This window comes from Bradyrhizobium sp. 159 (genome assembly GCF_023073795.1).
GTDB lineage: Bacteria > Pseudomonadota > Alphaproteobacteria > Rhizobiales > Xanthobacteraceae > Bradyrhizobium.
Genome location: NZ_JADPKE010000066.1, coordinates 1 through 55,531, shown reverse-complemented (window position 1 = coordinate 55,531; position 55,531 = coordinate 1). Strand labels below are relative to the sequence as shown.

Annotated in this window: 57 protein-coding genes and 1 pseudogene (1 of these 58 cut by a window edge); 25 read left to right on the top strand and 33 right to left on the bottom strand. The window is 63.6% G+C overall.

Going from position 1 to position 55,531, the window contains the following annotated elements:
• Positions 1-726: the 5' portion of a catechol 2,3-dioxygenase gene (locus IVA96_RS18260; RefSeq protein WP_247276843.1), read on the bottom strand. It extends 243 nt beyond the left edge of the window; 726 of the gene's 969 nt are visible here — the first part of the coding sequence; the start codon lies at positions 724-726; its stop codon lies off the left edge, out of view.
• A gap of 446 nt (positions 727-1,172) precedes the next feature.
• Here IVA96_RS18260 and IVA96_RS18255 point away from each other — a divergent pair, with 446 nt between their 5' ends.
• From IVA96_RS18255 to IVA96_RS18245, 3 genes are all read left to right on the top strand, one after another.
• Positions 1,173-2,912 carry a DUF87 domain-containing protein gene (locus IVA96_RS18255; protein WP_247418506.1) on the top strand — a complete coding sequence of 580 codons (1,740 nt, stop codon included), beginning with the start codon at positions 1,173-1,175 and terminating at the stop codon, positions 2,910-2,912.
• 223 nt (positions 2,913-3,135) lie between these two features.
• Positions 3,136-3,714, top strand: a complete 579-nt coding sequence (locus IVA96_RS18250; RefSeq protein WP_247418504.1) for a peroxidase-related enzyme — start codon at positions 3,136-3,138, stop codon at positions 3,712-3,714.
• Between the two features lie 10 nt (positions 3,715-3,724).
• Entirely contained in the window at positions 3,725-4,225 is a 501-nt protein-coding gene (locus IVA96_RS18245; RefSeq protein ID WP_247276840.1) for an MgtC/SapB family protein, read from the top strand.
• A gap of 117 nt (positions 4,226-4,342) precedes the next feature.
• Here the strand turns inward: IVA96_RS18245 and IVA96_RS18240 are convergent, their stop codons facing one another.
• Together IVA96_RS18240 and IVA96_RS18235 are read right to left on the bottom strand one after the other, a co-directional pair.
• Complete coding sequence (locus IVA96_RS18240; RefSeq protein WP_247276839.1) at positions 4,343-4,492, bottom strand: hypothetical protein; 150 nt, start codon at positions 4,490-4,492, stop codon at positions 4,343-4,345.
• Positions 4,493-4,627: 135 nt separating this feature from the next.
• Complete coding sequence (locus IVA96_RS18235) at positions 4,628-5,251, bottom strand: ParB-like protein (protein WP_247276838.1); 624 nt, start codon at positions 5,249-5,251, stop codon at positions 4,628-4,630.
• Between the two features lie 319 nt (positions 5,252-5,570).
• Between IVA96_RS18235 and IVA96_RS18230 the strand changes: the two genes are divergently transcribed.
• From IVA96_RS18230 to IVA96_RS18205, 6 genes are all read left to right on the top strand, one after another.
• A complete protein-coding gene (locus tag IVA96_RS18230; RefSeq protein ID WP_247276837.1) occupies positions 5,571-5,912 on the top strand; it encodes a hypothetical protein in 342 nt (113 codons plus the stop codon).
• 220 nt (positions 5,913-6,132) lie between these two features.
• Positions 6,133-6,420, top strand: coding sequence for an acyl carrier protein (locus tag IVA96_RS18225; protein WP_094974763.1), 288 nt, complete (start codon positions 6,133-6,135; stop codon positions 6,418-6,420).
• 10 nt (positions 6,421-6,430) lie between these two features.
• Positions 6,431-6,901 (top strand): 3-hydroxyacyl-ACP dehydratase FabZ family protein, encoded by a 471-nt coding sequence (locus tag IVA96_RS18220; protein ID WP_247276836.1) that lies wholly within the window; start codon positions 6,431-6,433, stop codon positions 6,899-6,901.
• Entirely contained in the window at positions 6,898-8,106 is a 1,209-nt protein-coding gene (locus IVA96_RS18215) for a beta-ketoacyl-ACP synthase (RefSeq protein WP_247276835.1), read from the top strand. Before IVA96_RS18220 ends, IVA96_RS18215 begins: the two co-directional genes overlap by 4 nt.
• Before the next feature lie 14 nt (positions 8,107-8,120).
• Positions 8,121-9,398: a beta-ketoacyl-ACP synthase gene (locus IVA96_RS18210; protein WP_247276834.1), complete on the top strand. Its 1,278-nt coding sequence runs from the start codon at positions 8,121-8,123 to the stop codon at positions 9,396-9,398.
• A gap of 8 nt (positions 9,399-9,406) precedes the next feature.
• Entirely contained in the window at positions 9,407-10,339 is a 933-nt protein-coding gene (locus tag IVA96_RS18205; protein ID WP_247276833.1) for a lipid A biosynthesis lauroyl acyltransferase, read from the top strand.
• A gap of 105 nt (positions 10,340-10,444) precedes the next feature.
• Here the strand turns inward: IVA96_RS18205 and IVA96_RS18200 are convergent, their stop codons facing one another.
• From IVA96_RS18200 to IVA96_RS18165, 8 genes are all read right to left on the bottom strand, one after another.
• Complete coding sequence (locus IVA96_RS18200; RefSeq protein ID WP_247276832.1) at positions 10,445-11,557, bottom strand: polyamine ABC transporter substrate-binding protein; 1,113 nt, start codon at positions 11,555-11,557, stop codon at positions 10,445-10,447.
• A 3-nt stretch (positions 11,558-11,560) separates the two neighbouring features.
• Positions 11,561-12,742, bottom strand: coding sequence for an aminotransferase (locus IVA96_RS18195; protein ID WP_247276831.1), 1,182 nt, complete (start codon positions 12,740-12,742; stop codon positions 11,561-11,563).
• A 7-nt stretch (positions 12,743-12,749) separates the two neighbouring features.
• Positions 12,750-13,076 carry a rhodanese-like domain-containing protein gene (locus tag IVA96_RS18190; protein WP_247276830.1) on the bottom strand — a complete coding sequence of 109 codons (327 nt, stop codon included), beginning with the start codon at positions 13,074-13,076 and terminating at the stop codon, positions 12,750-12,752.
• 156 nt (positions 13,077-13,232) lie between these two features.
• A complete protein-coding gene (locus IVA96_RS18185) occupies positions 13,233-15,155 on the bottom strand; it encodes a potassium transporter Kup (RefSeq protein ID WP_247276829.1) in 1,923 nt (640 codons plus the stop codon).
• A 138-nt stretch (positions 15,156-15,293) separates the two neighbouring features.
• Positions 15,294-17,192, bottom strand: coding sequence for a potassium transporter Kup (locus IVA96_RS18180; RefSeq protein WP_247276828.1), 1,899 nt, complete (start codon positions 17,190-17,192; stop codon positions 15,294-15,296).
• Positions 17,193-17,363: 171 nt separating this feature from the next.
• Positions 17,364-18,194, bottom strand: coding sequence for a flagellar motor protein MotB (locus IVA96_RS18175; protein ID WP_247276827.1), 831 nt, complete (start codon positions 18,192-18,194; stop codon positions 17,364-17,366).
• A gap of 23 nt (positions 18,195-18,217) precedes the next feature.
• Complete coding sequence (locus tag IVA96_RS18170; RefSeq protein WP_172788099.1) at positions 18,218-18,991, bottom strand: MotA/TolQ/ExbB proton channel family protein; 774 nt, start codon at positions 18,989-18,991, stop codon at positions 18,218-18,220.
• Between the two features lie 198 nt (positions 18,992-19,189).
• The gene (locus IVA96_RS18165; protein WP_247276826.1) at positions 19,190-20,014 is read right to left on the bottom strand and encodes an SDR family NAD(P)-dependent oxidoreductase; all 825 of its coding nucleotides are present in this window, start codon (positions 20,012-20,014) and stop codon (positions 19,190-19,192) included.
• A 100-nt stretch (positions 20,015-20,114) separates the two neighbouring features.
• Between IVA96_RS18165 and IVA96_RS18160 the strand changes: the two genes are divergently transcribed.
• On the top strand, positions 20,115-20,408 hold the full coding sequence (locus tag IVA96_RS18160) for a hypothetical protein (RefSeq protein ID WP_247276825.1): 294 nt from the start codon (positions 20,115-20,117) through the stop codon (positions 20,406-20,408).
• Between the two features lie 17 nt (positions 20,409-20,425).
• On the opposite strand, the gene IVA96_RS18155 is transcribed toward IVA96_RS18160, so the two are convergent.
• From IVA96_RS18155 to IVA96_RS18140, 4 genes and pseudogenes are all read right to left on the bottom strand, one after another.
• Positions 20,426-21,145, bottom strand: a complete 720-nt coding sequence (locus IVA96_RS18155; RefSeq protein WP_247276824.1) for an RraA family protein — start codon at positions 21,143-21,145, stop codon at positions 20,426-20,428.
• Positions 21,146-21,267: 122 nt separating this feature from the next.
• On the bottom strand, positions 21,268-22,152 hold the full coding sequence (locus IVA96_RS18150) for a phosphatidylcholine/phosphatidylserine synthase (protein WP_247276823.1): 885 nt from the start codon (positions 22,150-22,152) through the stop codon (positions 21,268-21,270).
• A gap of 87 nt (positions 22,153-22,239) precedes the next feature.
• Positions 22,240-22,953 (bottom strand): annotated as a pseudogene (locus IVA96_RS18145) (phosphatidylserine decarboxylase); the annotation flags it as partial.
• Positions 22,954-23,025: 72 nt separating this feature from the next.
• The gene (locus tag IVA96_RS18140; RefSeq protein WP_247276821.1) at positions 23,026-24,984 is read right to left on the bottom strand and encodes an ABC transporter ATP-binding protein/permease; all 1,959 of its coding nucleotides are present in this window, start codon (positions 24,982-24,984) and stop codon (positions 23,026-23,028) included.
• Positions 24,985-25,185: 201 nt separating this feature from the next.
• On the opposite strand from IVA96_RS18140, the gene IVA96_RS18135 reads away from it, so the two are divergent.
• The gene (locus IVA96_RS18135) at positions 25,186-25,791 is read left to right on the top strand and encodes a TIGR00730 family Rossman fold protein (RefSeq protein ID WP_247276820.1); all 606 of its coding nucleotides are present in this window, start codon (positions 25,186-25,188) and stop codon (positions 25,789-25,791) included.
• 3 nt (positions 25,792-25,794) lie between these two features.
• On the opposite strand, the gene IVA96_RS18130 is transcribed toward IVA96_RS18135, so the two are convergent.
• From IVA96_RS18130 to cysS, 4 genes are all read right to left on the bottom strand, one after another.
• Positions 25,795-26,172, bottom strand: coding sequence for a VOC family protein (locus IVA96_RS18130; protein ID WP_247276819.1), 378 nt, complete (start codon positions 26,170-26,172; stop codon positions 25,795-25,797).
• 111 nt (positions 26,173-26,283) lie between these two features.
• Entirely contained in the window at positions 26,284-27,882 is a 1,599-nt protein-coding gene (gene cimA, locus IVA96_RS18125) for a citramalate synthase (protein ID WP_247276818.1), read from the bottom strand.
• Entirely contained in the window at positions 27,879-28,370 is a 492-nt protein-coding gene (locus IVA96_RS18120) for a GNAT family N-acetyltransferase (protein WP_247276817.1), read from the bottom strand. The genes cimA and IVA96_RS18120 overlap by 4 nt, the downstream gene beginning before the upstream one ends.
• 115 nt (positions 28,371-28,485) lie before the next feature.
• Positions 28,486-29,868, bottom strand: coding sequence for a cysteine--tRNA ligase (cysS, locus tag IVA96_RS18115; RefSeq protein ID WP_247276816.1), 1,383 nt, complete (start codon positions 29,866-29,868; stop codon positions 28,486-28,488).
• A gap of 288 nt (positions 29,869-30,156) precedes the next feature.
• Here cysS and IVA96_RS18110 point away from each other — a divergent pair, with 288 nt between their 5' ends.
• Both IVA96_RS18110 and IVA96_RS18105 read left to right on the top strand, forming a co-directional pair.
• Positions 30,157-30,462: a hypothetical protein gene (locus IVA96_RS18110; protein ID WP_247418496.1), complete on the top strand. Its 306-nt coding sequence runs from the start codon at positions 30,157-30,159 to the stop codon at positions 30,460-30,462.
• Between the two features lie 147 nt (positions 30,463-30,609).
• Positions 30,610-31,797, top strand: coding sequence for a DUF2865 domain-containing protein (locus IVA96_RS18105; RefSeq protein ID WP_247418495.1), 1,188 nt, complete (start codon positions 30,610-30,612; stop codon positions 31,795-31,797).
• A gap of 57 nt (positions 31,798-31,854) precedes the next feature.
• Here the strand turns inward: IVA96_RS18105 and IVA96_RS18100 are convergent, their stop codons facing one another.
• Positions 31,855-32,760, bottom strand: coding sequence for a DUF2189 domain-containing protein (locus tag IVA96_RS18100; RefSeq protein ID WP_247276814.1), 906 nt, complete (start codon positions 32,758-32,760; stop codon positions 31,855-31,857).
• Between the two features lie 541 nt (positions 32,761-33,301).
• On the opposite strand from IVA96_RS18100, the gene IVA96_RS18095 reads away from it, so the two are divergent.
• From IVA96_RS18095 to IVA96_RS18075, 5 genes are all read left to right on the top strand, one after another.
• Entirely contained in the window at positions 33,302-34,135 is an 834-nt protein-coding gene (locus IVA96_RS18095; protein WP_247276813.1) for a cytochrome c oxidase subunit II, read from the top strand.
• 76 nt (positions 34,136-34,211) lie between these two features.
• Positions 34,212-35,990 (top strand): cbb3-type cytochrome c oxidase subunit I, encoded by a 1,779-nt coding sequence (locus tag IVA96_RS18090; protein WP_247276812.1) that lies wholly within the window; start codon positions 34,212-34,214, stop codon positions 35,988-35,990.
• Positions 35,987-36,691: a cytochrome c oxidase subunit 3 gene (locus tag IVA96_RS18085; RefSeq protein WP_247276811.1), complete on the top strand. Its 705-nt coding sequence runs from the start codon at positions 35,987-35,989 to the stop codon at positions 36,689-36,691. Before IVA96_RS18090 ends, IVA96_RS18085 begins: the two co-directional genes overlap by 4 nt.
• Before the next feature lie 9 nt (positions 36,692-36,700).
• Positions 36,701-37,423: a heme-copper oxidase subunit III family protein gene (locus IVA96_RS18080; protein ID WP_247276810.1), complete on the top strand. Its 723-nt coding sequence runs from the start codon at positions 36,701-36,703 to the stop codon at positions 37,421-37,423.
• A gap of 9 nt (positions 37,424-37,432) precedes the next feature.
• The gene (locus tag IVA96_RS18075; RefSeq protein ID WP_247276809.1) at positions 37,433-37,825 is read left to right on the top strand and encodes a cytochrome C oxidase subunit IV family protein; all 393 of its coding nucleotides are present in this window, start codon (positions 37,433-37,435) and stop codon (positions 37,823-37,825) included.
• Between the two features lie 52 nt (positions 37,826-37,877).
• On the opposite strand, the gene IVA96_RS18070 is transcribed toward IVA96_RS18075, so the two are convergent.
• The 9 genes from IVA96_RS18070 to IVA96_RS18030 all read right to left on the bottom strand — a co-directional run bounded on the left by IVA96_RS18070 (position 37,878) and on the right by IVA96_RS18030 (position 45,020).
• A complete protein-coding gene (locus tag IVA96_RS18070) occupies positions 37,878-39,635 on the bottom strand; it encodes an NAD+ synthase (RefSeq protein WP_247276808.1) in 1,758 nt (585 codons plus the stop codon).
• A gap of 23 nt (positions 39,636-39,658) precedes the next feature.
• Entirely contained in the window at positions 39,659-40,012 is a 354-nt protein-coding gene (locus IVA96_RS18065) for a diacylglycerol kinase (RefSeq protein WP_247276807.1), read from the bottom strand.
• Positions 40,013-40,016: 4 nt separating this feature from the next.
• Entirely contained in the window at positions 40,017-41,405 is a 1,389-nt protein-coding gene (locus IVA96_RS18060; protein WP_247276806.1) for a 3-deoxy-7-phosphoheptulonate synthase class II, read from the bottom strand.
• Positions 41,406-41,678: 273 nt separating this feature from the next.
• Positions 41,679-41,942 (bottom strand): hypothetical protein, encoded by a 264-nt coding sequence (locus IVA96_RS18055; RefSeq protein ID WP_247276805.1) that lies wholly within the window; start codon positions 41,940-41,942, stop codon positions 41,679-41,681.
• Between the two features lie 203 nt (positions 41,943-42,145).
• A complete protein-coding gene (locus IVA96_RS18050) occupies positions 42,146-42,730 on the bottom strand; it encodes a TIGR00645 family protein (protein ID WP_247276804.1) in 585 nt (194 codons plus the stop codon).
• A gap of 31 nt (positions 42,731-42,761) precedes the next feature.
• Positions 42,762-43,400 carry a TerC family protein gene (locus tag IVA96_RS18045; RefSeq protein WP_247276803.1) on the bottom strand — a complete coding sequence of 213 codons (639 nt, stop codon included), beginning with the start codon at positions 43,398-43,400 and terminating at the stop codon, positions 42,762-42,764.
• On the bottom strand, positions 43,397-43,759 hold the full coding sequence (locus IVA96_RS18040; RefSeq protein WP_247276802.1) for a hypothetical protein: 363 nt from the start codon (positions 43,757-43,759) through the stop codon (positions 43,397-43,399). Before IVA96_RS18040 ends, IVA96_RS18045 begins: the two co-directional genes overlap by 4 nt.
• Before the next feature lie 2 nt (positions 43,760-43,761).
• Complete coding sequence (locus IVA96_RS18035; protein ID WP_247276801.1) at positions 43,762-44,235, bottom strand: TerB family tellurite resistance protein; 474 nt, start codon at positions 44,233-44,235, stop codon at positions 43,762-43,764.
• A gap of 404 nt (positions 44,236-44,639) precedes the next feature.
• On the bottom strand, positions 44,640-45,020 hold the full coding sequence (locus IVA96_RS18030) for a nuclear transport factor 2 family protein (protein ID WP_247276970.1): 381 nt from the start codon (positions 45,018-45,020) through the stop codon (positions 44,640-44,642).
• Between the two features lie 133 nt (positions 45,021-45,153).
• On the opposite strand from IVA96_RS18030, the gene IVA96_RS18025 reads away from it, so the two are divergent.
• Genes IVA96_RS18025 through IVA96_RS18015 form a run of 3 tightly spaced genes read left to right on the top strand, consistent with a single transcriptional unit; the run spans position 45,154 to position 47,473 of the window.
• Positions 45,154-45,981 carry a class II glutamine amidotransferase gene (locus tag IVA96_RS18025; protein WP_247276800.1) on the top strand — a complete coding sequence of 276 codons (828 nt, stop codon included), beginning with the start codon at positions 45,154-45,156 and terminating at the stop codon, positions 45,979-45,981.
• 21 nt (positions 45,982-46,002) lie between these two features.
• Positions 46,003-47,229: a carboxylate-amine ligase gene (locus tag IVA96_RS18020; protein WP_247418490.1), complete on the top strand. Its 1,227-nt coding sequence runs from the start codon at positions 46,003-46,005 to the stop codon at positions 47,227-47,229.
• A gap of 58 nt (positions 47,230-47,287) precedes the next feature.
• Positions 47,288-47,473: a hypothetical protein gene (locus IVA96_RS18015; protein ID WP_247418488.1), complete on the top strand. Its 186-nt coding sequence runs from the start codon at positions 47,288-47,290 to the stop codon at positions 47,471-47,473.
• Here IVA96_RS18015 and IVA96_RS18010 read toward each other — a convergent pair.
• The 4 genes from IVA96_RS18010 to rpiA all read right to left on the bottom strand — a co-directional run bounded on the left by IVA96_RS18010 (position 47,458) and on the right by rpiA (position 50,657).
• Complete coding sequence (locus tag IVA96_RS18010) at positions 47,458-47,799, bottom strand: hypothetical protein (RefSeq protein ID WP_247418487.1); 342 nt, start codon at positions 47,797-47,799, stop codon at positions 47,458-47,460. The genes IVA96_RS18015 and IVA96_RS18010 overlap by 16 nt on opposite strands.
• 86 nt (positions 47,800-47,885) lie before the next feature.
• Entirely contained in the window at positions 47,886-49,274 is a 1,389-nt protein-coding gene (gene gor, locus IVA96_RS18005; protein ID WP_247276797.1) for a glutathione-disulfide reductase, read from the bottom strand.
• 127 nt (positions 49,275-49,401) lie between these two features.
• Positions 49,402-49,941, bottom strand: coding sequence for a DUF2059 domain-containing protein (locus IVA96_RS18000; RefSeq protein ID WP_247276796.1), 540 nt, complete (start codon positions 49,939-49,941; stop codon positions 49,402-49,404).
• Positions 49,938-50,657: a ribose-5-phosphate isomerase RpiA gene (gene rpiA, locus IVA96_RS17995; RefSeq protein ID WP_247276795.1), complete on the bottom strand. Its 720-nt coding sequence runs from the start codon at positions 50,655-50,657 to the stop codon at positions 49,938-49,940. Before rpiA ends, IVA96_RS18000 begins: the two co-directional genes overlap by 4 nt.
• Positions 50,658-50,823: 166 nt before the next feature.
• On the opposite strand from rpiA, the gene IVA96_RS17990 reads away from it, so the two are divergent.
• The 4 genes from IVA96_RS17990 (at position 50,824) to IVA96_RS17975 (ending at position 55,389) form a co-directional block, all read left to right on the top strand.
• Positions 50,824-51,516, top strand: coding sequence for an HAD-IA family hydrolase (locus tag IVA96_RS17990; protein WP_247276794.1), 693 nt, complete (start codon positions 50,824-50,826; stop codon positions 51,514-51,516).
• Between the two features lie 382 nt (positions 51,517-51,898).
• Entirely contained in the window at positions 51,899-52,951 is a 1,053-nt protein-coding gene (gene moaA / locus IVA96_RS17985) for a GTP 3',8-cyclase MoaA (protein WP_247276793.1), read from the top strand.
• Positions 52,952-53,125: 174 nt separating this feature from the next.
• Complete coding sequence (locus tag IVA96_RS17980) at positions 53,126-53,707, top strand: TRAP transporter small permease subunit (protein ID WP_247276792.1); 582 nt, start codon at positions 53,126-53,128, stop codon at positions 53,705-53,707.
• A gap of 26 nt (positions 53,708-53,733) precedes the next feature.
• Positions 53,734-55,389 (top strand): TRAP transporter large permease subunit, encoded by a 1,656-nt coding sequence (locus IVA96_RS17975; protein ID WP_247276791.1) that lies wholly within the window; start codon positions 53,734-53,736, stop codon positions 55,387-55,389.
• The last annotated feature ends 142 nt before the right edge of the window (positions 55,390-55,531 follow it).

Genomic DNA, 55,531 nt, shown 5'->3' with positions numbered 1-55,531 from the left:
CACGCCGTTCTCCAGGAAAATGTCTGCAGCGCGCAAAATCTCCTCGCGGCTGTCGAGCGCGTAGGTGACGTGATGGAAGCGGCCGGGCGTGCCTGAATGGTCGAGCGAATAGGCGAAGTCGTAGCTCTTGTTCGACATCGTCAGCCACATCGCGGCTTCACGACCGTCGTTCAGCACGATCTGCTCGGTGAGACGGCAGCCGAGATAGTTCTCGAAGAACTCGCGGTTGGCCTTGATGTCGACGGCGAGGCAGTTGAGATGGTCGAGCCGGCGCACGTTGACGCCGCGGGCCGGAAAGCGCTGGGCCTGGTTCTTCAGTGCGGGCTTCAGCTCCGGCGGCGCCTGATACCATTCGGTCTCGTAATAGAGTTCGACGATGTGTCCATCAGGATCACGGCAGCGGAAGGTCGGCCCCTGCCCCATATCGCCGTCGATCCAGCCGATATCGAAGCCGGAGCCTTTCAGCGCGGCGACTCGGCGTTCCAAGGCCTGCTGACTGCGCGCGCGCAACGCCATGTGCTCCATGCCCGAGGTCTTCGAGGCCGTGAGCTTGAGCGAATAGCGCTCGTAATCGTCCCAACCGCGCAAGTAGACCGACTCGCCGTTCTGCCCGCTCACGGTCATGCCCATGACATCGACGAAGAACTTCAGGCTTTCATCAGGCTTCGGCGTCAAGAGCTCCATGTGGCCGAGATGGGCGAGATCGAGGATCGGTTCGGGCTGCATGCTTCCCTCCAAACGTCGCCGTCAGCGTTGGCTGCGATCCGCAGGACCGAATCCCGCAATCGGGCGTGAGACTGCGATGCGCCCACGCCATGGCGGACACTGAAGCCGTCGGTTCATTTGTACTAATGTACAAATCATTAGGTCTCGTCAACAAATCAAACATCTTCCAACGGGAGGGCGCGCCGCTCCCGGGAACAATTACTCCCGAACGGCGGAACCCTGACTGCCTCCAATGGTAAAGCCTTCCTTAACCGCCTTCGGCTCTCCTGAACCTCCCAATGTAGCTTTTTCCTGCCATTTCTTCTCTCAACGCGGATAGGAAACCACCTTTCGGCCGGATTGCCGCGGATTTAACGAAGCGGCCGCGCCTGCGGCTTAACCGTTTGTGCAGCGACGGCTGCGCATAGTCCGGACCAAACCCGTTGCTCTTGCCAGGTTCATTCATTGTGACATCCTTTGGACGCGTGATTTCGGTTCGCGGATCGCTCGCCCGGGTCGGGCTTCTGGCGGAAAGCCGGATGCCGGTCTCGGAGGTTCGGGCGACCGTCGGCCGCTTCGTCAGTATCCGCTGCGCAAACTCGGTTATCGTCGCAATGATCACCGAGGTCTCCTGCGAAAACCTGTCGGCTAGCGACAATTACATTGCGATTGCCTCGGTCGACCTGCTTGGTGAGATCCTCAACGCCACCGACAAGCCGAAATTCCAGCGAGGCGTCACCAATTATCCAACCATCGGCGATGCCGTCGACCTGATCACGAGCCAGGAGTTGCGCACGATCTACGCGCCGATCGGGTCGGACCAGATCAATGTCGGCTTCCTCCAGCAGGACCGCTCGGTCGTCGCCTATGTCGACGTCGAGGAAATGCTGTCCAAGCACTTCGCGGTGCTGGGATCGACCGGCGTCGGCAAATCGACCGGCGTCTCGCTGCTGCTGAACGAGATCCTGAAGGCGCGTCCGAACCTGCGCATCTTCCTGCTCGACGTGCACAACGAATATGGCCGCTGCTTCGGCGATCGCGCGCTGGTGCTCAATCCGCGGAATCTAAAGCTGCCGTTCTGGCTGTTCAACTTCGAGGAAATCGTCGACGTGCTGTTCGGCGGCCGCGCGGGCGTGCCTGAGGAGCTCGACATTCTCGCCGAGGTGATCCCGATCGCGAAGGGCGTCTATACCCAGTACCAGAACGCCGACCGCATCGGTCTCAAGCGCATCGATCCCAAGCAGGTCGGCTACACCGCCGACACGCCAGTGCCGTATCGCCTGGTTGACTTGATCTCGCTGATCGACGAGCGCATGGGCAAGCTCGAGAACCGCTCGTCGCGCATCATCTATCACAAACTGATCTCGCGCATCGAGGCCGTCCGCAACGACCCCCGCTACGCCTTCATGTTCGACAACGCCAATGTCGGCGGCGACACCATGGCCGAGGTGATTAGCCATTTGTTCCGCCTGCCGGCCAACGGCAAGCCGATGACGGTGATGCAGCTGGCCGGCTTCCCGGCCGAGGTCATCGATTCCGTCGTCTCGGTGCTCTGCCGCATGGCTTTCGACTTCGGCCTGTGGAGCGACGGCGTCTCGCCGCTGCTGTTCGTGTGCGAGGAAGCGCATCGCTACGCCTCCGCCGACCGCAACATCGGCTTCGGGCCGACCCGCAAGGCGGTCTCGCGCATTGCCAAAGAGGGCCGCAAATACGGCGTCTATCTCGGCCTCATCACCCAGCGCCCGGCCGAGCTCGACGCCACCATCATCTCCCAGTGCAACACGCTGTTCACGATGCGTCTCGCCAACGAGCGCGACCAGGCGCTGCTCCGCGCCGCCGTGTCGGACGCGGCCGCCAACCTGTTGTCCTTCGTGCCCTCGCTCGGCACCCGCGAGGTGCTGGCGTTCGGGGAAGGCGTCGCCCTGCCGACGCGGCTTCGCTTCAAGGAGGTGCCGCCGCATCAATTGCCGCGCGGCGAAGCCACCATCAGCAGCGTGCCCTCGGTCACCTCCGGTCACGACATGCATTTCGTCAGCGCCGTGCTCGAACGCTGGCGCGGCGCCACCTCGCAGCGCGACGTACCAAACGATCCACTGTTCTCGGCCCCTCCCGCCAAGACGATGTCCAGCCTCGAAGCGCCGATGCTGCAACCGTCGATGGGCCTCGATCCCGACCGCTTCTCGCTGCTGAAGAAGCCGTTGCGGTAAGCCCGCGCGTGTCCGGGACGCGCCACAGCGTGCAACGCTGCTGCGCCGGGCCGGGACCCACGCCACACGCACCGCACTCTCGGAAAGATGGGCCCCGGCTCTGCAGGGCACCGCTGGACAAGGGCTGCGCTGCGTCCGGGGTGCGTCCCACGGCACATGCAGCACGTTGAGACGGCCGCCCGCATCGACTATGTTTGCCGGCCCTAAGCCGGAGTCCATGCAAATGACAAAGCCCGCGCAACGCTTCCCCGCTCCCGCCCTCGACACGCTGCCCGACGACATCCGCACGCGGCTCCTCGCCGTGCAGGAGAAGAGCGGCTTCGTGCCGAACGTGTTCTTGACGCTGGCCTATCGTCCCGACGAGTTTCGCGCCTTCTTCGCCTATCACGATGTACTGATGGAGAAGGACGGCGGCCTCACCACGGCCGAGCGCGAGATGATCGTGGTCGCGACCTCGGCGGCCAACCAGTGCCAATATTGCGTGATCGCACATGGCGCGATCCTGCGCATTCGGGCCAAGAATCCGCTCATCGCTGACCAGATCGCGATCAATTACCGCAAGGCCGACATCACGCCGCGGCAGAAGGCGATGCTCGACTTTGCGATGAAGGTCTCGGCCGAGGCGCAGCGGATTTCAGAGGACGATTTCGCAGCACTCGCGCCGCACGGCTTCAGCGACGACGACATCTGGGACATCGCCGCGATCTCCGCCTTCTTCGCACTTTCGAATCGGTTGGCGAATTTCACGGGCATGCGCCCGAACGAGGAGTTCTATCTGATGGGACGGCTGCCGAAGAAGTGATCGACACGCAATGACTGAGCTCGACTGGCCCGAAATCGTGCTGCGTCTCGGCAGCGCCACGCTTGCCGGCGGAGCGATCGGCCTGAACCGCGATCTGCAAGGTAAGCCGATCGGACTGAAGACGCTCGGCATCGTCGGGCTCTCCACCGCGGCCGTCGTGCTGCTCGCGGTCGAGTTCGCCGAGCCCGGCAGAATCACCGATGCGGCGAGCCGGGTGATCCAGGGCATCCTGACCGGGATCGGCTTCCTCGGTGCCGGCGTCATTGTCCACGAGAGCAAAGGTTTTCGCGTGAGCGGCCTGACCAGTGCGGCTTGCACGTTCCTCGCTGCCTGTCTCGGCATCGTCTGCGGCACCGGACAATGGAAGATCGTCGCAGCCGCGCTGGCGTTCGCCTTCGTTCTTCTGACGGTCGGCCGCCGCGTCGAGCGCTGGCTGCACCGGATGCTCGGTGGCCAGGAGGAACTGCTCCATGAAACAGCCTCCGAGCAGAAGCCTGAAAGCAGCGTTTAGGCGCTTTCGGCTCGCCGTGCGCTCGCCGCGCGCTCACCTTCCGCCGCAGGGTCCAGCGACTCCGTACGAGCAGGGGTCGCGGTGATGCATTGCGTGCGGCTACGAAGCGCTATGCCGCTAGCGCTTTGCCATCAACTCGAGTGCCGGAGCAAAGCGCTCGGCAAACGTCAACGTCAATGTCTTGGCATGGTGAACTGCCGCAAACGAGGCCGAAACCCCCGCTGACGCAAGGGCGAGCAGGGCAACAGCGAAAACCAGACGGCGCATTCTTGCCTCCCGTGTGAGCCCGATTGCCCCAAAGGATGGGACGGCTCTATTTCAGGACCGCTTCATGCGGGCGGAAAATGATTTCGCTCAAGAGGCTGTGATGAGGTCGGATTGCGGTGCAGTATCCATGTGCCCCTAATCCTCGTCCGCCGGCCCGCACCAGCCGGGCAGATAGATCGCATCCTTGCTTCTAGCCGAGGACATGGCCTTCTCGAGCGCCTTGTCGAAATCGGCATCGACCAGCTTGCGCGAGAGTTTTCGGCGCAGATAGTCGGCCCACAGGAATTCGGAGAATGGCGTCGTATCCTTGGCGAAGCCGCCGATGCGGCGGAGCTCGCCGGCGAGGCTGCGGAACGGGTCATCCTTGAGGTCGGCCACCGATTTCGGCAGGTCCCGGAACGGCCGCCTTTCGCCCTTGGCGTCGTAGGGATAGACCCAGCGCTTGTTGTCCAGGACGCCCCAGAACGCCTCGCGCTCGACCATTCTGAGGTCGCCGACGATGGTGACCAGCACCTCCTTGATGCCCTCGTCGTGCAATGCGCGGCCGAGATGATGATGATCGATCACGTAATAGCGCTGGTCCGGGCCGTAGACGACGGGGATCATGTGCTTGCCGAGCAGGTCGGCCTGCTTCTTCTTGTCGTGCTCGCGCCAGCGCTTGCGCTTCTCCTTGACCTCGCGCATGCCGACCGTCATCTGCGTCGGCCGCAGCGACAGGATGGGGACCGGGTGCACTCTCGGCTCGCGCGTATTTGTCATCTCGAACGGTCTCTCACTTGGTTGCGATTGGCGGAACAGGTTCCCTGGACTATGCCATCGCCCCAGCGACGGCAAAGGCGTTGGGCTGCACGCGCAGATCACAAGCCGATGTGGACGAGAGCACGCGTGAGTTCCCCGGCCAATATTGCAACGCAACCGCATATTCTTGACCACTTTACGGCCGGCTCGTGACGCTTGGCGGCGCGCTATGCAAAATAGTGCGAATAGGAAATGCATCTGGGCGTTGAGAAGATTTTCTGCAACGCGCTCATCACGTATGCTATTTAAAAATCGCTGCTTCGGAGTGATCCCCTGCCCTATGAAAAGCCAGCGGCCCATAAGCTCTGATGACGAGCACCGGGTGCTCCAATTCAGGCCGCGCACCTCGCCTTCCGCCATGGTTCGCCGGGGCAGCGGCACCGTGCAGTCATTGCGCGCGGCGCCGGAGCCGCTCGACCTATCGCGCTACGAGCAGCCCCGCACCGGACCGGACGATTTCCGCCACCGCATGCTCGCCAATATCGCGGCGCTCGCCTTCACCATCGCGCTGACCGCGATCGGGATTTGGCTCGCCGTGAGTATTGCCGACCTGCGCCGGACTCAGGATTGCGTGCTGATGGGCCGCCGCGACTGCGTCAAGATCACGACGCCGCACATCTAGGCGCGCCTTGCCGGCGGTCCCTCACTGGACGGCCCGTGGCGGGCATCCCCAGCCCTGTCTCCGCGCCTGGCCGGCTCCATTGAACTCAGGGCGGCGCTCCGATATACGGGCTTTCGACCCGGCCAGAGGGGGGTTTGAGGGCGTCATCAGGGGCGCGATGCCCACCCACCCTGCCACTCTGGAATCTGACAAATACCTGCAATATATCAAAGGCTTAGTGATGTCTTCCACATTCGATCAGGTCGCCACGATCATCGCTGAAACCTGCGACATCCCGCGCGACACGATCACGCCGGATAGCCATGCCATAGATGATCTCGGCATCGACAGCCTCGATTTTCTTGATATCGCGTTCGCGATCGACAAGCAGTTCGGCATCAAGCTGCCGCTTGAAAAGTGGACCCAGGAGGTCAACGACGGCAAGGCGACCACCGAGCAGTATTTCGTGCTGAAGAACCTGTGCGCGCGCATCGACGAGCTCGTCGCGGCCAAGGGCGCGGGCGCCTAAGCGCGCGGCCATGCAACTCGAATACTTCCACATGATCGATCGGATCGTCGACTTAAACGTCGACGAGAAGACGATTGTCGTCGAGGCCCAGGTTCCGAACGCAAGCACCATCTTCGAGGGACACTTCCCGGGCTATCCGCTGATGCCCGGCGTGCTCCTGATCGAATCGATGGCGCAGGCTTCGGGCTGGCTTCAGCTCGGCGTGCTGAAGTTCGAGCGCATGCCGATCCTCGCCGCCGTGAAGGAGGCCAAGGTCCGCGGCTCGGTCTACCCCGGTGATGTCATGAGCATCGAGGCGACCCTGTCCCATCAAGGCTCGGGTTACGCGGTCACCGAAGCCAAGATCCGGGTCGGCGGCAAGCTGCGCGCGAATTCGACGCTCACCTTCACGCAGATTCCCTTTCCCAATGCGGATATGCGCGGACACATGGACGCAATCGCCAAACGCGTCGGCTTTCCGCAACAGGCCGTTTCGCCATGACCGACACCTTCGCGACGAAGCCCGCCCAGACGGAAGTCTGGATCACCGGCATTGGACTTGCCACCTCGCTCGGCGAGGGGCTCGACGCCAACTGGGCTGCGCTCCAGGAGAAGCGCATCAATGTCGACGAGAAGGGCTTTGCGCCCTACATCGTGCATCCCTTGATGCCGGTCTCTTTCGACAGCCAGATTCCGAAGAAGGGCGACCAGCGCCAGATGGAAGCCTGGCAGCGTATTGGCACCTATGCCGCGGGCCTGGCGCTCGATTCCGCCGGGATCAAGGGCAACAAGGATATCCTGTCGAAGATTGACATGGTGGTGGCCGCAGGCGGCGGCGAGCGCGATCTCAACGTCGACACCGGTGTGCTCACGGCCGAGGCCAAGGGCGCCAACGCCCCCGGCTTCCTCAACGAACGGCTGATGAGCGACCTGCGGCCGACGTTGTTCCTGGCCCAGCTCTCCAACCTGCTCGCCGGCAACATCGCCATCGTCCATGGTCTCGGCGGCACTTCGCGCACCTTCATGGGCGAAGAGGTCGCGGGCGCGGACGCCGCCCGCATTGCGCTCGCGCGCATCGCCTCGGGTGAGAGCGACATTGCGCTGGTCGGTGGCTCGCACAATGGCGAACGCAAGGACCTGATGGTCCTCTACGAATTCGGCGACTTCAACCTGAAGGACAAGTTCGCTCCGGTGTGGGCGCGCAAGGACCGTCCCGGCTTCGCGCTCGGTTCGGCCGGCGCCTTCCTGGTACTGGAGTCGAAGGCGCATGCAGAGGCGCGCGGCGCAAAGCCGTTCGCCAAGCTCACCAGCGTCGTCGCCGACCTTGCCCGCCGCAAGCAGCCTGGCGACATGGCCTCGACGCTGGAGAAGCTTTGGGAAAAGCTGCCCAAGCGCGAGGGCAAGGCCGCGATCATATCAGGCGCGACCGGCGCCGAGCCCGCGACCTCGGAAGAGCGCAGCTTCCTGAGGGGCCATGCGGATCTGCCGGTGCGCTCGACCGGCACCATGTTCGGCCACACCATGGAAACGCAATTCCCGCTCGGAATTGCCCTGGCCGCACTGTCGATCTCGCGCGGTGCATTGTTCCCGCCGAATGATTCCACCGGGACCGAGATTGAAATGCAGGGCGCGCCCACCCAGATCGTGGTGATAGGGGCCGGACACTGGCGCGGCGAAGGCATGGCGCTGATCGAGGCAGTGAGCTAGCTCAGGGGGTCGAAATGACTGCACCACGCGACAAATTCGGCCGTCCCGTCGTCGTCGTCACCGGCATGGGCATCATGACCTCGCTCGGCGCCGGCAAGGCCGACAATTGGGCGAAGCTGGTCGCCGGCGAATCCGGCATCCGCACTATCACGCGTTTTCCGGTCGACGGCCTGAAGACCACGATGGCTGGTACGGTGGATTTCGTCAGCGTCGATCCGTTCTCCTCCACCGGCCTCTCCGAGCGGATGGCGGAGCTGGTGACGGAGGAAGCGCTCGAGCAGGCCGGCATCGGCGCCAAGGAGGATTTCCCCGGTCCCCTCTTCCTCGCAGTCGCGCCGGTCGAGGTCGAATGGCCGCAGCGGCGCGAGCTTGGCCGCGCCGTCGGAAAGACCGACTTCAACTACGACGACCTCCTGCGCATCTCCGGCGGCGGCAAGTACAGCGACTATCATCACCGCTTCATGTTCGGCTCGGTCGCCGCGCATCTCGCCGAGACTTTCGGCACCAAGGGTTCGCCGATCTCACTATCGACGGCCTGCGCGTCGGGCGCGACCTCGATCCAGCTCGGCGTCGAGGCGATCCGGCGTGGCGAGACCGACGCTGCGCTGTGCGTCGCGACCGACGGTACCGTCAATCCGGAGGCGCTGGTGCGCTTCTCGCTACTCTCGGCGCTCTCGACCCAGAACGATCCGCCGCAGGCGGCCTCCCGCCCCTTCTCCAAGAACCGCGATGGCTTCGTCATGGCCGAAGGCGCCGGCGCGCTCGTGCTGGAAAGCTACAAGGCGGCGACCGCGCGCGGCGCAAAGATCCTCGGCGTGATCGCCGGCTGCGGCGAGCTCACCGATTCCTTCCATCGCACCCGCTCCTCGCCCGACGGCAAGCCGATCATCGGCTGCATGAACAAGACGCTGGCCGATGCCGGCATGACGCCGGACCAGATCGACCACATCAACGCGCACGGTACCGCGACGCCCGAAAACGACAAGATGGAGTTCAACACGACGTCGGCAGTGTTCGGCGAGCTCGCGCAGAAGATTCCGGTCACCTCTAATAAGTCGATGGTCGGCCACACCATCTCGGCCGCCGGTGCGGTCGAGGCGATCTTCTCGCTGCTCACGCTCGAGCATCAGCGTATCCCGCCGACGATCAACTACGAGACCCCGGATCCGACGATCCTGTTCGATGTCGTCGGCAACAAGGCCCGCGATGCCCGCGTCACCGCGGTGATGTCGAACTCGTTCGGCTTCGGTGGCCAGAACGCCTCGCTGATCCTGACCCGCGAACCGGCCTGACCGGACGCATGGCACTGCTGACTGCGAGCACGAAGGCCCGCGCGCGGGAGGCTGCCAAATCGCTCGGCGGCAGCTTGATCGGCGCCGCGACTGTCGGCTTGCTGCGCACCACGCGCTATTTCGATCCGGTCAAGACTTCGGACTTTTTCGCGCGCGTCGTAAAGCTCATCGGCCCGCGTCTGCGCGAGCATCGCATCGGCCGCGCCAACCTCACTGCGGCATTTCCGGAGAAGTCGCCAGAGGAGATCGAACAGATCCTGATGGGCGTCTGGGACAATCTCGGCCGCGTCGGCGCCGAGTTCGCCCATATCGACCATGTCTGGGACTACGACCGCGATCACCCCGAGAAGAGCCGGATCGAATTGTCGCCGCGCAGCATCGAGCTGTTCGACCAGATCCGCGACGATGGCAAGCCGGCGCTGATCTTCGCCGCGCATCTGGCCAATTGGGAATTGCCGGCGCTCGCCGCCGTCGCGCATGGGCTGGATACTGCGATCCTCTATCGCCGACCGAACATCGCCTCCGCCGACCGCATCATCCAGGAGATGCGCCAAGTCAACATGGGCACGTTGATCCCGGCAGGCCGCGACGCGCCGCTGCGGCTCGCGCAGGCGCTCAAGGACGGCAAGCACGTCGCGATGCTGATCGATCAATATCTGACGGCCGGCGTCGAGGTCACCTTCTTCGGCCGCAAGACCCGCGCCAACCCGATGCTGGCGCGCCTCTTGCGCCAGGTCGAGTGCCCGATCCACGGTGTGCGCATCATCCGCCTGCCCGACGGCCGCTTTCGCGGCGAGCTCACCGAAGAGATCAAGCCGGTGCGCGATGCCGACGGCAAGATCGACATCCAGGGCACGACCCAGGCGATCACGAGCGTGGTGGAAAGCTGGGTGCGCGAGCATCCGGAGCAATGGCTGTGGCTGCATAGAAGGTGGCGGTAGTTACGCCGCCATTGCGAGGAGCGAAGCGACGATTCAATCCAGAGTGCCTCCGCGGAGAGATTCTGGATTGCTTCGCTTCGCTCCTCGCAATGACGGGTGTGCTCCTCACCGCCCCGTCTTCACCTTGGTCCAGAGTCTATTGATGATGCGCTGCGTCGCCGGCTCGCGCGCGGTGATGACGAAGAGCTTCGAAAGCGTCGCCTCGTCCGGATAGATGTTCTTGTCGTTCAAAATCTTTGGGTTGACCAGTTTCTGGCTGGCGAGGTTGCCGTTGGCGTAGGACAGGAAGTCCGAGTTCTTGGCGGCAACATCGGGGCGGTAGAGATAGTTGATCAGCTCGTAGGCCTCCTTGACGTTCTTGGCATCCGCGAGGATCGCGAGATTGTCGAAGAACATCTGCGCACCCTCTTTCGGAATGGCATAGCCGATCTCGATGCCACTCTTGGCCTCCGCAGCGCGGGCGCGGGCCTGCATGATGTCGCCGGACCAGCCGACCACGAAGCAGATCTCGCCGGTAGCGAGCGCGCTTAAGTATTCGGAGGAGTGAAACTTGCGCACGGACGGGCGGACTTTTGCCACGACGTCGGCAGCCTTCTCCAGGTCCGCCTGGTTGGTCGAGTTCGGATCGAGCCCGAGATAATTCAGCGCTGCCGGAAAGATGTCGTCGGCGGAGTCGAGCATGTGCACCCCGCAGTCTTTGAACTTGGTCAAATTCTCGGGCTTGAAGACGATGTCCCAGCTGTCGATCTTCGCATCCGGCCCCAGGATCTGCTTCACCTTGGCGACATTGTAGCCGATGCCCGTCGTACCCCACATGTAGTTGGCGGCGTAGACATTGCCGGGATCATAGATCGCGAGGCGTTCGGTCACCACGGGCCAGGCGTTGGCCAAGTTAGGCAGCATCGACTTGTCGAGCTTCTGGAAAATATTGGCCTTGATCTGGCGCTGCAGGAAATAGGCGGTGGGCACCACGACGTCGTAGCCGGACTTGCCGGCCATCAGGCGCGTCTCCAGCGTCTCGTTGGCGTCGAAGGTGTCGTAGACCACCTTGATGCCGGTTTCCTTGGTGAAGTTCTCAAGGACCTCCGGCGCCATGTAGTTGGACCAGTTGTAGAAGTTGACGACCCGTTCCTCCGCACTTGCAGGGGCGGAGAGCAACGTCAGCGCTGCGGCAATTGCGAGAGCGAAGCAAAGCCTGAAGCGGCCGACGTTCGTCATCTTCTACCTCTTGCGCCCGCGCACCGCATCCGACAGCCGCTCGAGTGCTGTGTCGAGCGTCTCGTCCTTCTTGGCAAAGCAGAAGCGCACCACCGAGGTCACCGGGTCCTGCTCGTAGAAGGCCGACACCGGGATCGCCGCCACCTTGTAGTCCTTCACAATCCGCCAGCAGAACTCGGTGTCGCTCTCGTTCAGCCCGAGCGGCGACAGATCGACCGTGAGGAAGTAGGTGCCTTGCGACCTCAGCACAGGAAAACCGAGGCTCTCCAGCCCTTTGGTGAGACGGTCGCGGCTCCGCGTCAGGTCCTTGCGCATCGACAGGAAGTAGTCGTCGGGCTTGCCGAGGCCGTAGGCGATGGCGGCCTGGAGGTTCGGCGCGGTGGTGAAGGTCAAGAACTGGTGCACCTTGGCGGCGACGCGCAAGAGCGGCGGCGCGGCGCAGACGAAGCCGATCTTCCACCCCGTCAACGAGAAGATTTTGCCGGCCGAGCCGACCTTGATCGTGCGCTCGCGCATGCCGGGGATGGTGATCAGCGGGATGTGCTTGTGCTCGTCGAAAGTGACGTGCTCCCAGACCTCGTCGCAGATCGCGATGACATCGAACTCCTGGCAGTAGCGCGCCAGCAGCTCGAGGTCCTCGCGCGGATACACCACCGCGGAGGGATTCAAAGGGTTGTTGAACAGCACCGCCTTGGTCTTTGAATTGAAGACGCTTTTCAGCATGTCCTCATTCAGCCGCCAGTGCGGCGGCTCGAGTCGGACGAGGCGCGGAGTGCCGCCCGCCTGTCGGATGATCGGCAGGTAGGAATCATAGACTGGCTGGAAGCAGACCACCTCGTCGCCGGGCTGAACCACCGCGAGAATTGCCGAGGTCAGCGCCTCGGTGCCCCCGGAGGTCACCATCACTTCGCTCATCGGATCGAGCTTGAGCCCGTGCCAGTGCCCGTAATGGGTTGCGATCGCCTGGCGCAGCTCGGGCAGGCCCATCATCGAGGGGTACTGGTTGTAGCCGTGCAGAGAGGCATCAGCCGCGGCCCGGCGGATGTCCTCGGGGCCGGGATCGTCAGGAAAACCCTGGCCGAGATTGATTGCGGCATTGTCGCGCGCGGCCTGCGACATCGCCTCGAAGATGGTGACGGGAAGGTCGGCGAAGACCTTGTTTAGCGACGAGCTCTTGGTCGTCATCGCGAGCTCAGCCGCCAACCTTGCTGGGAAGACCGGCCGCTTTCCAGCCCAGCATGCCGCCGGCCAGATGCTTGTCGTAAGGCAGGCCCGCCGCCTGCGCCGCGAGCGAGGCGGTCACCGAGCGCTTGCCCGATCGGCAGGCGAACACGACCTGCTTGCCTTCGGGATCCGGGATCGCCTTGGGATCGAAGGTCGAGAGCGGAACCACGACGCCGTAAGGATAGGCCTCGGCTTCGACCTCGTTCGGCTCGCGGACGTCGACCAGCAGATAGCGGCCTTCCGCGACACCTTTGGAGACCTCGTCCGGGGTCAGATCCTGTACCTGATTTGCCACATCATCCTCCAACGTCGCGCCTATTGGCCGGGGCACCCGGTCGGCGGCAACCTCGCCTCTCGGCCGACGAAAATCAAGCGCTACAATGGCTTGAGCTGAGCGGTGCAAGTTAAAGCTAAATCGCAGCGACTTGAAGCGCAGCGTTGGTTTGCCTGCCTAGATCGTGACCTGCGTTCCAACCTCGACCACGCGGCCAGAGGGGATCTGGAAATAGTCGGTGGCGTCGTTCGCCGAGCGGCTCAGCGAGATAAACAGCCGGTCCTGCCAGCGCGGCATACCGGAATGGGCCGCCGGCTTCAGCGCCCTCCGCGACAGGAAGAAGGAGGTCGACATGATATCGAACTGCCAGCCGAGCTTGCGCGCGATCGCCAGCGCCTTGGGCACGTTGGGCGATTCCATGAAGCCGAATTTCAGCGTCACCTTTGAGAAGGTCGGTGAGATCTGCTCCAGCCGCACCCGGTCGGCCGGGTCGATGCGCGGGGTCTGCGCGGTGTCGATAGTGAGAATGACGTTCTTCTCGTGCAGCACCTTGTAGTGCTTCAGACTATGCATCAGCGCCGTCGGCGCGCTGAGTGGGTCCGAGGTCAGGAACACGGCTGTGCCGGGCACCCGCTGCGGCGGCCTTTTCTCCAGCATCGCCACAAGGTCGGCGAGCGGGAATTCGAGCTTGCGCGACTTGTCGAACAGCAGCCGGCTGCCCCGCCGCCACGTGTACATCAGGATGATCATGAGCGCGCCGAGCGCCAGCGGCACCCAGCCGCCCTCGAACACCTTGAGCAGGTTCGCGGCGAGGAAGGTCAGGTCGAGAAACAGGAACGGCACGATGAGCGCTGCGGCGGCGAACGCAGACCACCGCCAGACCTTCCAGATCACGACGAAGCCCATCATCGCCGTGACCACCATGGTGCCGGTGACGGAGATGCCGTAGGCCGAGGCGAGCGCGCTGGAGGATCGGAACAGGAGTACCAGCAGCACCACCGCAACCAGCAGCAGCTGGTTGATGCGCGGGATGAAGATCTGGCCGGAATGGGCCTCTGACGTATGGCGAATTTCGAAGCGCGGCAGCAGTCCGAGCTGGATCGCCTGCCGCGTCAGCGAATAGGCGCCGGTGATGACGGCCTGGCTCGCGATCACGGTGGCCATGGTGGCAAGCACCACCATGCTGCCGCGAATAAAACCTTGCGGGAAGAGCTGGAAGAACGGACTCACGATCGCCCCGGGATCGCTGAGGACGAGCGCCCCCTGCCCTAGATAGTTCAGCGCGAGCGATGGTAGCACGATAGACAACCAGGCCGTTTGGATTGGCCGCTTGCCGAAATGGCCGAGGTCGGCATAGAGCGCCTCGGCACCGGTGACCGCCAGGAACACCGCGCCCAAGGTCACGAAGCCGATGACGCCATGCTGAAGCATGAATGACACGGCGTAGAGCGGATTCAGCGCGTACAGCACTTCCGGCTGCGCGATGATCGGATGGACCGCCGCCGCGGCGATCACCGCAAACCAGACGCACATGATCGGGCCGAAGAAGGCGGCGACCCGGGCGGTGCCGCGCGACTGCACGGCGAAGAGGCCGACCAGGATCGCCACAGTCAGCGGCACGATGTAGGGCTCGAACCGCAGCGTCACGTCTTTCATGCCTTCGATCGCCGACAGCACCGAAAGTGCGGGCGTGATCACGGCATCGCCGTAGAACAGGGCGCCGGAGATGATGCCGAGCAGGACGACGGTCGCTCCGCCGGTTCCGACGGCGCGCTGGGCCAGCGCCATCAGCGCCAGCGTGCCGCCCTCGCCATTATTGTCGGCGCGGAGCAGGATCACGACGTATTTGAGCGTCACCACGACGATGAGCGCCCACAGGATCAGCGACAGCACCCCGAGCACGGCCGCCGGCGTTGGTAGCCCCTCCGCCCCCGAAGCCGCCATCACGGCCTCGCGGAATGCGTAGAGCGGGCTGGTGCCGATGTCGCCATAGACGACACCGATGCTACCGAGCGTCAGCGCACCGAAACGAGCCGTGGTATGGGCATCGCCATTGGCCGCCGCCGTTTCCGGGGCCGAAATTGCTACGTCGCTTGTCATGGAGAGCCTGGTGGCCTCTAAAATGCTTCACTGCACAATGGCGGAAGGGCGCGCGGCTTATAGTCCTGCGCTACCGGCATAGCATAGCCCGATTCCGGGCCTTAGGCATGCAAATTTGCATGACTCCGGCAGTTGCATTTAGATGGTGACCTGGGTCCCGACTTCAACCACGCGCCCCGTGGGAATCTGGAAATAGTCAGTGGCGTCGTTGGCCGACCGGCTCAGCGCGATGAAGAGGTGGTCTTGCCACAGCGGCATGCCCGACTGGGCCGAGGCCTTCAGCGATCGTCGCGACACGAAGAACGACGTGGACATGATGTCGAACTGCCAACCCTGCTTGCGCGCGATCGCGAGCGCCTTCGGCACGTTCGGCTGCTCCATGAAGCCGAAGCGCAAGCGGACCTTGAAGAACTTGTCGCTGATCTTTTCCATGCGGAATCGCTCGGACAGGTCGACCCGCGGCGTATGCGCGGTCTCGATGGTCAGGATCACGTTGTGCTCGTGCAGCACCTTGTTGTGCTTGAGATTGTGCAGCAGCGCCGTCGGCACGAACGACGGATCGCTGGTCAGAAATACGGCCGTGCCCTTGACGATATGCGGCGGCCGCTTCTCCAGACTTCGGATCAGATCGTCCAGCGGCACCTCGATCCGGCGCGTCTTCTGGATCAGGATCCCCGAGCCTTTCCGCCAGGTCCAAATCGTCCCCGCCATGGCGACGCCGAACAGCAGCGGCACCCAGGCGCCTTCGAGCAGCTTGAGCAGATTGGCACTGAAGAAGCTTAGGTCGACGACGACGAAGGGCATGATCACGGCCGCAGCCGTGGCAGCGCGCCAGTTCCACAATTTCCAGATGACAATGAAGCCCATGATGCCGTCGGCGACCATGGTGGTGGAGACCGCGATGCCGTAGGCCGAAGCCAGATTGCTGGGGGTGTGGAACAGCAGCACCAGCAGCATCACACCGATCAGCAGCAGCCGGTTGACGCGCGGCAGATAGATCTGGCCGGCATGGGTCTCGGAGGTGTAGCGCACCTCGAAGCGAGGGAGCAGGCCGAGTTGCACCGCCTGATAGACCAGCGAATAGGCGCCCGTGATTACCGCCTGACTAGCGATCACGGTCGCGACAGTCGCAAGCCCGACCAGCGGCAGCACCAGACTTTCAGGCACCATGCGATAGAAGGAATGCTCGATCGCGCTGGGATCGGACAGCACCAGCGCACCCTGCCCGAAATAGTTGATCAGGAGCGCCGGCAGCACGAAGAACATCCAGGCTGACTGGATCGGCTTGCGCCCGAAATGGCCGAGATCGGCATAGAGCGCCTCGCCCCCGGTCACAGCCAGGAACACGGCGCCGAGTGTGACAAGGCCGATCGTGCCGTGCGACAGCACGAACTGCACCGCGTAATAGGGATTAATCGCCGCCAGCACTGAGGGGTCGTCGGCGATGTGGACAGCTCCCATCACCGCGATGACGGTGAACCAGACCACCATCACCGGCCCGAACGCCGAGGCGACCAGCGCGGTGCCCTTGCTCTGCACTGCGAACAGCAATGCCAGGATGAGCACCGTGAGCGGCACGACGTAGTGCTCGAACGCAGGGGTTGCGAGCTTGAGACCCTCGACCGCCGACAGCACCGAGATGGCCGGTGTGATCATGGAATCGCCGATGAACATGGAGGCGCCAACCACGCCGAGCGCGAGCAGGAACCAGCTCCGCCGCCCGAGCGCACGCTGGCCGAGTGCCATCAGGGAGAGCGTCCCGCCCTCCCCGTTATTGTCGGCGCGCAGCAGCAGCAGGACGTATTTGGCGGTGACGACGATCAGAAGCGCCCATAGGATCAGCGAGAGCACGCCGAGCACGATGACCCGCGAGACCGGCTCGCCATGGGCCGCGCCTCTGACCGCCTCGTGGAAGGCATAGAGCGGCGAAGTGCCGATATCGCCGAAGACGACGCCAATGCTCCCGAGCGTAAGGGCCCAAAAACCTGATGTGACCGGCCCTTCCTGGGTCTCGGTCGATGTGATGCTCGCCGTCATGAGGGTGGAGAACGCTTCGTCCCTGAATTTGATCCGGCGCCTTTTGACGCTTCCGGCGGGCCTGTCAACCGGCTCACCACCATAGCAGGCGCCGAGCCGGATGCTGTGACGGCGCGGTCACGCTCGCCGCAGCGCGACGAGATGCCTCAGGTAAGATGGTAGCGCAAGTCCCTACGGCTTCAGATTCGGCGGCAGTGGCGGATCTTCCCGCATCAGGGTGATGGTCACCCGCCGATTGGCCGCGAGCGAGGGATCGTCCGGAAACAGCGGCTGGGTGTCCGCCTTGCCCGAGACAGCGAAGATGTGCGACGGCGGCAATCCTTCGCGTTCGAGGATCTGGCGCACGGCATTCGCGCGGTCGGCCGACAGGTCGAAGGCGCCGTAGTCGCTGCGGACCGGCACAAATCCCGCCGCGGTGTGGCCGGCGATGGAGACGCGAAGCGGCGTCGCCTTGAGCGGGATCGCGAGCTTCTCGACCAAGCGGCGGGTGCGGTCGTAAGGCACCTTGGAGCCGTCGGCGAACATCGAGCGGCCATCCTGGTCGACGATCTCGAGGTTGAGGCCCTGCTTGGTCTCTTCAAACATGATGTGCTTGGACATTTCCGTCAGTTCCGGCATGTCCTGCAACGCCTGGCGCAGCGAGGCCGCGGCGAGCGCGAAATTGCGGTCGACCTTGATCTTCGCCCCCGAGGTGCGGTCGCGATCATCCTGGTCGGGCGTCGGCGTGTTGGAAGCTTCCTCGGGCTGGATATGGTCGACGTTCTTCAGCCGCGGCCGCGTCGGCAGACCGTCGGACTCGACGATGCCGGCATAGCGCGCTTCGCTCTGCACGCCGAAGGCGTCGCGCATGGATCCGGCGACGATCTTCAACTTGTTGGCGTCCTGGGTCGAGAACGCGACGAGCATCACGAAGAAGCTCATCATCAGGCCCATCAGGTCGGCGAAGGTCACGAACCAGCCGTGACCGCCGCCGTGCGCATCGCCGCGTTTCTTCTTGGCCATGGTCTAGATCCCGGCGCGCGCGATCAGGCCGGCACCGGCTCGCCGTCGGCGTGACGGTGCTTCTCCGGCAGATAGGCCAGCAGCATTTCACGCACCAAGGTCGGGCTCTTGGAGTCGCGGATCATCAGGATGCCGTCGATGATCAGGGTGCGATTGGTCTCCTCATCCAGCAGCTTGCCGTGAAGTTTGTCGGCGATCGGCAAACAGAACAGGTTCGCGACGAGCGCGCCGTAGAGGGTCGCGAGCAACGCGGTCGCCATGAACGGGCCGAGCTTGGAAGGGTCGGTCATGTTGGCGAACATCTGCACCATGCCGATCAGGGTACCGATCATGCCGAAGGCAGGGGCGCAATCGCCGATGGCACGGTAGATCTTGCTGCCCTCGTCGAGGTGCATCAGGAAGTTGTCACGGTCGCGCTCGAGATTGTCGCGGATGAAGTCGAGGTCGTAACCGTCGGCAACGTAGCGGATGCCCTTGGCGAGGAAGGGTTCGTCGGTCTCGACCTTTTCCAGGCCGACCGGGCCCTGCTTGCGGGCGATCTCGGCGATGCGGGCGAGTTCGTCGACGAGGTCGTGGGCCGACAGGCGGCTCATGGTGAAAGCGAACTTGGCGCCGAGCGGAAGGCCATGCAGGAGCGCGCTGAGAGGAAAGCGGATCATGGTGGCGGAGATCGAGCCGCCGAAAATGATGATCATCGCATGTTCGGAGATGAACATGTGGAGATCGCCGCCCATGAAGATCATCGCAACGATGACGATGGTGCCCGCAATGAGCCCGACGCTCGTCATGATATCCATGGGAGACTCCAATGCGTACACGACAACGGCCGTCCTGGCCGCTGGCGCGGCCCAACCCCGAACCGCATCGGAACCCTAGAGCGCCGCCCTTAAAGCCGCGTAAAGGTTAAGTCTGGACAGCGAGGTACGGCGCGCCGCAGGCGCTGCGATTCCTGGTGGGCGGCGGGAATCTCAACACTTCGCTAACCATAACGGTCGCTAGGACGATAACCCCGTCAGCTCCAGGCTGAGCGCACGCAGGCGCTTGCGCGCGTCGGCATCGTAGGCCTGCGGATTTGCGCGTGCCTCGTTCATACCGTTGAAGAACAATCCGCTTCGATCAGCGACGTCGTCGCCCTCGACGAGGTGGAGGATGGCTGCACCGCCTTGCTCGACCGTCGACATCGGAGTGATCCCGCCGGCGCGCACCATCGTGGTGTTCATGTAGGTCGCGGGATGCAGCGCGTTCACGGTGATGCCGGTGCCCTTTAATTCCTGCGCCAGATCGATCGTGAACATGATCTGAGCGAGCTTGCTCTGCGCATAGGCGCGCGAACCGCTGTAGCCCCTGGTGATCATGACGTCGTCGAACTCGATCGGGTGCTGGCCGAGCGAGGCGACGTTGACGATGCGCGACGGCGCAGCCGCCTTCAGCAATGGCAGCAACAGATGGACGAGCAGGAAACCGGCGAGATAGTTCACGGCAAATCGCAGCTCGTGACCCTCGGCACTGACCTGCCGCTGCGGGCCGTCATTCTGCGAGCCGATGCCGGCATTGCTGACCAGGACGTCGAGGCGCTGGTGGTCACGTTTCACGGCCTCCGCGAGCGCACGCGTGCCCGACATCGATGACAGGTCGGCCTGGTAGAAAGTCGGCGCGATACCGCCGGCCTCCACGATCTCGTCGCTCAAGGTCTTCGCACGCGCCGCGTCGCGGCCATGGATCAGGACCCTCGCACCTTCTTTGGCCAGGCGGCCTGCAACGTAGCGGCCGACGCCGTCGGTCGAGCCGGTGATCAGAACCGTCTTGCCCTTCATCCTCATTGCGCTTCCTCCAACTGCGGCCCTGCGTCACATCCGTGACGCGCCATCATGCGGTACTCTGTAGCTATGCGGCATGCTCCATCGCAGGAGCCCATTTGCCATGTTGACGTTGTTCAGTCTTCTCACTGCGCTGCCGGCGGTACTGGCGCTCCATCTGCTCGAGCCGGAGCTGGTGCTGCCAGCGTTCAGCGCCCTGCTTTTTGTCGAGGCCGCCTTCGCCGTGATCGCGGCGCGGTTGATCCATCTCCCGGACAATGCGGACGACATCACCTTGTGGGACCTTGCGGGCGGCTTCACCCTGATCGGATGCGCCGCCGCGGTGTTCGGCGAGCCGGATCAGGCTGCCCTGTTTCTGACGGAACAAGGCGGCCCACGGTCGGTGCCCCGACCGTAGGCCGCTCCGCCGCGCGTCTAGTGAATCTCCGCCGAGCGCTTCAGCGCCGCCTTCAGCTTCTCCAGCGAAAAGTTGGGACTGCGGGCGATCTCGAGGATCGGGGTCTCGCGGCGGCCGCAGAGCTCGGCTGCCTCGGGCAGCTTTGCCGCGACGTCGATCGGGATCACGATGGCGCCGTGCTGGTCGGCATGGATCAGGTCGTCCGACTTAACGGTCATGCCGGCGACACGCACCTCGCCGCCAAAGCTCTCCGCATGCACCCAGGCATGCGACGGCCCGATCGAGCCTGCCAAGGCCTGGAAGCCCGGGGCCCATTGCGGGATGTCGCGGATCGAGCCGTCGGTGATGACGCCGAGACAGCCCAGCGCCTTGTGCACGTTGCTCTGCACCTCGCCCCAGAACGCGCCATAGCCAACGTCGGGGCCATCGATGTCCTGGATCACCGAGATGCGCGGACCGTGGCCGGTGCCGACATATTCGTAATAGTCGATGCGGCGCTTGGACTGCTCCTCAGCAGGAAGCGAGGATTTCAGCACCGAGCGGATCATGACCGTGCGGGCATAACCGACGATCGGCGGCAGATCGGGGAACGGACAAACAAGCTGCTTGGTGGTGTAGCCGATCAGCCGGCGCTCGGGCGCCACGATCTCCATGGCATTGCAGATCGTCGGCGTATCATAGCGGCCCAGCGCTTCGAGGACGGAAGCGGGCAGCGGCCCGGTCGCGGAATTGGTCACGGCGTTCTCTCCCAAATTGGCGGCCGCTGTTGGCGCGGTGCCGCCGTCACAGGGCGATATAGCCGAGATCAGGCATCAACCCAACTCAGCGGGACTCATGGCAGATATCCGCGTGTGGCCGCTTAGTGCAGCCGTCCGGGCCGGTCGTCGTCGTCGTGCGGCGGCTCGGACAAATTCGCCAGCGTCGGCGCCGAAGGCGGTGACGCGACCTCACCTCCCGCCGGCGCGGTGGTTTCCATCGCCCGCGCGTGATCGCGGTAGGATTTGTAGCCGAGCGGCAGGCAGAGCAGATAGAGCACCGTGCCGATCGACAGCACGTGCCAGGGATAGGCGATCAACAGCGCGATGAAGACGATGACGGCGACGAACGCCGGCAGCACCAGCTCGGGCGGCACGCGCATGCGCTTGGTCTTGCCGGAGAACACTGGCAGGCGCGACACCATCAGGAAGGCGATCAAGAGCGTGTAGCCTGCCGTTACCGCCGCGGGCCAGCGTCCGAGATCGAGGAACGCGACATAGATCGGCAGCAGCACGGTGATGGCGCCGGCCGGCGCCGGCACGCCGGTGAAGAAATTGGCCGCAAACGCCGGCTTGTTCGGATCATCCATCGTGGCGTTGAAGCGGGCAAGGCGCAGACCGCCCGAGATCGCGAACACCATCGCGGCGATCCAGCCGGCATTGCCGAGCTCGTGCAATTGCCAGAAATACAGCATCAGGCCGGGCGCAACGCCAAAATTGACGAAATCGGCGAGGCTATCGAGCTCGGCGCCGAACTTGGACTGGCCTTTGATCATGCGCGCGATGCGGCCGTCGATGCCGTCGAGCGCGGCCGCGAACACGATGGCATAGACCGCGAGCGACATCCGCCCCTCGATCGACAGCCGGATCGAGGTCAGGCCGGCGCAGATCGCCAGCAGCGTGATGACGTTGGGCACCAGCATCCGCACCGGAATCGGACGGAACCGCCGCCGGCGCGCGTCAGGATCTTTGAAATCGTAGGGCGTCATGGCTCGTCCTCACCTCAAGGCGAGATATAGCAAGCCGCGCTCCCCTCCGCCATTGCGGCGGAACGGCTTCCTGGAACGACTTATTGGTTAATTGGTGCGATAGGTGCGGCTGGCGTCGTCCCCGGCAAGATCGGCCAAAATCGTCTCGCCAGCGATCGCGGTCTGCCCTTCCGATACCAGCGCTTTGGTACCGACCGGCAGATAGACGTCGAGCCGCGAGCCGAAGCGGATAAGACCGAAGCGCTCACCGGCGCCAATCGCCTGCCCTTCCTTGACGAAGCAGACGATGCGCTTGGCCACGAGGCCGGCAATCTGGATCACGCCGATCCGCGCCGTGGGCGTCGTGATCACCAGCGAGTTTCGCTCATTGTCCTCGCTCGCCTTGTCGAGCTCGGCATTGATGAACAGGCCGGGCCGGTAGGCGATGCGGTCCACCCTGCCCGCGATCGGGCTGCGGTTCACGTGGCAGTTGAACACGCTCATGAACACCGAGATGCGCGGCAACGGCCGGTCGCCGAGCCCGAGCTCGGCCGGAGGGAGCGCCATGGTGATCATCGAGACGCGGCCGTCAGCCGGCGACACCACGAGCCCCTCGCGCACCGGCGTGACCCTGACGGGATCGCGGAAGAACAGCGCGCACCACACAGTCAGGATCGTGCCGATCCACCCCAGAGGGGACCACAGCCAGAATAGGATCAGGCTTGCCAGCGCGAAACCGCCGATGAAGGGATAGCCCTCCTTGTGGATCGGCGGGATCTGACGCTGGATCGAATCGAGAATGGACATCGCTCTCTGCCGCTGAAGGGTTGACGGCGCACGGGGCCGTCCCGCGCGGTGGAGTTGTTTAGGCCAGAGTTGGCACCCGAGACAAGGTCACTCCGCCGCCGCAGGCGCCGTCAGGGAATCATTGACCGGCGGCGGCTCCCGGTTGGGTGCCTCGCTACTGTCGGCCATCTTGGCCAGTTTCTCCCGCGCTGCCTCGGCCTCGCGCTGCCTGTTCCACATGCTGGCATAGAGGCCGCCCTGCGCGAGCAGCTTTGCGTGGGTGCCGCGCTCGGCGATACGGCCCTGATCCAGCACGATGATCTCGTCGGCGCCGACGATGGTCGAGAGCCGGTGCGCGATCACCAGCGAAGTGCGGTTCTTGGCCACGCGGTCAAGCGCGCCCTGGATCTCGTGCTCGGTGTGGGTGTCGAGCGCCGAGGTGGCCTCGTCGAGCACCAGGATCGGCGGCGCCTTCAAGACGGTGCGCGCGATCGCGACGCGCTGTTTCTCGCCGCCGGAGAGCTTCAAGCCACGCTCGCCGACCTGGGTCTCGTAGCCCATCGGCGCCAAGCGGATGAAATGGTCGATCTGTGCCAGCCGCGCCGCCTCCTCGACCTCGACATCGCTGGCGTCCCATCGGCCGTAGCGGATGTTGTAGCGGATGGTGTCGTTGAACAGCACGGTGTCCTGCGGCACCATGCCGATGGACGCGCGCAGCGAGGCCTGCGTGACGTCGCGAAGATCCTGGCCGTCGATCAAGATCTTTCCGCCGGAGACGTCATAGAGACGGAATAGCAGCCGCGAGATCGTCGATTTGCCCGCACCCGAGGGGCCGACGATCGCGACCGTCTTGCCGGCCGGCACCTCGAAGCTGATGCCCTTCAGGATCGGCCGCGTCGGCTCATAGGCAAAGCGCACGTCCTCGAAGCGCACGGTGCCGGCGGAGACGACCAGCGGCTGCGCATCGGGCGCGTCCTTGATCTCGGCCTCGCGGCCCAGCACACCAAACATCTTCTCGATGTCGATGATCGCCTGCTTGATCTCACGATAGACCATGCCCATGAAGTTCAGGGGCTGGTAGAGCTGGATCATCATGGCGTTGACCAGCACGAAATCGCCCACCGTGTTGGTGCCGTTGCGCACGCCGATCGCACACATCAGCATGGTCGCGGTCAGGCCGAGCGTGAAGATCACGGCCTGGCCGGTATTGAGCACCGCGAGCGAAGTATACGTGCGGACGCTCGCCTCCTCGTAACGCGCCACCGATCTGTCATAGCGCTGGGCCTCGCGCGCCTCCGCGCTGAAATATTTGACGGTCTCGTAGTTGAGCAGCGAGTCGATTGCCTTGGTGTTCGCCTCGGTGTCGGAATCATTCATCTTGCGGCGAATGCCGATCCGCCACTCGGTCGCGATGTAGGTGTAATACATGTAGAGCGTGACCGTGATCAGAGTGGCGACCACGTAGCGCCAATCGAACTGCCAGAGCAGCACGGCCATCAGCAGCGAGACCTCGACGATGGTCGGGATCAGCTGCAGGATCACCATGCGCACGATGACCTCGATGCCCTCGCGGCCGCGCTCGAGCACCCGCGTCAGACCGCCGGTCTTGCGCTCGAGGTGGAAGCGCAGCGACAACTCGTGCATGTGAATGAAGGTGATGGTCGCAAGCTTGCGCACTGCATGCATGGCGACGCGGGCGAAGATGCCGTCGCGCCATTGCGTCAGCACGGCCATCAGGATGCGCATCGCGCCGTAGCTCGCGGTCAGCAGCAGCGGCGGGGCGATAACCCAGAGCTGCCAATTGTCCGCCTGCACCGGCGCCGTGTTGGCGCCGGTCAGCGCGTCCGTCGCCCATTTGAAGCTGAACGGCACCGCGAGCGTGATCAGCTTTGCGGCGAGCAGCAGCACCAGCGACCAGACCACCCGCATCTTCAGGTCGAAGCGGTCGCCCGGCCAGATATAGGGCCACAGATGCGCCAGCGTGCCCATCAGCGTGGCCCGCTCCAGCCCTTGCCCCGCGGGAGGATCAGGAACGTCGGCGCCGTCGAACGATTGAGGTTGGTCCATCAAAAAGCCTGAAAGCCCGCCGGATGCGGGCGGCGTTACGATTTGCGATTTTCGCCCGTCATATAGAGCCTTCCCGATGCCAGCGCACCCCGCCAGATGGCGAATCTTCGATTGTTTGTCGCTATTTGCCGGTAGATTTCCGGGAGTACCGAATCACGGATTTGGCTTGACGCCTCTTCGCTGCAATGCATCATGGCACCAATGAGCACAATCAAAACCGTCTGTGTCTATTGCGGCTCCGGCCCCGGAACCAATCCCAACTTTACCGAAGGTGCCAAGGCATTCGGCAAGGCGCTCGCCGAGAACAACATCCGCCTGGTCTATGGCGGCGGCTCGCTTGGCCTGATGGGCGCGGTCGCGACCTCCGTGCTGGATCACGGCGGCACCGTCACCGGCATCATCCCCGACTTCCTGCGGCTGCGCGAGAACGCGCTGACGCGGGTGCAGGAGATGATCGTCACCCCCGACATGCACGAGCGCAAGCGGCTGATGTTCGAACGCTCCGATGCCTTCGTGGCGCTGCCGGGCGGCGTCGGCACGCTGGAGGAGCTGGTCGAGCAGATGACCTGGAAGCAGCTCGGCCGTCACGCCAAGCCGGTGCTGCTCGCCAACATCGACAATTTCTGGGAGCCGCTGTTCTCGCTCTTGTCGCATATGCGCCAGACCGAGTTCATCCGCGCCGGCCTGTCGATCGACATCCTCAAGGCCGATCGCGTCGAGGATATTTTACCGAAGCTGAAGGCAGCCGCCGCCCAGGTCGCCGAGGCGGAAAAGCAGATGGCTCCGGAAGTGGCACGCCGGCTGTAAGGATTACGCGCTCGGAAACGTCACCGCCTCGATGCGATTGCCGTCGGGATCGCTGACGAACGCCGCATAATAGCGCACGCGATCGTGGGGGCGGAGGCCGGGCGCGCCATCGGAGGCACCGCCGGCGGACAGCGCGGCGGCGTGAAACGCATCGACCTCATCAGTCGTCTTCGCCCGCAGGCAGATGTGCACGCCGCTCTCCGGCGGGACGTGCGGCATGCCCTCGCGCAAGTTGATCCAGAACTCTGGATAGGCCTTGCCGAAGCCGACCGTCCGCGGTCGCGTCACGAGGCGCGTGAGGCCGAGCGCGGAGAGCGCGGCCTCGTAGAATTTTGCGGCGCGATCGAGATCGCTGACGCCGACGGAGATGTGATCGATCATTGGTCGCGCTCCCCCTCTCCGCTGTCGTTCCGGGGCACGCGAAGCGTGAACCCGGAATCTCGAGATTCCGGGTTCGGCCCTGCGGACCGCCCCGGAATGACTCCCTGATAGCTACGCCGGCGCCCCCGACTTCACCAGCTTGTAGATCACCGAATCCATCAGCGCCTGGAACGAAGCGTCGATGATGTTCGGAGACACCCCGACCGTGGTCCAACTGTCGCCGTTCTCGTCCTCGCTCTCGATCAGGACGCGCGTGACCGCACCGGTGCCGCCGTTCAGGATACGCACGCGATAGTCGATTAGTTTCAAGCCCTCGATGTAGGTCTGGTACTTGCCGAGATCCTTTCGCAAGGCGACGTCGAGCGCGTTGACGGGACCGTTACCCTCGGCGGCTGAAATCAGGCGCTCGCCGGCGACGTCGACCTTGACCACGGCCAAAGCGACGGTGACGCGCTCGCCATGCGAATTGTAGCGCTGCTCGACATTGACGTCGAACTGCTCGACCTCGAAATAGTGCGGCACCTTCCCGAGCGTCCGGCGCGCCAGGAGCTCGAACGAGGCGTTTGCGGATTCGTAGGCGTAGCCCGCCGCCTCGCGCGCCTTCAATTCCTCGACGAGGCGCGTCAGCTTCGGATCGCTCTTCTCGTAAGGAATGCCGGCGCGATCGAGCTCGGCAATGACGTTGGAGCGTCCGGCCTGGTCGGAGACCAGCACCTTGCGGTGGTTGCCGACCAGTTCCGGCAGGACGTGCTCGTAGGTCTGTGGATCCTTCAGCACGGCGGAGGCATGAATGCCCGTCTTGGTGACAAAGGCGCTCTCGCCGACATAGGCCGCATGCCGGTTCGGCACGCGATTGAGCATGTCGTCGAGCGTGCGCGAGACCTTGACCAGCGTTGCCAGCTTCTCGGCCGTGACGCCGATCTCGAAGGCGTCGGCAAAGCCCTTCTTTAACCTCAGCGTCGGGATCAGCGAGCAGAGATTGGCGTTGCCGCAGCGCTCGCCAAGGCCGTTCAGCGTGCCCTGGATCTGCCGTGCGCCGGCACGCACCGCAGCGAGCGAGTTGGCCACCGCCTGCTCGGTGTCGTTATGGGCATGGATGCCGACGTGATCGCCGGGGATGTGCTTCGTCACTTCGGTGACGATGTCCTCGACCTCGTCAGGCATGGTTCCGCCATTGGTGTCGCACAGCACCACCCAGCGCGCGCCGGCCTCATAGGCGGCCTTGGCGCAGGCGAGCGCGAACGCCGCGTCTTCCTTGTAGCCGTCGAAGAAGTGCTCGCAGTCGAGCATTACCTCGCGGCCGGCGGCATTCGCAGCCGCGACGCTGTCGCGAATCGAGGCGAGGTTTTCCTCCTTCGTCGTCTCCAGCGCAACGCGCACCTGATAGGCCGATGACTTCGCCACGAAGCAGATCGCGTCGGCCTTTGCTTCCAGCAACCCGGCGACACCAGGGTCGTTGGAGACCGAGCGCCCGGCCCGCCGCGTCATGCCGAAGGCGATAAAGCGCGCATGATTAAGCTTGGGCTTGGTCGCAAAAAATTCGCTATCGAGCGGATTGGCGCCGGGATAGCCGCCCTCGATATAGTCGATGCCGAGATCATCGAGCATCGCCGCGATGACTTGCTTGTCGGCCAGCGTGAAATCGACGCCGTTGGTCTGCGCGCCGTCGCGCAGCGTGGTGTCGAACAGATAGAGACGCTCCTTGCTCATTGCGGCGCTCCAAGCGTCTTCTTCATGGTCGTGTTGGCGAGCCACTCATCATTGACGGTGACGCTGTTGCGCTGCTGGGCGGTGTAGCCGCGCTTGGCGAAGAAGCCCTGTGCGGTGTCGCTGGCGTCGACCGAGAGGCTCGTCGCACCGCGGCCGCCGGCAAGCTTCTCCAGCGCATCGACCAGCATGGTCGCAACGCCCTGCCCGCTCACTCCGGGATGCACATAGAGCATGCGGATATGATCGTTGCCGCGCAGCGAGGCGAAACCGATGGGCGAGCCTTCCAGCGTCGCGACCAGGGTCAGGTCGGCGGCGAGCCGCTTGCCGAACTCTTCGCTTTCCGCCGTCTCCATCCAGGCCTGCTGCTGCGCCTCGCTATAATCGTCGCCGGTCAGCTCCTCGATGCTGGCGGTGAAGATCGCGGCGAGCACCGGCACGTCGGCCGGCAGGAACGGCCTGAGTGCGGGCTTTGGCAAAGTCTGTCCCATGGTCTTCACCACATCCCATAGAGTTTCAGCACGATCGCCACGGCCGCGCCGAGCAGTGCGATCTTCAGCGCGATGTAGTAGAGCCAGTGCCGCGGAAAAGGCGTGTCGGGCCGCTTCATCGCGCAATCTCCCAGGTCGTGCCTTCCTTGGAGTCCTTGATCGCAACGCCCATCGCGGCGAGCAGATCGCGGATGCGATCGGACTCCCCAAAGTCCTTACGACGACGGGCGGCCGTCCGTTCCGCGATCAGGCGTTCGACTTCCTTCGCATCGATGCCGCTCGCCTGCTGCTTGCGGCTTTCCCATTGCGCAGCGCTCTCGGAGAGAAAACCGAGCAGCCGCAACGATCCCGCCAAGCCGTTCACGTCGCTGCCGCGCAAGCCGTGCAGCGCCGCGATCGCAAGGGACGTGTTGAGGTCGTCCAGCAGCGGCTCGACCACGGATGCTGCCGGCCTGCCGGATTCGACGTCGGCCGCAACGCGATACCAGTCGTCGAGCGTCTTGGCGCTCTCCTCCAGCGATTTCATGGTCCAGTCGATCGGCGAGCGGTAATGCGTCTTCAGCATGTTCAGACGCAGCACCTCACCCGGCCAATCCGCAAGCAGCTCATGGATGGTGATGAAGTTGCCGAGGCTCTTCGACATCTTCTCACTCTCGACCTGCAGGAAGCCGTTGTGCATCCAGTAGTTCGCCATGCGCTGCTGGTGGAAGGCGCAGCAGGTCTGCGCGATCTCGTTCTCGTGATGCGGAAACACGAGATCGATACCGCCGCCATGGATGTCGAAATGCTCGCCGAGATGCTTCCAGGCCATTGCCGAGCACTCGATGTGCCAGCCCGGGCGTCCCTGCGCGGCGATGCCCGCCGGCGATGGCCATGACGGCTCGCCCGGCTTTGATGGCTTCCACAGCACGAAGTCGGTGTTGCCCTTCTTGTAGGGCGCGACATCGACGCGGGCGCCGGCGACCATCTCGTCCAGCGAGCGATTGGATAGCGCGCCGTAGCGCGGCAGGCCGGCATTGGCCGCGTTCATTGCCTGCGGCGAGAACAGCACATGATCCTCAGCGACATAGGCAAAGCCGCCGGCGACGAGTTTTTCGATGATCTCGCGCATCTCGCCGACATGCTCGGTCGCGCGCGGCTCGACGCTCGGTCGAAGCGCGCCCAGCGCATCGACGTCGGCATGAAACTGCCGGCCCGTCTCCTCCGTGACCTTGCGGATCGCCTCGTTCAGCGGCAGGCCGGGAAAATCCCGCGCGGCGCGGTCGTTGATCTTGTCGTCGACGTCCGTGATGTTGCGGACATATTTGACATGCGCCTCGCCATAGAGATGGCGCAGCAGCCGAAACAGCACGTCGAACACGATCACCGGCCGCGCATTGCCAATATGGGCGAAGTCATAGACGGTCGGTCCGCAGACATACATGCGCACGATGTTGGCATCGAGCGGTACAAAGGTCCGCTTTTCCCGGCTCAGCGTATCGTAGAGGCGCAATTCCATATGGATACCCGTCGGCTGTTGGCCGGGCGTCCAAGGCTCTCAATGTTTTTGAGAAAAGACGGCTCCAGCCAGCGAATCGCTAGCTCGTAATCTCGCGGCAAATGGCGCAAATGGCGAGGAGACCGTTCATGCGGCCACATATGGGCTATGAGGCGGCTCCGCGTCAAGAGAGCCGCGAAAGCGCCGCTTTATCTCCGCAAAGCACGCGGCTCGCCCTGCTGGTTCGTGATCCTTAACCACTTGAGCCCATTCTGGAACTGGCGGTTCCATTTTTTCACGGGTATTTTCATGCGATCCTTGCTCGTCCTGATTTTGTGCGCCTCCACCCTTGCGGCAGCCAGCGCTTACGCCGAGACGCGCGTCTTCATCATTGCCAACCAGGCGGACGGCTATGGAGTTGACCAGTGCCTGGCCAAGGGCGAGAGATGCGGCGCCTCCGTCGCGCGCACCTATTGCCAGTCACGGGATTTTGCCCAGGCCTCGGCCTATCGCCGGGTCGATCCCGACGAAATTACCGGCTCCGTCCCCAAATCCGGCGCAAACTGCTCCCATGGCCGTTGCGACGAATATGTCGCAATCACCTGCCAGCGCTGAATTCCCTCGGAACTGGCGGACCTTAGGCCCAATCTTTGGCCCCTGAAACGACGTGACGATGCCGCAGGAAGCGGCTATGGGAGGGCGCGCTTCGGCCCTCAAGTCACTTCGGCTTCCCAAGTCACATTGGGCCGTGACCTCGCTAGAATGGCGGATATGCCTGAATTGTTGTCCCTGCCCCGTGCCCGCTTCCTCCTTGTCTGCACCGTGCTCTTGAGCACGGTCGTGCTCGCCACCGGCGCTTTCGCGCAGGTCGGCCCTCCGGGACCGCCGCCTCAGCCCGCCCAGAACGGGCTCGGCCCTAATCCGATGTGCGTGCGGCTGGAAGGCCAGCTCGCCGCACTCGACCGCGGCGGCGGTGGTGACCCCGCGCGCGAAGAGCAGATCCGCCGCTACCAGGATTCCCAGACCCGTCAGCAGGCCGAGCTCGATCGCGTCACCATGCAGGCCAAGCGCATGGGCTGCGATTCCTCCGGCTTCTTCTCGCTGTTCAGCGGCCAATCCGCGCAATGCGGCCCGGTCAACACCCAGATCCAGCAGATGCGCGCCAATCTGGATCAGATCACTGGCAATCTCGAGCGCCTGCGCGGCGGTGGCCCCGGCGGCTTCAGCCCCGAGCGCGACAATCAGCGCCGTTCGGTGCTGGCGGCGCTGGCGCAGAACAATTGCGGCCCGCAATATGCCAACGCGGCGCAGTCGCAAGGCGGCGGCAACTTCCTCAGCAATCTGTTTGGCGGCAATAACGCGGGCAATCCGCAAGCCGTTCCGCCCGCCGATCTCGGCCCGCAATCCGCCACCTTTCGCACCGTGTGCGTGCGCACCTGCGACGGCGCCTATTTTCCGATCTCGTTTGCGACCGTGCCGGCGCGCTTCCCCGACGACGAGAAAACCTGCAAGGCGCTGTGCCCGGCCGCGGAGGCCGTGCTCTACACCCATCGCAATCCCGGCGAAGACATGAACTCGGCGGTCTCGATCGGCGGCCAGCCCTACACGGCGCTGCCGACAGCGTTCAAGTTCCGCAGCGAGTTCAACCCATCCTGCTCCTGCAAGGCCGCAGGCCAGACCTGGGCGGACGCGTTGAAATCGGCGGACGACAAGGCCGCAGTCGAGCAGCAGGGCGACATCATCGTCACCGAAGAGAGCGCCAGGAAGATGCAGCAGCAGCGGCTCAACAAGGGCACGCCTGCGAATGCCAAGAAGGGCGCAGCTTCGGCGCCGACGACGGCCAATACGCCGGCCACGACGTCGCCGGCGGATACCGGCACCACCGCTAACTCCGAGAATAAGCCGATCCGTTCAGTCGGCCCGACCTTCCTGCCGCAGCAGCAGAAGTAGGCCGTTACTTTCTGTCATGCTCCGCGCAGGCGGCCGCCGGCGCGGCCGTTTCGGCCGTTACGGCTCTCCCTCGCGGCTCCAGGGGAAGAGATTGGCCGGAAAGTCTGCTGCGTAGCGCCTTCCCTTCCGGGGCGGGGGCGGTGCGTCCGGTGGGTTCGGATTCGGCTCGACCACCCGCCGGTAGAGGTGCCAGGTGGCATGACCGAGCACCGGCAGAACGACAGCAAGGCCGACGAAGAGCGGCAGCGAGCCGATCACGAGCAGCGCTGCCACAATGAGGCCCCATCCGGCCATCGCAATCGGATTCGCCGCCACCACTCGGAGCGACGTGCGGATCGCGTCGATCGCAGTCGCATGCCGGTCGAGCATCAACGGGAATGACACGACGCTGACGCACAGCGCGACAACCGCAAACAGGAAGCCGACGCCGCAACCGACGATGATGAGCGACCAGCCTTCCGGTGTCGTCAGCACGCGCGTTGCGAAGTCGGGAATGCTTGCGGCCGCCGCGTGACCGAAGATCGCGACATAGATTGCGTTCGCGGCACCGATCCAGGCCCCGAACAGGACCAGCAGGAGCACGCCGAGTTCTACCATGGCGCCGAACGAGGGTGCGCGCAGCACCTTGAACGCATCCCATGCATCGACCTCCTCGCCGCGCTCGCGACGACGGCTGAGCTCGTAGAGACCGATGGCGGCAAAAGGCCCGACCAAGGCAAAGCCGGCGGCCAGCGGAAACAGTAGCGGCAGCACCGAATAGCCGAGCACCATCCTGAACAGGACGAGACCGAGAACGGGATAAATCACGCACACGATGATCGCGTGACTCGGCATTGCCTGGAAATCCCCCCAACCCAGGCGCAGGGCCTCGGACAGGTCGGACAAGCTGATCTTGCGAATGGGATAGGAGGCCGCTTCGCCGAATACGTGCCGCCTGATGTCGTGGGAGTACAGAGTGGCCATGAACGGACCCTCCCGTGCTGAAAATCGCGGTTTCGATGACACGCGCTTTCCAGCCACGCGTGTCCGCCGGATAAGCAGGAAACGCGATGGGTCGGGTACGGCAACCCAGGTTCAGCGAACGAGCCTGGCCGGACGGAACCCGCCGCGACCTGCCTCACAAGCTTAGCGCGCGCGGGGCACGGCTGCACTCACGGTTGGGTGAATTGTGCGGCTGATTGTGCGTTGCATCACCCCGGACGCTGAGCGCACCTGATGCCCTGATGCTTGGTCGTGCCCGACGACGGCAACGCCCACGCCGCGTCGACACGAAAATATGCTCTATTGACGCCGGCTTAGGCTGGGATCATTTTAGACACAGACGCCCTAAGCTCCGATGAGATTGATGGTCGCGAGCGTTCCTTTGATTTCGCGACCAGTGGAATGGGCGAAGCAAGAGGCCGGAGATGGCATGAACGCCAACGAGAAAGGCCAGCCATCGCAACCGACATGAGCTCCGCCCTGGATTCGTATCCGTAGCCTTCAATGGCAAGGATGGATCAGGATGGCTGTCGCACTGATATTGCTGCTGGTCGCGATTGGCTCCGTGCTGTTTCACCTCTACAGCCCGTGGTGGTGGACGCCGATCGCCACTAACTGGGCCTATATCGACCACACCATCAACATCACGTTCTGGATCACGGGCTTTGTATTCGTCGCGGTCATCGCCTTCATGGCCTACTGCGTCTTCCGCTTTCACCACAAAGAGGGAAGACGGGCCGATTACAATCCGGAAAACAAAAGGCTCGAATGGTGGCTGAGCGTCGGAACCGGCGTCGGCGTCGCGGCCATGCTGGCGCCTGGCCTCGTGGTCTGGCACCAGTTCGTGACGGTGCCTGCGGATGCCACCGAGGTCGAGGTCATGGGGCAGCAATGGCAATGGAGCTTCCGCCTTCCGGGCAAGGATGGGCAATTGGGCACATCCGACGTCCGCAACATCGCCTCCGACAATCCGATGGGGCTCAATCATGACGACCAACACGCGCAGGACGACGTCGTGATCGAGAACGGCGACCTGCACCTTCAAGTGGGAAAGCCGGTCAAGGTTCTGCTCCGCTCGGTTGATGTCCTGCACGATTTCTACGTGCCCGAATTCCGGGCCAAGATGGACATGGTTCCAGGCATGGTGACCTATTTCTGGATAACGCCAATCCGAACCGGAACGTTCGATGTTCTCTGTGCGGAGCTTTGTGGCGCTGCTCACTATCAGATGCGGGCCAAGGTCATCGTCGACGAAGAGCGTGAATATCACGCTTGGCTGGAGCAACAAAAAACGTTTGCAGAATTGTCGCCGGCGAAGGCCGTCGTGAAGGCGACGTTCCAATCCGGAGGCAACTAGCAAGCTGCCGCCGCAAAGATAGATCGGGTGCATGAGGCCAACGCCTCCCCCGATGGAAACGACCGAGGAGGTTTCTGTGGTCGATATTCCATATGAAGGGATCCCCGGCATCCCGCCTGCCGAAGTACCTGATGTCGAGCTCTATCATCCGAGGAGCTGGTGGACACGATATGTCTTCTCGCAGGACGCCAAGGTGATCGCTATTCAGTATTCGCTGACGGCCACGGCGATCGGGCTGGTGGCCCTGGTGCTATCGTGGCTGATGCGGCTGCAATTGGGATTCCCCGGCACCTTCTCTTTCATCGATGCCAACCAATACCTTCAGTTCATCACCATGCACGGCATGATCATGGTGATCTATCTGCTCACCGCGCTGTTCTTGGGCGGCTTCGGCAACTACCTGATCCCGCTAATGGTCGGCGCGCGGGACATGGTCTTCCCTTATGTGAACATGCTGAGCTACTGGGTCTACCTGCTCGCAGTCCTGGTGCTGGCCTCGACATTCTTCGTGCCCGGCGGCCCCACCGGCGCCGGCTGGACGTTATACCCGCCGCAAGCAATCCTCTCCGGAACGCCCGGGCAGGATTGGGGCATCATTCTCATGATGTCGTCCCTGATCCTGTTCATCATCGGCTTCACCATGGGCGGACTGAATTATGTGGTAACGGTACTCCAGGCCCGCACCCGCGGCATGACGTTGATGCGCTTGCCCCTGACGGTGTGGGGCATTTTCACGGCGACCGTCATGGCGTTGCTGGCATTCCCTGCCCTGTTCGTTGCCTCGGTCATGCTGCTGCTCGACCGCCTGCTCGGAACCAGCTTCTTCATGCCTTCGCTCGTCGAGATGGGCACGCTGTCGAAATATGGTGGCGGCAGCCCGCTGCTCTTCCAGCACCTGTTCTGGTTCTTCGGCCATCCCGAAGTCTACATCGTCGCCCTGCCCGCCTTCGGCATCGTCTCCGATCTGATCAGCACGCATGCGCGCAAGAACATCTTTGGTTACCGTATGATGGTCTGGGCGATCGTGGCCATCGGCGCGCTCAGCTTCATCGTATGGGCGCACCACATGTATGTGAGCGGCATGTTCCCGCAATTCGGGTACTTCTTCGCCACCACAACGCTCATCATCGCAATCCCCACCGCGATCAAGGTCTACAACTGGGTGCTGACCCTGTGGCGCGGCGACATCCATCTCACGGTGCCGATGCTGTTCGCCCTCGGCTTCATCATCACCTTCGTGAACGGCGGGCTCACCGGCCTCTTCCTCGGCAACGTCGTCGTGGACGTGCCCCTCTCGGACACCATGTTCGTGGTCGCGCATTTCCACATGGTGATGGGCGTGGCGCCGATCATGGTCGTGCTCGGCGCGATCTATCATTGGTACCCCAAGGTCACGGGACGGATGCTGAACGAGGCCTTGGGCAAGTTTCACTTCTGGGTCACCTTCCTCGGCGCGTACCTGATCTTTTTCCCCATGCACTATCTTGGACTGCTCGGGGTTCCGCGGCGGTATTTCGAACTCGGCGATGCGACATTCATCCCATCCTCGGCCCATTCACTCAACGCCTTCATCTCCGTGGTGGCCTTGACCGTCGGCTTCAGCCAGATGGTGTTCCTGTTTAATCTTGCCTGGAGCTTGTTCAAAGGTGAGGCCTCAGGCGGCAATCCGTGGCGGGCGACGACGCTAGAGTGGCAGACGCCGGAGACCCCTCCAGGGCACGGCAACTGGGGCAAGGAGCTCCCGGTCGTGTACCGCTGGGCCTATGACTACAGCGTGCCCGGCGCCGCAGAGGACTTCATTCCGCAGAACCAGCCGCCGCGCGCGACGCAGCTCATTCAGGGAGCTGCTTCGTGAGCGCCGTCATCCTCTTCCTGGCTGTGCTTGCGGTGATCGCCGGTTGGTGGCTATCGCAGCAGCGGCTGACGGCCAAGCCATGGCTGGAGGAAGGCCCGGTCGGTAACTTCCCGGGCGGCGATACCATGACCTGGCCGGCAGCGAAGGTCGGACTTGGCGTGTTTCTCGCCGTCGCGAGCGCATTATTCGTCCTCTTCATCAGCGCCTACTCGATGCGCATGAGCGTGGTGGACTGGCGGCCGCTGCCGATACCGCGACTGCTGTGGGTCAACACAGGAGTCCTGGTCCTGAGCAGCGTCGCGCTGCAATGGTCGTACGTGGCCGCGCGCCGACACGATGCTGAAGGCGCCATGATCGGTCTGCTCGCCGGCGGAGCGTCTGCCGTGATCTTCCTCGCCGGGCAGCTCCTGGCCTGGCAACGGCTGGGGGCTGCCGGATATCTCGTGGCGTCCAATCCGGCGAATTCTTTCTTCTACCTGTTGACCGCAGTGCACGGGCTCCATCTGACAGGCGGTCTGGTGGCCTTGGGCCGAACCTCAGCCAAGATGTGGCGCGGCACCGAGATCGCCAACATGCGCTTGAGCGTGGAGCTGTGCGCCATCTACTGGCACTTCCTGCTGCTGGTCTGGCTTGTCCTGCTCGGTCTTCTCACGGGCTGGACCGACGATTTCGTCAACATCTGCCGCCAATTGCTGAGCTAGAGAGACCAGATGGCTGAGACCGTGCTCACAAATCCGGGCCAATCGCCTGCGCGGCCTGAGGGCTGGCGCGGCGTCGCCGACGACTGGGCGTCCGATCAGCGCGCCTTCAAGAACGTGTCCTGGGGCAAGGCCATGATGTGGATCTTCCTCCTCAGCGACACCTTCATTTTCAGTTGCTTCCTGCTCTCCTACATGACGGCGCGCATGTCGACGACCGTGCCCTGGCCCAATCCCAGCGAAGTCTTCGCTCTCAACATCGCCGGCAAGCACATTCCGCTGATTCTGATCGCCATCATGACGTTTATCCTGATCAGCAGCAGCGGCACCATGGCGATGGCCGTCAATTTCGGCTACCGACGCGATCGCGTCAGAACCGCGGCCTTAATGCTGGCCACGGCAGCCTTCGGCGCGACCTTCGTTGGAATGCAGGCCTTCGAATGGACCAAGCTGATCATGGAGGGCGTCCGGCCCTGGGGCAATCCATGGGGTGCCCCGCAGTTTGGCGCGAGCTTCTTCATGATCACGGGCTTTCACGGCACCCATGTCACGATCGGTGTGATCTTCCTCATCGCCATCGCGCGGAAGGTCTTTCGCGGCGATTTCGACGTCGAGAGGCGCGGCTTTTTCACGAGCCGCAAGGGGTATTACGAGATCGTCGAGATCACGGGCCTGTACTGGCACTTCGTCGATCTCGTGTGGGTGTTCATCTTTGCATTCTTCTATCTTTGGTGAGGTCGGCGCATGACAAACGCGGCGGTACACATGGAAGGACAACTTCACGCTCCGGTGCATGGCGCAGTCGCAACGGGGGCCGTTCACGCCAAGGGTCAACAGCACCCGATCAAGCTCTACCTCGTGGTCTGGGGCTGGTTGTTCGTCCTCAGCACGTGCTCCTACCTCGTCGACTACTTTGGCCTACATGGCTATCTGAGGTGGTCGCTGATCCTGCTGTTCATGGTGTTGAAGGCCGGCTTGATCGTCGCTGTCTTCATGCACATGGCCTGGGAGCGACTGGCCCTGGCCTACGCCATCCTGCTGCCGCCGGTCGTGGTATTGGTATTTGTGTCGATCATGGTGCTCGAATCCGATTACACCCACTTCCTTCGCGTGCTCTTCTTCGCAACCCCGTCGTAGCGGCAACCCGAGTTCTCACCGTCATTCCGCGCGAGGCGGGCATCTAGAAGAGTCACCCCTCAAACGCGTCGATCGACGCCTTGCTACCACGTGACACCAGCGCCTCATCCGCCGCCGGCAAGGGCTCGCCCTTGTCACGAAAACGGTTGGTGATGGGATAGCGGCGGTCGCGACCGAAGTTCTTAGGTGTCACTTTCACGCCGGGTGCGGCCTGGCGGCGCTTGTATTCGGCGACGTTGAGGAGATGGTCGATGCGGGTGACCGTCTCGCGGTCAAAGCCGGCTGCGATGATGTGATCAAGTGGCTCCTCGCGTTCGACCAGACGCTCCAGGACGGCATCGAGCACATCGTAGGGCGGCAGAGAATCCTCATCACGCTGGTTCTCGCGCAATTCCGCGGTCGGCGGCCGCGTGATGATATCCGGCGGAATGACCTCCCCGGCCGGTCCGAGCGCGCCTTCCGGCTTCCAGGAATTGCGCAGTGTCGCCAGCCGAAACACCTGCGTCTTATAAATGTCCTTGATCGGATTGAAGCCGCCGTTCATGTCGCCATAGAGCGTGGCGTAGCCGACCGACATTTCCGACTTGTTGCCTGTCGTCACCACCATCAAGCCGGTTTTGTTGGAGATCGCCATCAAGAGCGTGCCGCGGGTGCGGGCCTGGAGATTTTCCTCGGTGATATCTGGCGGCAGATTCTTGAAGATGCCGGACAGGATCGTCTCGAACCCGTTCACCGCTTCGGCGATCGGCAAAACCTCGTAGCGGATGCCGAGATGGCCCGCGAGCTCGCCGGCATCCGCAATCGCGTGTGGTGCCGTGTAGCGATAAGGCAGCATTACGCCATGCACCTGATCGGCGCCGAGCGCATCGACCGCGATCGCCGCACACAGCGCGGAATCGATGCCGCCGGAAATGCCCAGCAGCACGCCTGGAAAGCCGTTCTTGGCGACGTAATCGCGGAGGCCCAGCACGCAGGCGGCATAATCGGCCTTGTCGCCCTCGGGCTGCTGGGCGACCGGCCCGGTGCAGCGCCAGTCGTCACCATTCCTGGTGAAGCGCAGCGTGACCACGCTCTCCTCGAACGCCGGTAATTGCGCCGCAAGCGAGAGGTCGCCATTGAGCACGAAGGACGCTCCGTCGAACACGAGCTCGTCCTGGCCACAGACCTGATTGAGATAGACCAGCGGCAGGCCGCTTTCGGTGACGCGCGCCACGGCGACCGACAGACGAACGTCGTTCTTGTCGCGGGCGTAAGGCGAGCCGTTCGGCACCAGGATGATCTCGGCGCCAGTCTCCGCCAGCGTCTCGATCACGTTTTCGTAGTCCTCGGACTCTTCCAGCCAGATGTCCTCGCAGATCGGCACCCCGATGCGCACGCCACGCACGGTCACGGGTCCTGCTGCGGGTCCGCGCGCAAACAGTCGCCTCTCGTCGAACACGCCGTAGTTCGGCAGATTGCATTTGAAGCGTAAGCCGGAGACACGGCCGCCATCGAGCAGCGCACAGGCATTGTAAAGCCTGCCCTCCTCGACCCAGGGCGTGCCGACCAGCATCGCCGGACCACCGTCCGCGGTCTCGCGCGCGAGGCCTTCGATCGCGGCGCGGCAGGCAGCCTGGAACGCCGGCTTCTGCACCAGGTCCTCCGGAGGATAGCCGGCGATGAACAATTCCGGAAACAGCACGAGATCGGCACCGTCGGCGGCGGCTCGCGCGCGCGCCGAGCGTGCCTTCGCAGCATTGCCCTCGATGTCGCCCACGGTCGGATTGAGCTGGGCGAGCGTGACCGCGAATGCGTTGAGACGTTCGGTCATGGACCGCCCTTGTTCGATCCTCGCTAGACGAAACCCAATCGCTCGATGAGCGCAAAGATCCAGAACGCGCCAGCCATCAGCAGCGCAACGCCGACCGCGGCCGAGCCCATGTCCTTGACCCGGCCGATCTGCTTGTCGTGGTCCATGGTCAGGCGGTCGGCGAGTTTTTCGATCGCGGTGTTGAGCAGCTCGACCACCAGCACGAAGGCGACTGCACAGACCAGCTCGACCGCGCGCATCGCGGTCGCGCCGATGAACCAGGCCAGCGGCAGCGACAGGAGGAGCACAAAGATCTCCTCGCGGACGGCCTGCTCCGAGCGGAACGCAAAGGCCAGACCGTTCCGGGAATTGATCGTGGCCTTCCAAATTCGCAGCAAGGTTCTAGAGCCCCGCTGCGGCCGGCATCGGCCTGGCTTTGCCGGCGCGTTCCTGCTTCAGCAGCTCGGCAATCAGGAAAGCCATGTCGATGGATTGCTCAGCATTGAGACGGGGATCGCAGACCGTGTGGTAGCGGTCGTTGAGATCCTCGTCGGTGATGGCGCGGGCGCCGCCGAGGCATTCGGTGACGTCCTGGCCCGTCATCTCCAGGTGCACGCCGCCGGCATGGGTGCCTTCCGCGGCGTGGACCGCGAAGAACGACTTCACCTCGGACAGGATGCGGTCGAAGGGGCGGGTCTTGTAGCCCGAAGTCGAGGTGATGGTGTTGCCGTGCATGGGATCACAGGACCAGACCACCACCCGGCCCTCGCGCTGCACGGCGCGGATCATGTTGGGCAGATGCTCACCGATCTTGTCGGAGCCGAAGCGGCCGATAAGCGTCAGCCGGCCCGGCTCGTTGTCGGGGTTGAGCACGTCGATCAGCTTCAGCAGTTCGTCGGGCTTAAGTGACGGGCCGCATTTGAGCCCGATCGGGTTCTTGATGCCGCGGAAATATTCGATATGGCCATGATCGAGCTGGCGGGTGCGGTCACCGATCCAGATCATGTGGCCCGAGGTCGCGTACCAGTCGCCGGTGGTGGAATCGACGCGGGTCAGGGCCTGCTCGTAGCCGAGCAGCAGCGCCTCGTGGCTGGTGTAGAAATCCGTGGCGCGCAGCTCGGGATGACTTTCGAGATCGAGGCCGCAGGCGCGCATGAAGTTGAGCGCGTCCGAGATGCGGTCGGCCAATTCCTTGTAGCGGCGGGACTGCGGGCTATCCTTCAGGAAGCCGAGCATCCATTGATGCACGCTGCCGAGATTGGCGAAGCCGCCGGTGGCGAAGGCGCGGAGCAGGTTCAGCGTCGCGGCCGACTGGCGGTAGGCCATCAGCTGGCGCTGCGGATCCGGCACGCGCGCTTCCTTGGTGAAGGCGATGTCGTTGACGATGTCGCCGCGATAGCTCGGGAGCTCGACACCGTTCACCTTTTCGGTCGGCGACGACCGCGGCTTGGCGAACTGGCCGGCGATGCGGCCGACTTTCACCACGGGGACGGCGCCGGCGTAAGTAAGCACCACCGCCATCTGGAGCAGCACGCGGAAGAAGTCGCGGATGTTGTTGGCGCCGTGCTCGGCAAAGCTCTCAGCGCAGTCGCCGCCCTGGAGCAGGAAGGCCTCGCCGGCCGCAACCCGTGCCAACGCCTTCTTCAGATTGCGCGCTTCGCCGGCAAACACCAGCGGCGGAAAGGTCGCAAGCTGCGCCTCGACGTCGGCCAAGGCCTTGGCGTCGGGATAGTCGGGCACCTGTAGCACCGGCTTGCTGCGCCAGGACTCGGGCGTCCACCGCTCGGACATCGCAATCTCTCCGTGAAGCAAAAAGCGCAACCTGATCTGTGGGTTGCGAGGGCCGCCTTATACACAGGCTGGCCCCGTCCCGCCAGTTGTAAATCCATTCCGCATTGCAAACCCTTGCGGCCAAAGTCAAATTCGCAATTGTTGGGAAACGGTCGGCGATCAAACCGGAGGTGTTGACGGTCAAGCCATTCGACGTCGGCGCCACCGCCCCGATCACCGCGATACAAGGTGGGGCGGCGTCGCGGAATGGACCCAGACCTAGGGGGAATGACGTCAGCGAATGATCGTCGTCAGAGACGAGTAACGCCTGTTCAGCCTGGCTTCGCCCGGCGCGAATTGCGCAAATGCGTCGCTAACTCGCACCGCCGGCGGCGTATCGCTCGCAAAGCGAAATTCCTTCGGCCGCGGCGCGTAGAAACTGGTGCGGAAATAGGCCTCGTCGAAGCGTGCCTCGCCGACCCCGAACAATGCGTCGCAGAGAAACAGGAGCGCGTACACTCCTGCGACTGCGGCGACGATCTCCCTGAGAATAGACATGAGGATGCCCTGCCCTTTTGCCGGGAGGATGCACGCTGGTTCCAAAGTCGAGGTTTAAAGCCGCGCGCTTCTTGTTCGCAGGGTTTGCCGCTACTGTGCGGATTGCAGGCAATTTTATCGATCCGGAAAAGGGAGCCCGCCCGACCAAGCGACCAGGCGGGCCCAGGCTTGGCCGCTCGGGAGGTATCGGACGGCCGGATTCGTCAGCCGTGGCTTGCCTCCTTGCGATGGCCGCTCTCGCTGAGGCGATCGACCCAAGCGATGCCGATCGCCGAGATGATGAAGGTCAGGTGGATCAGCACCTGCCACATCACGCCGCTCTCGGTGAAATTGCTGCGCGTCGTGCCGAGATTGCCCGCCTCGATGAAGGTCCTGAGCAGAGAGATCGAGGAGATGCCGATGATCGCCATCGCCAGCTTGATCTTGAGCACGCTGGCATTGACGTGACTGAGCCATTCCGGCTCGTCGGGATGCCCGGTCAGGTTCAGGCGGGAGACGAAGGTCTCATAGCCGCCGACAATCACCATCACCAGCAGGTTCGAGATCATGACGACGTCGATCAGCCCGAGCACGACCAGCATGATCTGCTGCTCGCTGGCGTCGAACGAGTGCAAGACCAGGTGCCAGAGCTCTTTGAGGAACAGCAGCACATAAACGCCCTGCGCGATGATCAGGCCGACATAGAGCGGCACTTGCAGCCAGCGCGAACCAAAGATGAGCTGCGCAAACGGGCCGATCTGCGGCCCCTCCGCGGCATGCGCCGAAGGTGCTTTCGGTTCAGACGTCATTGATCACTCCGGATTGCAAATAGGAAGCGCCTCACAGACTCGCGATGACAGGCGCGAGCTCGAGCGAGCCCCGATAGATCATCTCGAAGGCGACGTAAACGATGATGGCGAGACCGACATAGGCGATCCAGCGCTGCTTCTGCAGCACGCGGCCGAGCAGGTCGGCCGCAACGCCCATCATCGCCACCGACAATAGCAGACCGAAGGCAAGGATGTAGGGATGCTCGCGCGCGGCGCCCGCAACCGCGAGCACGTTGTCGAGCGACATCGAGACGTCGGCGGCGACGATCTGCAAGGCCGCCTGACCAAAGGTCTTTCGCTGCGCCGGCGCAGCACCCGCGCCGCCGCCATACTCGAACGCGAGCTGGCGCGAATGCGCGGACTGCTCGCGCAGCTCGCGCCACATCTTCCAGCAGACCCACAGCAACAGCACGCCGCCGGCGAGCAGGAGGCCGATCACCTGCAGGAGCTGGGTCGCAACGCCGGCGAAGACGATGCGGAGCGCCGTGGCGGCGACAATGCCGACGACGATGGCGCGCCGGCGCTGCTCGGCCGGCAGTCCCGCCGCGGCAAGGCCGATGACGACGGCGTTGTCTCCGGCCAGCACGAGGTCGATCAGGATGACCTGAAACAGCGCGGTCAGAGCATCGGCGGTGATGAATTCTGTCATGATTGATCGTTTTTCGGTGCAGACGGATCGAGCCAGTGCGGTTTCTTCCGTTCAACCCAATCCAGGACCTTGGCGCGCGAGGAGCGCAGCAGCGGCACGTCTTCCGCCAGCAATGCAAGACCGAGCGGCAGCATCCAGACGCCGAGCACCGGCAGAAAGGAGAGCACGCCGCCGACGATGAGCAGCAGGCCCGAGGGAATCCTGATCCAGCGGCTGGACGGCTTGAGCAGATAGGTGACGGCGTCGCCCATGCGCGGCGGCAAGCGATGGACGAGCTTGTCGAGACGCGGGTCGCCGCCGGCCAACTGGCTGGCGGGGCCCGTGGCCCCATTCGTAGGCTCGTCCGAAGCTGCGCTCATGCTCACTCCTCTGCCGCCACGGGCTGTTGGGCGCGCGCAGCACCCGGTGCGACCTGCTTTGCACGCGGCAGGGCCAGCGTCAGCAGGCGCAACAGCTTGATCGCCTGCACCTCATGCGGATGCACGTCCTCGTCGGCAGCGGCGACGCGCTCCGACAACTCCATCAGATGCGACGACAGCGGCATGTCCGAGACCGGCCGCAGCGTATCGATCACGACGTTTGCAAAATCCGGCTCCTCGAGTCGCTCGGCGAGTGTGTCGAACATCCCAAATAGCCTTTCGTCCTCGATATGAGGCGCCAATCCGCGATCGCGAATGAAGCGGATCACCTCGTCGCGCTCGACCGGCGAAACGCGCCGGTCGGCCACGGCGACGAGCGCGCCGGCAATGACCAGCGCCGCCGCAGCCTGCTCGTTCAGGCTGGACGGATCGGCGATCTCGATCTCGATCGGATTTGAATGCTTGGCGTCAGACATCGTTGCTCCCTAAGCTTGCGAAATGGCCGCACGGAGCTGCGATGGAACGACTGGTCGGAGAGAACCGAAGAAGGCCCGACGATCGGCCGATCCATCGCATTCGCGCGGGACAGGTCATCCGACATCACGAGGTTTGCCGACATTGTCGGCGTCCTCGCCAGAGGGGCCCGGATTCTTGTTCCTCTCAGAGATAAAGACGGGGCTGTCGGAATCAAGGCGATACGGCTGCGACTAGCCGCCGCATTGGGTTCCATATGGCCATGGAAGCGGGCTGGAGTCGATCTTTCGTGGCTCGCCAAGTGACGCCATGCGCCGCGCGGTCACACACCTCAGGGCGATGGTGTCGGGTTGGCGCTCGTTGCATCGCGAGCCAGCATGAATGGATGCCCCTGGCCAAGTGCTCCTCATCCTCCCCGCTCGACGAGATGCGCACGCGAGGGCGACGGCTCGAACCTGTCACCGAAATACTGCGTTTCGTGCGCCACCAGGCCTTCGCGGAATTCCATGATACTCACGACGTAGGACGGCACCCCATCATAGCTCAGGACGAATTCGCTCACCCAGAAATCGCCTCCACCGGCAATCCGCCGGACCGTGAATCGCTTCCTGTTCGGCTGCGCGGATCGACTCTCCTGAATGTTCCTACGACCGCGGATGCGCTCGCCGGACTGCGGATAGTCGAGCACGGCATCCTCGCAGTAAATGTCATGCTCCGCCTCGAAATTGCTCGCGTCCGAAGCATCCCAATGGCGCTTGAGCGCGGCTAGCTTGGCTCGATCATTCATCTCGATCTCCATCTCGATTTTCTCGCATCCTAGCAACGAAGCCGGCCTTGGTCGCGCTCCCGGCATCACCGGGAACCATGAGGGAGTCAGAACTGTTGGTGCAGCTCAAGACACATCCCCGAGAGGATCCCTCATGTGCCGCTGGATCGCATACCGGGGCGAGACGACGTCCTTCGAGCCCTACGTCACCGAGCCCGAGCATTCGCTGGTCGCGCAGAGCATCCGCTCGCTTCAGTCGACGGCGGGTTCGAACGGTGACGGCTTTGGCCTCGGCTGGTACGGCGAGCATCCGGAGCCAGGCCTTTATCGCGAGACGCGCCCGGCCTGGTCGGACGAGAACCTGCGCTATCTCTGCCGCCATCTGCGCTCGCATTTGTTCTTCGCGCACGTGCGCGCGGCCACCGGCACGGCGGTGACACGGCAGAATTGCCATCCCTTCGCCTGCGGCCAATGGATGTTCATGCACAATGGATTCGTCGGGAGCTGGAATCGGCTGCGGCGCAGGGTCGAGGCGTTGATCCCCGATCCTTATTACCCATCGCGGCTGGGCACCACCGATTCGGAAGCCGTATTCCTCGCCATGATGGGCGCGGGTCTGGATAGCGATCCGCTCGGCGCAACGCACCGCGTGCTGCAAGCCCTCGTCAGTCTCGTCAACGAAGGCCAGCTACGCGAACGGCTGCGCTTCACGAGCGCGATCGCCAACGGCCACGATCTCTACGCGTTCCGCGTTGCGGTCAACGATGCCGCGAACACGCTGTATTTCCGCGAGGCCGGCGGCCAGGTCGTCGTCGTGTCCGAGCCGTTCGACAAGGACGAGGATTGGGCCGAAGTGCCGCCGAATCACACGCTGATCGCGCGCGCGTCCGAAAGCGTGAAGATTGTTCCGTTCACTCTTGCAATTACGGGTGAGTGCGACGCGGAACCCGTTCCATCCAGAAGAATTGTTGCCGGCAGGTAAATACCTCGGCCGGGTGGGACAATGACATTTGCTTCAGACGTTTTGAAACTGCTGCGGCTTGATCCGTCCGACGACAGGCAGCACTTCGTCATTCGCTCCGCCGGCAGAGGCGGCAAGGCGGCGGAATATTCGTTCGGCATCGAGGAGGAATATTTCCTCGCCGATCGTCGCAGCCTGGAAGTCGCGATCGAGACTCCCAACGAGCTGTTCGAATCGGCGAATTGGTCGACCGGCGGCCAGGCGATGCGGGAAATGCTGCAATCCCAACTCGAGGTCGCGACCAACATTCACGTCGAGGTCAATGACGCGCGCGAAGAGCTCCGCTTCCTGCGCCGCGAGGTCGCAAACGTCGCCGCGCAATACGGCTTCGTGATCATGGCCTGCGGCACGCATCCGACCGCGGTCTGGCGCATGTCGCAGCCCAGCCCGAAACCGCGCTACGAGGAGATGATCGAGGATTTGCGCAGCATCGGCCACCGCAACATGATGTGCGGCATGCATGTGCACGTCCAGCTGCCAGATCCCGAGAAGCGCATGGCGGTGATGCGGGCGATGCTGCCGCATCTGCCGCTGTTCATCGCGCTCTCCGCCTCGTCCCCATTCTGGAATTCGCACAAGACCGGACTAAAGGGCTACCGGCTCGCCGCCTACTCCGAGCTGCCGCGCACCGGCCTGCCCGAACTGTTCGAAAGCAAGCAGGACTTCGACGACTATGTCGGCGCGTTGCAGCGCTCGGGCGTGATTCCCGACGAGAGCCACATCTGGTGGGCGATGCGACCTTCGATGCGACACCCGACCCTCGAGCTGCGCGCGCCCGACACCTGCACCTTCATCGACGACGCCGTCGCGATCGCCTCGCTCTATCGCTGCCTGACACGGCACCTCTACCTGCGGCCCCACCTGTCGAAGGAGGTCACCGCGGTCGAACGCGCGATTGCGGTCGAAAACAAATGGCGCGCCCAGCGCTACGGCACCGATTGCATCTTCGCCTCGAAGGACGGGCCCGTCACGATCTCGGAGCTGCTCTCCCGCGTGATCGACGACATCGCTGGGGACGCAGCGGCACTGAACTGCGCCGCCGAGGTCGAGCACTGTCGGACCATCGTTGCGCGCGGCAGCTCCTCAGAATTCCAGCTTCGCGCCTATCGCGAACATGCCGAGGACATCGGGGCAGTTTCGCGCTGGATCGCAGCCTCGACCATCTCAGGGACGAGCGCTCCGACTGGCAGCGTTCCTGCTCCGTCATAACGCCCGGGCAAGCTTCGGCAACGAAATGTCGTCTTGAATTCGGGCATCGGAGGAACGCATGAATCGCGTCACGTCTTGCCCCGGCTGCGGCCATGGACTTGTCCCGATGCTTTCGGCCAAGGGCCGCGCGGAGCTCAGCTGCCTCTGGTGCGAAGGCATCGACGTGCGAACGACGGACATGGCGAAGTGGGCGGACAGCCCGTCCGGCAAGCCTGAGCGGGCTGCCCGTCAGTCGCTCGAATGAGCGGTCGCCCCGTTCCGGTCAGATCCTCGCCGCCACGCGTTGCGGTGGAATATTGCCGGCTCCGGGAGGCGATCAGCCGATGATTTTCGCGGCTGCCGGCGTCGCCGGAGATAGAGGCAGTTGACGAGGATCGGCTCGTCATCGCCGAGCGTTGCACGCTCCTTGACGAGCAGGCTCATGACCGAACGCATCTTGAGGATTTCCTGCGCGACGAAGCTGCAGTCCTCGTCCCGATTGACCTGCTCACGCATGATGGACTCGGCCTCGAGCATGCTGACCCGGAGCGCTCGTATGGTTCTGCGGATTTCGTTGATACGGTTGTCCATGGCTGCCTCCCTGACGATCGCAGCATAAGAACAAAACATGAACATAACGTCAAGGCCTCACAGGCCGAGACCTCACAGTCGAAAGGCTACTCCGCCGCCTGGCGCACGTGGCGTGCGCTCGGCGTGCGCATGGTAACGAGCTCTTCGGCCGCGGTCGGGTGCAGCGCGATCGTCGCATCGAAATCGGCCTTGGTCGCCTTCATCTTCACAGCGATCGCGACCGCCTGGATAATCTCGGCGGCGGCATCGCCGACGATGTGGCAGCCCAGCACGCGCTCGGTCGCCCCGTCGACGACGAGCTTCATCAGCATGCGGGTGTCGCGGCCCGACATCGTCGCCTTGATGGGGCGGAACGTCGTCTTGTAGATATCGACGTGGCTGTACTGCGCCCGTGCCTCCGTCTCGGTGAGGCCGACGGTGCCGACCTCCGGCTGCGAGAACACGGCGGTCGGGATGTTGGCATGATCGACCCTGACCTCGCGCTTGCCGAACACGGTGTCGGCAAAGGCGTGGCCTTCGCGGATCGCTACCGGCGTCAGGTTGAAGCGGTGGGTGACGTCGCCGATCGCATAGATGCTGTCGACCGAGCTCTTCGAGAAACCATCCACCGCTATGCCGCCATTGCTCGGATTAATGGCGACGCCGGCGTTCTCAAGGCCGAGATTGGCCACCGCAGGATGGCGGCCGATCGCGAACATGACCTGATCGGAGGCGAGGCTCGACCCGTTCGACAGATGCGTGGTGAACTCCTCGCCGTGCCGATCGACCTTGGTCACGGTGCAGCCGGTGAGGATGGTGATGCCCTGCTTCTCCATCTCGGCGCGAACGTGGGTCCGAACATCCTCGTCAAAACCGCGAAGGATGTTGTCGCCGCGATAGATCACCGTGACGTCCGAGCCGAAGCCGGCGAAGATCCCGGCGAATTCCAGCGCGATGTAGCCGCCGCCCTGAATCACGATCCGCTTCGGCAACTTTTTCAGATGGAAAGCCTCGTTGGAGGAGATCACGTGCTCGATGCCGGGAATCGCCGCGCCATGGTTTGGCGCCCCGCCGGTGGCGATCAGGATGTACTTCGCCGTGATCTTGCGGTCGTTCTCGAGCAGACGGACAGTGTGCTCATCCTCGATCACCGCCCGGCTCTTGACGATCTGCGCACCCGACTTCTCGACATTGGCCGTGTAGGCCGCCTCGAGCCGCGCAATCTCCTTGTCCTTGTTGGCGATCAGCGTCGGCCAGTCGAAGGTGGCTGGCGGGACTGTCCAGCCGAAGCCGGCGGCGTCCTCGAGCTCATGACGAAAATGCGAGCCGATCACGAACAGCTTCTTCGGCACGCAGCCGCGGATCACGCAGGTGCCGCCCATGCGGTACTCTTCCGCGATCATCACGCGGGCGCCGTAACCAGCCGCGATGCGGGCGGCCCGCACGCCGCCCGAGCCGCCACCGATGACAAAGAGGTCGACGTCGAATTCAGCCATTGTCCACTCCGACCTCTTTCAGAGCATGATCCGGGAAAGTGTGGAGCGGTTTTCCGAAAAAGATCTTGCTCAAATAACAACCCAGAGCGCGATGACGCGCTTTAGGACTCCTATCAGATAGGTGCGCTCAGATCTCCTTGCCACGCTTGCGCATCTCGGCGCGGAAGGCTCCCATCACGGTCTCGGAGAAGTTCTGGGCCCAGGAGTTCATGAAGGCCATGCTGAGGCCGATGGCGCGCGGCTCGGCCTCGATCAGCTTCTTGCCGAGCGGCGACCTGTAGAAGGTGACGAGGTCCTTGAGCTCCTGCTCGGTAAATTCGCTGGCATAGATCTGCGCCATGCCTTCGCCGATTTCGTTCTGGCGGCCGTTGAGCTGCTGGGCGACGATCGGCGCGACCTCGTTGAGGTCCTTCTGGTAGTTGAGATTCTGCTGGATCAGCGCGATCTTGGTCTTCTCGACGAGGCCGGGCACGGCGCCGCTGTACATCGCAGTCGCGTTCTTGATCTGCAAAATCTCCTTGGCCGCCGCAATCGCCGCAGGTGAGGCTTTCGGCTGGGCCGGCGCGGCGGCCTTGGGCGCGGCCTGCTGGGCCATTGCCGGGGCGGCCGAAAGCGCCAGTCCCACAGCGAGGGTCGCAGCCGGCAAGAATTTCAACACGATCTTCATTCCAAGTCTCCTTTCGGCTTGCGCCGTTCAATCACGCGGATTCCCTCGCCGCCCGCCAAAACGGCCGAGCCGGCCAAGCCGATGAACAACCCATGCTCGACCACGCCCGGAATCGCGCTCAACGCGTTGGCGAGGCCGGATGGATCCACAATACGTCCGAGCTGGGCATCGACGATCCAGTGGCCGCCATCGGTGACGAAAACGTGGCCGTCTTTGGCCTTGCGGACCGCCATCTGCCCGGAAACGCCGCATTCGGCAAATGCAATCTCGATCGCGCGACGCGTTGCCCCAAGCCCGAACGGGATGACCTCGACCGGCAGCGGAAAGCGTCCGAGCGTCGGCACCCATTTGCTCTCGTCGGCAATCACGATCATGCGATCCGACGCAGCCGCCACGATCTTCTCGCGCAGCAGCGCCCCGCCGCCGCCCTTGATGAGGTTGAGCTCGGGATCGATCTCGTCGGCGCCGTCGACGGTGATGTCGAGATGGTCGATCTCGTCCAGCGTGGTCAGTGGCACGCCGCAACGCTCGGCGTCCGAGCGGGTCGCTTCCGAGGTCGGTACGCCGATCACCTTGAGCCCGGCGGCGACGCGCTCGCCGAGCAGCTCGACGAAATGTTTTGCGGTCGAGCCGGTGCCGAGCCCGAGTTGCATGCCGTCACGCACCTCCTCGAGGGCGCGCGCGGCCGCTTGCCGCTTCAACTGGTCCATGTTCACGTTTGCGCCCGCCTTGAATCGAGAATGTGCCGCCGGGTGTGGCCGGTTGCGGCGGCCTATGTAGCCTCGTTTTTTCCCGGAGAACAGGGTCTGGGATCAGGTCTATAAGCGGATCTTATGGTCCCGCCCCTTGCTTCGATACGACCGGGCCGGTAGCGCTTCGCCCATGACCTTCCCTCACACCATCGTCTTCGATCTCGACGGCACGCTTGTGGATACGGCGCCCGACCTGATCACCGCGCTGAATCACGTGCTCGACCGCGAAGGGCTGCCGCCGGTGCCGATGGCCTCGGCCCGGAACATGATCGGCGCCGGGGCCCGCAAACTGATCGAGCGGGGCCTGGAGGCCGAGGGGCGCACCGTCACCACTGCCGACATGGACCGGATGACGGCGGATTTCATCGCCTATTACGCCGATCATATCGCGGTGGAATCCCGCCCCTTCGAGGGGCTCGAGGCCGCGCTCGACCATTTTGCCGCCCAAGGCCACCGCCTCGCGGTCTGCACCAACAAGCTGGAATGGCTGTCGAAGCGGCTTTTGGACCAGCTCGACCTCAGCCGCCGCTTCGCGGCGATCTGCGGCGCGGACACGTTCGGCGTCCAGAAGCCGGACCCGACCATTTTCCGCGAGACCGTGGCGCGCGCCGGCGGGGAGGTCAAAGCCTCCATCATGGTCGGTGATGCCGGAACCGACGTTGGCGTGGCCCGCCGGGCCGGGGTGCCCGTGATCGGGGTCAGCTTCGGCTATACGGACGTGCCGATCGCCGAACTGAAGCCGGACCGGCTGATCCATCACATGCGTGACCTGCCCGCCGCAGCGCGCAGCCTGATGACCGCCCAGGCTCCAGCAAACCCCTGATAAATCTGAGTTATTCCTTGCAATTCTGCGTGATCGATGCGCAGCCGTGGTTGCCTGCCCAAGCGGCACGCCTTAGGTCCGGCTGGGCGATGTAGCGGTTGGTCGCAGAAGGTGGCCTCCATCACCGCGCCAAATCCGGGATTTGCAGAGCTTCAATCGGCCACTCCGCCCAAACCGGTCCGTAAGCCGCAGCGGCCCAAGAAGCCGAAACCTGCGGCAGCCGCAGCCCGGCGGACGCCGCGCGGGCCGCGTCCCCCGAGCCAAGCGCGGGAGGCGCTGACCTATCGACCCGATTGTCCTTTGCCTCTCCGATGCTTAGATTGCTTCCAGAGCACCGCTGAAGCGTCGGTGCGCAAGCTGCCCGAAGTACAAGGCTTCCCGTATGAACGGATCTTCCGCGAGCCCCCTCGCTACAGCGAGTCCCCTCGCCGCGCTGTCGAGCCCCATGACCGATCCGTTCGGGCGGACCATCAGCTATTTGCGCGTGTCCGTGACCGACCGTTGCGATTTGCGCTGCTTCTATTGCATGTCAGAGGACATGACGTTCCTGCCCAAGGCTGACCTGCTGACGCTGGAGGAACTCGACCGGCTCTGCTCGGCCTTCATCGCAAAGGGCGTGAAGAAGCTGCGGCTCACCGGGGGCGAGCCCTTGGTCCGCCGCAACGTGATGATGCTGGTGCGCTCGTTGTCGCGGCATCTTTCCAGCGGCGCCTTGAATGAGCTGACGCTGACCACCAACGGCACCCAGCTTGCGAAGCATGCGCGGGAGCTCGCCGATTGCGGCGTCCGCCGCATCAACGTCTCGCTCGACACGCTCGATCCCCGGAAGTTTCGCGAGATCACCCGTTGGGGCGAGATCGACAAGGTTCTGGAAGGCATCGAAGCCGCCCGCGCCGCAGGGCTCAGCGTGAAGATCAACGCGGTGGCCCTGAAGAACCTCAACGAGGACGAGCTCCCCGAGCTGATGCGCTGGGCCCATGGCAAGGGCATGGGCCTGACGCTGATCGAGGTCATGCCGATGGGCGAGATCGGCTCGGGCCGGATCGACCAATATCTGCCGCTGTCCCTGGTGCGCGCGCGTCTCGCCCAGCAATTCACGCTGACAGACCTAGCCGAGAGCACGGGCGGACCCGCGCGCTATGTCAACGTCGCCGAGACCGGCGGCAAGCTCGGCTTCATCACACCAATGACCCATAATTTCTGCGAATCCTGCAACCGGGTGCGCATCACCTGCACCGGAACGCTGCACACCTGCCTTGGCCACGAGGATGCTTCCGATTTGCGTAAACCTCTGCGTGCATCGAACGAGGATGTGCTGCTTGCGGATGCGATCGATCGTGCCATTGGGCTCAAGCCCAAGGGCCACGATTTCATTATCGACCGCCGCCACAACCGTCCCAGCGTCTCCAGGCATATGAGCGTCACCGGCGGGTAGCCCTTAACCTGCTCGCGGGTATTATTTCCCCTTAACTATCAACAAACTTCCAATTGACTGGCGGCACGCCCGCTGGTTTGGTGCGGCTGCCTCATGCCTGCGCGGCGAGACAAGCCACGCGCCAACTCGGCGCAGTCAAGACGGCCGGGGGCACAATCGGGGGAGGACCTATCGTTGCAAGCGCTCCTAAAGTTGAGCAGCAGGATTGACGCGTTCACGCGCTGGACGGGCAAACGCCTGGCATGGCTGATCGTGCTCGCAGTCATCATCTCGGCGGTCAACGCCGTCATCCGCAAGACCTTCGATACGTCCTCCAATTCGTGGCTCGAGCTGCAATGGGTGCTGTTCAGCATCGTCTTCCTGCTCTGCTCGTCATGGACGCTGCTCGACAACGAGCACATCCGCATCGATATCGTGAACAACGCACTGCCGAAGACGGCCCGCAACGTGATCGACGTGATCGGTCACTTGTTCTTCCTCATTCCGCTGTGCGTCGTGATGATCATCACCGGCGTGCCGTTCTTCCAGCGCTCCTTCCACATCAACGAGCAATCCGGCAATGCCGGCGGCCTGCCGCAATGGCCTGCCAAAGCCCTGATCATGATCGGGTTCGCTCTCCTGCTCGTGCAAGGTATCTCCGAGCTGATCAAGCGGATGGCAGTCATGCGCGGACTGATGCCCGATCCGCATGAATCCCAAGTGTCGGCGCTCGAGGCAGAAGTCGAGCATCTCGTCGAAGCGATCGAGAAGAAGTAGCCGTTGGCGACGGTTTAGGGGAAATCATGACCGCGTTTATCATCGCCAATATGGCGCCCATCATGTTCGCGTCGCTGGTTGTCGTGCTGCTGCTCGGCTATCCCGCGGCATTCTCGCTCGGCGCCGTCGGCCTGTTCTACGCCATCATCGGCGTCCAGCTCGGCCAATTCCACCCCGACTTCCTCCAGGCCCTTCCGGAGCGGGTCTACGGCGTGATGAACAACGACACGCTGCTCGCCATTCCCTTCTTCACCTTCATGGGGCTGGTGCTGGAGCGATCGGGCATGGCCGAGGACCTGCTCGACACCATCGGCCAATTGTTCGGCACCATCCGCGGCGGACTTGCTTACGCGGTGGTGTTCGTCGGTGCGCTCTTGGCCGCGACGACGGGCGTGGTTGCCGCCTCGGTGATTTCGATGGGGCTGATTTCGCTGCCGATCATGCTGCGCTACGGCTATGACCGCCGGGTAGCGACCGGCGTCATCGCCGCGTCCGGCACGCTCGCGCAGATCATTCCGCCCTCGCTCGTCCTGATCGTGATGGCCGACCAGCTCGGCAAGTCCGTCGGCGACATGTACGAAGGCGCCTTCATCCCGGGCCTCGTGCTCGCCGCCCTCTACGCCGGTTATGCCTTCCTCGTCAGCATGATCTTCCCGAAGGCCGTGCCGGGCCTGCCGAAGGAGGCCATCGGTTTCCGCGAGGAGGACGGCAGCCGCGGCCTGGTCTCGCTCGGCATGCTGTTCCTCGCGAGCTGTGTGTTCGGATGGTTCATGATGCGCAGTTCGAGCACGCATGGCGCCGACTACGTCGTGCTGAGCATGTTCTACGGTATCATCTTCGCCTTCGTCGTCGCCGTGCTGAACTGGGTTATCGACAAGCTCACCGGCTTCCGTTTCCTCTCGAAGATGGCGCAGCAGACCACCTTCGTCATGGTGCCGCCCCTGTTCCTGATCTTCCTGGTGCTGGGTACGATCTTCATCGGCATCGCGACGCCGACCGAAGGCGGCGCGATGGGTGCCGCCGGCGCCCTCATCCTCGGTGCCGCAAAGCGGCGGCTGAGCTGGGACCTGATCCGGCAGGCCACGGAATCGACCGCCAAGCTGTCGGCTTTTGTTGTGTTCATCCTGGTCGGCGCCCGCGTGTTCTCGCTCACCTTCTACGGCGTCAACGGGCATGTCTGGGTCGAGCACCTGCTCACCTCCCTGCCCGGCGGCCCGGTCGGCTTCCTGATCTTCGTCAACGCGTTCGTGTTCGTGCTGGCCTTCTTCCTCGACTTCTTCGAGCTGGCCTTCATCGTGATCCCGCTGCTCGGACCTGCCGCCGAGCATCTCGGCATCGACCTGATCTGGTTCGGCGTCATCCTCGGCGTCAACATGCAGACCTCGTTCATGCATCCGCCATTCGGCTTTGCGCTGTTCTATCTGCGATCGGTCGCCCCGAAGGATCGATATACTGATCGCGTCACCGGCAAGCGAATGGAGCCTGTCACCACGGGCCAGATCTATTGGGGGGCGGTGCCATTCGTCGTGATTCAGTTGATCATGGTAGGTCTGGTGATCGCGTTCCCCTCGATGGTGATGCACTACAAGGGCGTGCAATCGAACATCGACCCCAGCACGATCAAGATCGAAGTGCCGCAGATCGACTTGCCGCCGCTCGATCTCGGCCCGCCGCAAAAGTAGCGAAGGAGCGCGCGACTGCCCCTCCTACCCTCCCCCTGAGGGTCAGGGCTATCGCATGTGGCCGAGGAGCTCAAAAAGAAAGGCATCGTTCCACCCGGCGCGCTTGAGCTTGAGGCGCAAGGAGATGGTGGTGTCAGGGTGA

What these genes read in the sequence shown, in the direction of transcription:
- IVA96_RS18250 (WP_247418504.1), top strand. Translation starts at nt 3,136, where the DNA reads ATGACAAAGCCCGCGCAACGCTTCCCCGCTCCCGCCCTCGACACGCTG.
- IVA96_RS18245 (WP_247276840.1), top strand. Translation starts at nt 3,725, where the DNA reads ATGACTGAGCTCGACTGGCCCGAAATCGTGCTGCGTCTCGGCAGCGCC.
- IVA96_RS18240 (WP_247276839.1), bottom strand. Translation starts at nt 4,492, where the DNA reads ATGCGCCGTCTGGTTTTCGCTGTTGCCCTGCTCGCCCTTGCGTCAGCG.
- IVA96_RS18235 (WP_247276838.1), bottom strand. Translation starts at nt 5,251, where the DNA reads ATGACAAATACGCGCGAGCCGAGAGTGCACCCGGTCCCCATCCTGTCG.
- IVA96_RS18230 (WP_247276837.1), top strand. Translation starts at nt 5,571, where the DNA reads ATGAAAAGCCAGCGGCCCATAAGCTCTGATGACGAGCACCGGGTGCTC.
- IVA96_RS18225 (WP_094974763.1), top strand. Translation starts at nt 6,133, where the DNA reads ATGTCTTCCACATTCGATCAGGTCGCCACGATCATCGCTGAAACCTGC.
- IVA96_RS18220 (WP_247276836.1), top strand. Translation starts at nt 6,431, where the DNA reads ATGCAACTCGAATACTTCCACATGATCGATCGGATCGTCGACTTAAAC.
- IVA96_RS18215 (WP_247276835.1), top strand. Translation starts at nt 6,898, where the DNA reads ATGACCGACACCTTCGCGACGAAGCCCGCCCAGACGGAAGTCTGGATC.
- IVA96_RS18210 (WP_247276834.1), top strand. Translation starts at nt 8,121, where the DNA reads ATGACTGCACCACGCGACAAATTCGGCCGTCCCGTCGTCGTCGTCACC.
- IVA96_RS18205 (WP_247276833.1), top strand. Translation starts at nt 9,407, where the DNA reads ATGGCACTGCTGACTGCGAGCACGAAGGCCCGCGCGCGGGAGGCTGCC.
- IVA96_RS18200 (WP_247276832.1), bottom strand. Translation starts at nt 11,557, where the DNA reads ATGACGAACGTCGGCCGCTTCAGGCTTTGCTTCGCTCTCGCAATTGCC.
- IVA96_RS18195 (WP_247276831.1), bottom strand. Translation starts at nt 12,742, where the DNA reads ATGACGACCAAGAGCTCGTCGCTAAACAAGGTCTTCGCCGACCTTCCC.
- IVA96_RS18185 (WP_247276829.1), bottom strand. Translation starts at nt 15,155, where the DNA reads ATGACAAGCGACGTAGCAATTTCGGCCCCGGAAACGGCGGCGGCCAAT.
- IVA96_RS18180 (WP_247276828.1), bottom strand. Translation starts at nt 17,192, where the DNA reads ATGACGGCGAGCATCACATCGACCGAGACCCAGGAAGGGCCGGTCACA.
- IVA96_RS18175 (WP_247276827.1), bottom strand. Translation starts at nt 18,194, where the DNA reads ATGGCCAAGAAGAAACGCGGCGATGCGCACGGCGGCGGTCACGGCTGG.
- IVA96_RS18170 (WP_172788099.1), bottom strand. Translation starts at nt 18,991, where the DNA reads ATGGATATCATGACGAGCGTCGGGCTCATTGCGGGCACCATCGTCATC.
- IVA96_RS18165 (WP_247276826.1), bottom strand. Translation starts at nt 20,014, where the DNA reads ATGAGGATGAAGGGCAAGACGGTTCTGATCACCGGCTCGACCGACGGC.
- IVA96_RS18160 (WP_247276825.1), top strand. Translation starts at nt 20,115, where the DNA reads ATGTTGACGTTGTTCAGTCTTCTCACTGCGCTGCCGGCGGTACTGGCG.
- IVA96_RS18150 (WP_247276823.1), bottom strand. Translation starts at nt 22,152, where the DNA reads ATGACGCCCTACGATTTCAAAGATCCTGACGCGCGCCGGCGGCGGTTC.
- IVA96_RS18140 (WP_247276821.1), bottom strand. Translation starts at nt 24,984, where the DNA reads ATGGACCAACCTCAATCGTTCGACGGCGCCGACGTTCCTGATCCTCCC.
- IVA96_RS18135 (WP_247276820.1), top strand. Translation starts at nt 25,186, where the DNA reads ATGAGCACAATCAAAACCGTCTGTGTCTATTGCGGCTCCGGCCCCGGA.
- IVA96_RS18130 (WP_247276819.1), bottom strand. Translation starts at nt 26,172, where the DNA reads ATGATCGATCACATCTCCGTCGGCGTCAGCGATCTCGATCGCGCCGCA.
- cimA (WP_247276818.1), bottom strand. Translation starts at nt 27,882, where the DNA reads ATGAGCAAGGAGCGTCTCTATCTGTTCGACACCACGCTGCGCGACGGC.
- IVA96_RS18120 (WP_247276817.1), bottom strand. Translation starts at nt 28,370, where the DNA reads ATGGGACAGACTTTGCCAAAGCCCGCACTCAGGCCGTTCCTGCCGGCC.
- cysS (WP_247276816.1), bottom strand. Translation starts at nt 29,868, where the DNA reads ATGGAATTGCGCCTCTACGATACGCTGAGCCGGGAAAAGCGGACCTTT.
- IVA96_RS18110 (WP_247418496.1), top strand. Translation starts at nt 30,157, where the DNA reads ATGCGATCCTTGCTCGTCCTGATTTTGTGCGCCTCCACCCTTGCGGCA.
- IVA96_RS18105 (WP_247418495.1), top strand. Translation starts at nt 30,610, where the DNA reads ATGGCGGATATGCCTGAATTGTTGTCCCTGCCCCGTGCCCGCTTCCTC.
- IVA96_RS18100 (WP_247276814.1), bottom strand. Translation starts at nt 32,760, where the DNA reads ATGGCCACTCTGTACTCCCACGACATCAGGCGGCACGTATTCGGCGAA.
- IVA96_RS18095 (WP_247276813.1), top strand. Translation starts at nt 33,302, where the DNA reads ATGGCTGTCGCACTGATATTGCTGCTGGTCGCGATTGGCTCCGTGCTG.
- IVA96_RS18080 (WP_247276810.1), top strand. Translation starts at nt 36,701, where the DNA reads ATGGCTGAGACCGTGCTCACAAATCCGGGCCAATCGCCTGCGCGGCCT.
- IVA96_RS18075 (WP_247276809.1), top strand. Translation starts at nt 37,433, where the DNA reads ATGACAAACGCGGCGGTACACATGGAAGGACAACTTCACGCTCCGGTG.
- IVA96_RS18070 (WP_247276808.1), bottom strand. Translation starts at nt 39,635, where the DNA reads ATGACCGAACGTCTCAACGCATTCGCGGTCACGCTCGCCCAGCTCAAT.
- IVA96_RS18060 (WP_247276806.1), bottom strand. Translation starts at nt 41,405, where the DNA reads ATGTCCGAGCGGTGGACGCCCGAGTCCTGGCGCAGCAAGCCGGTGCTA.
- IVA96_RS18055 (WP_247276805.1), bottom strand. Translation starts at nt 41,942, where the DNA reads ATGTCTATTCTCAGGGAGATCGTCGCCGCAGTCGCAGGAGTGTACGCG.
- IVA96_RS18050 (WP_247276804.1), bottom strand. Translation starts at nt 42,730, where the DNA reads ATGACGTCTGAACCGAAAGCACCTTCGGCGCATGCCGCGGAGGGGCCG.
- IVA96_RS18045 (WP_247276803.1), bottom strand. Translation starts at nt 43,400, where the DNA reads ATGACAGAATTCATCACCGCCGATGCTCTGACCGCGCTGTTTCAGGTC.
- IVA96_RS18040 (WP_247276802.1), bottom strand. Translation starts at nt 43,759, where the DNA reads ATGAGCGCAGCTTCGGACGAGCCTACGAATGGGGCCACGGGCCCCGCC.
- IVA96_RS18035 (WP_247276801.1), bottom strand. Translation starts at nt 44,235, where the DNA reads ATGTCTGACGCCAAGCATTCAAATCCGATCGAGATCGAGATCGCCGAT.
- IVA96_RS18030 (WP_247276970.1), bottom strand. Translation starts at nt 45,020, where the DNA reads ATGAATGATCGAGCCAAGCTAGCCGCGCTCAAGCGCCATTGGGATGCT.
- IVA96_RS18025 (WP_247276800.1), top strand. Translation starts at nt 45,154, where the DNA reads ATGTGCCGCTGGATCGCATACCGGGGCGAGACGACGTCCTTCGAGCCC.
- IVA96_RS18020 (WP_247418490.1), top strand. Translation starts at nt 46,003, where the DNA reads ATGACATTTGCTTCAGACGTTTTGAAACTGCTGCGGCTTGATCCGTCC.
- IVA96_RS18015 (WP_247418488.1), top strand. Translation starts at nt 47,288, where the DNA reads ATGAATCGCGTCACGTCTTGCCCCGGCTGCGGCCATGGACTTGTCCCG.
- IVA96_RS18010 (WP_247418487.1), bottom strand. Translation starts at nt 47,799, where the DNA reads ATGGACAACCGTATCAACGAAATCCGCAGAACCATACGAGCGCTCCGG.
- gor (WP_247276797.1), bottom strand. Translation starts at nt 49,274, where the DNA reads ATGGCTGAATTCGACGTCGACCTCTTTGTCATCGGTGGCGGCTCGGGC.
- IVA96_RS18000 (WP_247276796.1), bottom strand. Translation starts at nt 49,941, where the DNA reads ATGAAGATCGTGTTGAAATTCTTGCCGGCTGCGACCCTCGCTGTGGGA.
- IVA96_RS17990 (WP_247276794.1), top strand. Translation starts at nt 50,824, where the DNA reads ATGACCTTCCCTCACACCATCGTCTTCGATCTCGACGGCACGCTTGTG.
- moaA (WP_247276793.1), top strand. Translation starts at nt 51,899, where the DNA reads ATGAACGGATCTTCCGCGAGCCCCCTCGCTACAGCGAGTCCCCTCGCC.
- IVA96_RS17975 (WP_247276791.1), top strand. Translation starts at nt 53,734, where the DNA reads ATGACCGCGTTTATCATCGCCAATATGGCGCCCATCATGTTCGCGTCG.